Annotated in this window: 56 protein-coding genes, 1 tRNA gene and 1 other RNA gene (2 of these 58 only partly in view); 32 read left to right on the top strand and 26 right to left on the bottom strand. The window is 62.6% G+C overall.

Going from position 1 to position 54,688, the window contains the following annotated elements; genetic code table 11:
* The 13 genes from ACFQNJ_RS00550 to ACFQNJ_RS00490 all read left to right on the top strand — a co-directional run.
* Positions 1 to 1,292, top strand: partial view of a VirB4 family type IV secretion/conjugal transfer ATPase gene (locus ACFQNJ_RS00550; RefSeq protein WP_382253063.1) — the 3' portion only. The gene continues 1,168 nt to the left of window position 1, outside the view; the window shows 1,292 of its 2,460 coding nt (coding positions 1,169-2,460); the start codon falls outside the window, past its left edge; it ends in the stop codon at positions 1,290 to 1,292.
* Between the two features lie 29 nt (positions 1,293 to 1,321).
* The gene (locus tag ACFQNJ_RS00545; RefSeq protein WP_382253061.1) at positions 1,322 to 1,717 is read left to right on the top strand and encodes a hypothetical protein; all 396 of its coding nucleotides are present in this window, start codon (positions 1,322 to 1,324) and stop codon (positions 1,715 to 1,717) included.
* Between the two features lie 62 nt (positions 1,718 to 1,779).
* Positions 1,780 to 2,166: a hypothetical protein gene (locus tag ACFQNJ_RS00540; protein ID WP_382253059.1), complete on the top strand. Its 387-nt coding sequence runs from the start codon at positions 1,780 to 1,782 to the stop codon at positions 2,164 to 2,166.
* A 5-nt stretch (positions 2,167 to 2,171) separates the two neighbouring features.
* Positions 2,172 to 2,894, top strand: a complete 723-nt coding sequence (locus ACFQNJ_RS00535) for a hypothetical protein (RefSeq protein ID WP_382253057.1) — start codon at positions 2,172 to 2,174, stop codon at positions 2,892 to 2,894.
* 86 nt (positions 2,895 to 2,980) lie between these two features.
* Complete coding sequence (locus ACFQNJ_RS00530) at positions 2,981 to 4,567, top strand: TrbL/VirB6 family protein (protein ID WP_382253056.1); 1,587 nt, start codon at positions 2,981 to 2,983, stop codon at positions 4,565 to 4,567.
* Between the two features lie 70 nt (positions 4,568 to 4,637).
* Positions 4,638 to 5,069 (top strand): hypothetical protein, encoded by a 432-nt coding sequence (locus tag ACFQNJ_RS00525; protein ID WP_382253054.1) that lies wholly within the window; start codon positions 4,638 to 4,640, stop codon positions 5,067 to 5,069.
* Positions 5,066 to 5,977, top strand: coding sequence for a VirB8 family type IV secretion system protein (locus tag ACFQNJ_RS00520; RefSeq protein ID WP_382253052.1), 912 nt, complete (start codon positions 5,066 to 5,068; stop codon positions 5,975 to 5,977). Before ACFQNJ_RS00525 ends, ACFQNJ_RS00520 begins: the two co-directional genes overlap by 4 nt.
* A 30-nt stretch (positions 5,978 to 6,007) precedes the next feature.
* Positions 6,008 to 6,763 (top strand): TrbG/VirB9 family P-type conjugative transfer protein, encoded by a 756-nt coding sequence (locus ACFQNJ_RS00515; protein WP_382253050.1) that lies wholly within the window; start codon positions 6,008 to 6,010, stop codon positions 6,761 to 6,763.
* Positions 6,763 to 7,842, top strand: a complete 1,080-nt coding sequence (locus tag ACFQNJ_RS00510; RefSeq protein WP_374639149.1) for a TrbI/VirB10 family protein — start codon at positions 6,763 to 6,765, stop codon at positions 7,840 to 7,842. The genes ACFQNJ_RS00515 and ACFQNJ_RS00510 overlap by 1 nt, the downstream gene beginning before the upstream one ends.
* A gap of 27 nt (positions 7,843 to 7,869) precedes the next feature.
* Complete coding sequence (virB11, locus tag ACFQNJ_RS00505) at positions 7,870 to 8,913, top strand: P-type DNA transfer ATPase VirB11 (RefSeq protein ID WP_382253049.1); 1,044 nt, start codon at positions 7,870 to 7,872, stop codon at positions 8,911 to 8,913.
* Between the two features lie 32 nt (positions 8,914 to 8,945).
* Positions 8,946 to 9,395, top strand: coding sequence for a hypothetical protein (locus tag ACFQNJ_RS00500; RefSeq protein WP_382253048.1), 450 nt, complete (start codon positions 8,946 to 8,948; stop codon positions 9,393 to 9,395).
* Between the two features lie 235 nt (positions 9,396 to 9,630).
* Complete coding sequence (locus ACFQNJ_RS00495) at positions 9,631 to 10,416, top strand: hypothetical protein (protein WP_374639146.1); 786 nt, start codon at positions 9,631 to 9,633, stop codon at positions 10,414 to 10,416.
* Entirely contained in the window at positions 10,413 to 12,284 is a 1,872-nt protein-coding gene (locus ACFQNJ_RS00490; RefSeq protein WP_382253047.1) for a type IV secretory system conjugative DNA transfer family protein, read from the top strand. The genes ACFQNJ_RS00495 and ACFQNJ_RS00490 overlap by 4 nt, the downstream gene beginning before the upstream one ends.
* Before the next feature lie 59 nt (positions 12,285 to 12,343).
* On the opposite strand, the gene ffs is transcribed toward ACFQNJ_RS00490, so the two are convergent.
* An RNA gene (gene ffs / locus ACFQNJ_RS00485) (signal recognition particle sRNA small type) lies at positions 12,344 to 12,440 on the bottom strand.
* A 72-nt stretch (positions 12,441 to 12,512) separates the two neighbouring features.
* On the opposite strand from ffs, the gene dnaX reads away from it, so the two are divergent.
* The 4 genes from dnaX (at position 12,513) to ACFQNJ_RS00465 (ending at position 16,611) form a co-directional block, all read left to right on the top strand.
* Positions 12,513 to 14,420, top strand: coding sequence for a DNA polymerase III subunit gamma/tau (dnaX, locus tag ACFQNJ_RS00480; RefSeq protein WP_382253046.1), 1,908 nt, complete (start codon positions 12,513 to 12,515; stop codon positions 14,418 to 14,420).
* A gap of 32 nt (positions 14,421 to 14,452) precedes the next feature.
* Positions 14,453 to 14,785: a YbaB/EbfC family nucleoid-associated protein gene (locus ACFQNJ_RS00475; RefSeq protein WP_374639143.1), complete on the top strand. Its 333-nt coding sequence runs from the start codon at positions 14,453 to 14,455 to the stop codon at positions 14,783 to 14,785.
* Positions 14,786 to 14,803: 18 nt separating this feature from the next.
* On the top strand, positions 14,804 to 15,400 hold the full coding sequence (gene recR / locus ACFQNJ_RS00470; protein WP_382253045.1) for a recombination mediator RecR: 597 nt from the start codon (positions 14,804 to 14,806) through the stop codon (positions 15,398 to 15,400).
* Between the two features lie 191 nt (positions 15,401 to 15,591).
* Positions 15,592 to 16,611, top strand: coding sequence for an ABC transporter substrate-binding protein (locus ACFQNJ_RS00465; RefSeq protein WP_382253044.1), 1,020 nt, complete (start codon positions 15,592 to 15,594; stop codon positions 16,609 to 16,611).
* Between the two features lie 17 nt (positions 16,612 to 16,628).
* On the opposite strand, the gene ACFQNJ_RS00460 is transcribed toward ACFQNJ_RS00465, so the two are convergent.
* A complete protein-coding gene (locus ACFQNJ_RS00460) occupies positions 16,629 to 18,188 on the bottom strand; it encodes a transglycosylase SLT domain-containing protein (protein WP_382253042.1) in 1,560 nt (519 codons plus the stop codon).
* Positions 18,189 to 18,199: 11 nt separating this feature from the next.
* On the bottom strand, positions 18,200 to 18,982 hold the full coding sequence (gene gloB / locus ACFQNJ_RS00455) for a hydroxyacylglutathione hydrolase (RefSeq protein ID WP_382253040.1): 783 nt from the start codon (positions 18,980 to 18,982) through the stop codon (positions 18,200 to 18,202).
* 113 nt (positions 18,983 to 19,095) lie between these two features.
* Between gloB and ACFQNJ_RS00450 the strand changes: the two genes are divergently transcribed.
* The 5 genes from ACFQNJ_RS00450 (at position 19,096) to ACFQNJ_RS00430 (ending at position 26,228) form a co-directional block, all read left to right on the top strand.
* Entirely contained in the window at positions 19,096 to 19,899 is an 804-nt protein-coding gene (locus tag ACFQNJ_RS00450; RefSeq protein WP_382253039.1) for a class I SAM-dependent methyltransferase, read from the top strand.
* Positions 19,900 to 19,923: 24 nt separating this feature from the next.
* Positions 19,924 to 20,358 carry a ribonuclease HI gene (gene rnhA, locus ACFQNJ_RS00445; protein WP_374639242.1) on the top strand — a complete coding sequence of 145 codons (435 nt, stop codon included), beginning with the start codon at positions 19,924 to 19,926 and terminating at the stop codon, positions 20,356 to 20,358.
* Between the two features lie 230 nt (positions 20,359 to 20,588).
* Positions 20,589 to 21,680, top strand: coding sequence for an efflux RND transporter periplasmic adaptor subunit (locus tag ACFQNJ_RS00440; RefSeq protein ID WP_382253037.1), 1,092 nt, complete (start codon positions 20,589 to 20,591; stop codon positions 21,678 to 21,680).
* Positions 21,681 to 21,702: 22 nt separating this feature from the next.
* Positions 21,703 to 24,789 carry an efflux RND transporter permease subunit gene (locus ACFQNJ_RS00435; RefSeq protein ID WP_382253035.1) on the top strand — a complete coding sequence of 1,029 codons (3,087 nt, stop codon included), beginning with the start codon at positions 21,703 to 21,705 and terminating at the stop codon, positions 24,787 to 24,789.
* A gap of 56 nt (positions 24,790 to 24,845) precedes the next feature.
* On the top strand, positions 24,846 to 26,228 hold the full coding sequence (locus tag ACFQNJ_RS00430; RefSeq protein WP_382253033.1) for a phenylacetate--CoA ligase family protein: 1,383 nt from the start codon (positions 24,846 to 24,848) through the stop codon (positions 26,226 to 26,228).
* A 15-nt stretch (positions 26,229 to 26,243) separates the two neighbouring features.
* On the opposite strand, the gene moeA is transcribed toward ACFQNJ_RS00430, so the two are convergent.
* The 4 genes from moeA to ACFQNJ_RS00410 form a co-directional block, all read right to left on the bottom strand.
* Entirely contained in the window at positions 26,244 to 27,533 is a 1,290-nt protein-coding gene (gene moeA / locus ACFQNJ_RS00425) for a molybdopterin molybdotransferase MoeA (RefSeq protein ID WP_382253031.1), read from the bottom strand.
* A gap of 2 nt (positions 27,534 to 27,535) precedes the next feature.
* Positions 27,536 to 28,159: a molybdenum cofactor guanylyltransferase MobA gene (gene mobA, locus ACFQNJ_RS00420; RefSeq protein ID WP_382253029.1), complete on the bottom strand. Its 624-nt coding sequence runs from the start codon at positions 28,157 to 28,159 to the stop codon at positions 27,536 to 27,538.
* A 25-nt stretch (positions 28,160 to 28,184) separates the two neighbouring features.
* A complete protein-coding gene (gene moaA, locus ACFQNJ_RS00415; RefSeq protein WP_382253028.1) occupies positions 28,185 to 29,300 on the bottom strand; it encodes a GTP 3',8-cyclase MoaA in 1,116 nt (371 codons plus the stop codon).
* A 77-nt stretch (positions 29,301 to 29,377) separates the two neighbouring features.
* The gene (locus ACFQNJ_RS00410; protein WP_382253026.1) at positions 29,378 to 30,199 is read right to left on the bottom strand and encodes a metal-dependent hydrolase; all 822 of its coding nucleotides are present in this window, start codon (positions 30,197 to 30,199) and stop codon (positions 29,378 to 29,380) included.
* Positions 30,200 to 30,339: 140 nt separating this feature from the next.
* Between ACFQNJ_RS00410 and ACFQNJ_RS00405 the strand changes: the two genes are divergently transcribed.
* Positions 30,340 to 30,969, top strand: coding sequence for a TetR/AcrR family transcriptional regulator (locus tag ACFQNJ_RS00405; RefSeq protein ID WP_374639128.1), 630 nt, complete (start codon positions 30,340 to 30,342; stop codon positions 30,967 to 30,969).
* Between the two features lie 61 nt (positions 30,970 to 31,030).
* Here the strand turns inward: ACFQNJ_RS00405 and ACFQNJ_RS00400 are convergent, their stop codons facing one another.
* Positions 31,031 to 33,094, bottom strand: coding sequence for a sodium-translocating pyrophosphatase (locus ACFQNJ_RS00400; protein ID WP_382253025.1), 2,064 nt, complete (start codon positions 33,092 to 33,094; stop codon positions 31,031 to 31,033).
* Between the two features lie 278 nt (positions 33,095 to 33,372).
* Between ACFQNJ_RS00400 and ppa the strand changes: the two genes are divergently transcribed.
* Positions 33,373 to 33,909: an inorganic diphosphatase gene (gene ppa / locus ACFQNJ_RS00395; RefSeq protein ID WP_374639126.1), complete on the top strand. Its 537-nt coding sequence runs from the start codon at positions 33,373 to 33,375 to the stop codon at positions 33,907 to 33,909.
* A gap of 91 nt (positions 33,910 to 34,000) precedes the next feature.
* On the opposite strand, the gene ACFQNJ_RS00390 is transcribed toward ppa, so the two are convergent.
* The 6 genes from ACFQNJ_RS00390 to ACFQNJ_RS00365 all read right to left on the bottom strand — a co-directional run bounded on the left by ACFQNJ_RS00390 (position 34,001) and on the right by ACFQNJ_RS00365 (position 37,447).
* Positions 34,001 to 34,405 (bottom strand): bactofilin family protein, encoded by a 405-nt coding sequence (locus ACFQNJ_RS00390; protein ID WP_374639125.1) that lies wholly within the window; start codon positions 34,403 to 34,405, stop codon positions 34,001 to 34,003.
* Positions 34,406 to 34,409: 4 nt separating this feature from the next.
* Positions 34,410 to 34,769 (bottom strand): hypothetical protein, encoded by a 360-nt coding sequence (locus ACFQNJ_RS00385; protein ID WP_374639124.1) that lies wholly within the window; start codon positions 34,767 to 34,769, stop codon positions 34,410 to 34,412.
* Between the two features lie 24 nt (positions 34,770 to 34,793).
* Entirely contained in the window at positions 34,794 to 35,321 is a 528-nt protein-coding gene (locus tag ACFQNJ_RS00380) for a bactofilin family protein (protein WP_382253024.1), read from the bottom strand.
* Between the two features lie 59 nt (positions 35,322 to 35,380).
* Positions 35,381 to 35,845: a polymer-forming cytoskeletal protein gene (locus ACFQNJ_RS00375; RefSeq protein WP_382253023.1), complete on the bottom strand. Its 465-nt coding sequence runs from the start codon at positions 35,843 to 35,845 to the stop codon at positions 35,381 to 35,383.
* Entirely contained in the window at positions 35,836 to 36,153 is a 318-nt protein-coding gene (locus tag ACFQNJ_RS00370) for a hypothetical protein (RefSeq protein WP_382253021.1), read from the bottom strand. The genes ACFQNJ_RS00375 and ACFQNJ_RS00370 overlap by 10 nt, the downstream gene beginning before the upstream one ends.
* Positions 36,154 to 36,271: 118 nt before the next feature.
* Positions 36,272 to 37,447, bottom strand: a complete 1,176-nt coding sequence (locus tag ACFQNJ_RS00365; protein WP_382253020.1) for a GNAT family N-acetyltransferase — start codon at positions 37,445 to 37,447, stop codon at positions 36,272 to 36,274.
* Between ACFQNJ_RS00365 and ACFQNJ_RS00360 the strand changes: the two genes are divergently transcribed.
* Entirely contained in the window at positions 37,446 to 39,143 is a 1,698-nt protein-coding gene (locus ACFQNJ_RS00360) for an NAD+ synthase (RefSeq protein WP_382253609.1), read from the top strand. The genes ACFQNJ_RS00365 and ACFQNJ_RS00360 overlap by 2 nt on opposite strands.
* On the opposite strand, the gene ACFQNJ_RS00355 is transcribed toward ACFQNJ_RS00360, so the two are convergent.
* On the bottom strand, positions 39,131 to 39,295 hold the full coding sequence (locus ACFQNJ_RS00355; RefSeq protein WP_382253018.1) for a hypothetical protein: 165 nt from the start codon (positions 39,293 to 39,295) through the stop codon (positions 39,131 to 39,133). The two genes, ACFQNJ_RS00360 and ACFQNJ_RS00355, sit on opposite strands and share 13 nt — an antisense overlap.
* A gap of 12 nt (positions 39,296 to 39,307) precedes the next feature.
* A complete protein-coding gene (locus ACFQNJ_RS00350) occupies positions 39,308 to 40,159 on the bottom strand; it encodes an asparaginase (RefSeq protein ID WP_382253016.1) in 852 nt (283 codons plus the stop codon).
* A 130-nt stretch (positions 40,160 to 40,289) separates the two neighbouring features.
* Here ACFQNJ_RS00350 and ACFQNJ_RS00345 point away from each other — a divergent pair, with 130 nt between their 5' ends.
* Positions 40,290 to 40,628: a P-II family nitrogen regulator gene (locus ACFQNJ_RS00345; protein ID WP_374639119.1), complete on the top strand. Its 339-nt coding sequence runs from the start codon at positions 40,290 to 40,292 to the stop codon at positions 40,626 to 40,628.
* A gap of 20 nt (positions 40,629 to 40,648) precedes the next feature.
* Here the strand turns inward: ACFQNJ_RS00345 and ACFQNJ_RS00340 are convergent, their stop codons facing one another.
* Positions 40,649 to 41,236 carry an LOG family protein gene (locus tag ACFQNJ_RS00340; protein WP_382253014.1) on the bottom strand — a complete coding sequence of 196 codons (588 nt, stop codon included), beginning with the start codon at positions 41,234 to 41,236 and terminating at the stop codon, positions 40,649 to 40,651.
* Positions 41,233 to 41,769, bottom strand: coding sequence for an RDD family protein (locus ACFQNJ_RS00335; protein ID WP_382253013.1), 537 nt, complete (start codon positions 41,767 to 41,769; stop codon positions 41,233 to 41,235). Before ACFQNJ_RS00335 ends, ACFQNJ_RS00340 begins: the two co-directional genes overlap by 4 nt.
* 259 nt (positions 41,770 to 42,028) lie before the next feature.
* Here ACFQNJ_RS00335 and ACFQNJ_RS00330 point away from each other — a divergent pair, with 259 nt between their 5' ends.
* The 6 genes from ACFQNJ_RS00330 (at position 42,029) to ACFQNJ_RS00305 (ending at position 49,595) form a co-directional block, all read left to right on the top strand.
* Positions 42,029 to 43,810, top strand: coding sequence for an acetolactate synthase 3 catalytic subunit (locus ACFQNJ_RS00330; protein WP_382253011.1), 1,782 nt, complete (start codon positions 42,029 to 42,031; stop codon positions 43,808 to 43,810).
* A 114-nt stretch (positions 43,811 to 43,924) separates the two neighbouring features.
* Positions 43,925 to 44,416 carry an acetolactate synthase small subunit gene (ilvN, locus tag ACFQNJ_RS00325; protein WP_374639115.1) on the top strand — a complete coding sequence of 164 codons (492 nt, stop codon included), beginning with the start codon at positions 43,925 to 43,927 and terminating at the stop codon, positions 44,414 to 44,416.
* Between the two features lie 54 nt (positions 44,417 to 44,470).
* Positions 44,471 to 45,487 carry a ketol-acid reductoisomerase gene (gene ilvC, locus ACFQNJ_RS00320; protein ID WP_374639114.1) on the top strand — a complete coding sequence of 339 codons (1,017 nt, stop codon included), beginning with the start codon at positions 44,471 to 44,473 and terminating at the stop codon, positions 45,485 to 45,487.
* Positions 45,488 to 45,636: 149 nt separating this feature from the next.
* Positions 45,637 to 46,446 carry a CDP-diacylglycerol--serine O-phosphatidyltransferase gene (pssA, locus tag ACFQNJ_RS00315; protein WP_382253607.1) on the top strand — a complete coding sequence of 270 codons (810 nt, stop codon included), beginning with the start codon at positions 45,637 to 45,639 and terminating at the stop codon, positions 46,444 to 46,446.
* Between the two features lie 242 nt (positions 46,447 to 46,688).
* A complete protein-coding gene (locus tag ACFQNJ_RS00310; RefSeq protein ID WP_382253008.1) occupies positions 46,689 to 48,230 on the top strand; it encodes a 2-isopropylmalate synthase in 1,542 nt (513 codons plus the stop codon).
* Between the two features lie 192 nt (positions 48,231 to 48,422).
* Entirely contained in the window at positions 48,423 to 49,595 is a 1,173-nt protein-coding gene (locus tag ACFQNJ_RS00305) for a serine hydrolase (RefSeq protein WP_382253007.1), read from the top strand.
* Between the two features lie 97 nt (positions 49,596 to 49,692).
* Here ACFQNJ_RS00305 and ACFQNJ_RS00300 read toward each other — a convergent pair whose 3' ends face one another.
* The 8 genes from ACFQNJ_RS00300 to ACFQNJ_RS00265 form a co-directional block, all read right to left on the bottom strand.
* Positions 49,693 to 50,490, bottom strand: coding sequence for an IclR family transcriptional regulator (locus ACFQNJ_RS00300; protein ID WP_374639111.1), 798 nt, complete (start codon positions 50,488 to 50,490; stop codon positions 49,693 to 49,695).
* A 57-nt stretch (positions 50,491 to 50,547) separates the two neighbouring features.
* Positions 50,548 to 51,309 (bottom strand): arginyltransferase, encoded by a 762-nt coding sequence (locus tag ACFQNJ_RS00295; RefSeq protein ID WP_374639110.1) that lies wholly within the window; start codon positions 51,307 to 51,309, stop codon positions 50,548 to 50,550.
* Entirely contained in the window at positions 51,306 to 52,076 is a 771-nt protein-coding gene (aat, locus tag ACFQNJ_RS00290) for a leucyl/phenylalanyl-tRNA--protein transferase (RefSeq protein WP_382253004.1), read from the bottom strand. Before aat ends, ACFQNJ_RS00295 begins: the two co-directional genes overlap by 4 nt.
* 4 nt (positions 52,077 to 52,080) lie before the next feature.
* Positions 52,081 to 52,389, bottom strand: a complete 309-nt coding sequence (locus tag ACFQNJ_RS00285; protein WP_382253002.1) for a VanZ family protein — start codon at positions 52,387 to 52,389, stop codon at positions 52,081 to 52,083.
* Between the two features lie 118 nt (positions 52,390 to 52,507).
* Positions 52,508 to 52,583 (bottom strand) — tRNA-Asn (locus ACFQNJ_RS00280).
* A 62-nt stretch (positions 52,584 to 52,645) separates the two neighbouring features.
* Positions 52,646 to 53,722 carry an NAD(P)/FAD-dependent oxidoreductase gene (locus ACFQNJ_RS00275; RefSeq protein WP_382253000.1) on the bottom strand — a complete coding sequence of 359 codons (1,077 nt, stop codon included), beginning with the start codon at positions 53,720 to 53,722 and terminating at the stop codon, positions 52,646 to 52,648.
* Positions 53,723 to 53,725: 3 nt separating this feature from the next.
* Positions 53,726 to 54,055, bottom strand: coding sequence for a ferredoxin FdxA (gene fdxA, locus ACFQNJ_RS00270; protein ID WP_374639106.1), 330 nt, complete (start codon positions 54,053 to 54,055; stop codon positions 53,726 to 53,728).
* 128 nt (positions 54,056 to 54,183) lie between these two features.
* Positions 54,184 to 54,688, bottom strand: partial view of a sulfate adenylyltransferase subunit 1 gene (locus ACFQNJ_RS00265; RefSeq protein WP_374639105.1) — the 3' end only. It continues 758 nt past the right edge of the window; 505 of the gene's 1,263 nt are visible here — the last part of the coding sequence; its start codon lies beyond the right edge, outside the window — the gene reads right to left on this strand; it ends in the stop codon at positions 54,184 to 54,186.

The raw sequence follows: 54,688 nt of genomic DNA, 5'->3' as shown, positions 1-54,688 counted from the left end.
CCTTGCACAACTTTGCCACCGGAAAACCCAACTTCAATCCCTGGGGGCCGTCGGTGAGCGTGCTGCAGACCCTGAACAATCAGGCCTACCACTTCAACTTCCACGCCACCAAACCCAACGAATACTCGCTGGGAGAGAAGGCCGTGGCCAACACCATGGTGATCGGCAAGTCCGGCACAGGTAAGACAGCTCTCATCAATTTCCTGTTGGCCCAGGTGCAGAAGCTGCAGCCCGAACCCACGGTGTTCTTTTTCGACAAGGACAAGGGCGCGCAGATCTTCATCCAGGCCTGTGGTGGTCGCTACTTCACCCTGGAGAAGGGAAAGCCCACCGGCTTCAACCCGTTGCAGTGCGACAGCACCCCCGAGAACGAGCAGTTCCTGGTCGAGCTGGTACAGACCCTTTGTGGCAAGGACAAGTACACGGCCACCGAGCAGGAAGACCTCATCCGCGCGGTGCGTGCCATCCTGGACACGCCACGGCACCTGCGCACCATGTCCAACCTGCGCAAGAGCCTGCCCAACATGGGCGAGGGCAGTCTCTACGAGGCCTTGTCGGTCTGGTGCCAGGGGGGGCCATCGGCCTGGGTCTTCGACAACCCCAGCGACAACATCGACTTCGGCAACGCCAACATCATCGGCTTCGACTACACCGAAGTCATTGAGGACGCCCGCACGCGCGAGCCGATCATCCAGTACCTGCTGCACCGCATGGAAAGCCTGATCGACGGGCGCCCCTTCATTTACGTGATGGACGAGTTCTGGAAGGTGCTGGAAGGCAAAGGGGGTCTCAAGGACTTCGCCAAGAACAAGCAGAAGACCATCCGGAAACAGAACGGACTGGGCATCTTTGCCACCCAGAGCCCGCAGGACGCGCTCAACAGCGATATCTCGGCCGCCCTCATCGAGCAGACGGCCACGCTGATCCTGCTGCCCAACCCCAATGCCGATCCCAAGGACTACCTGGAAGGCCTCAAGCTGACCCAGGCCGAGTTCGAGCTGGTGGTCGGACTGGACGAACGCAGCCGCTGCTTCCTGGTCAAGCAGGGCCATCACGCCGTGCTGTGCCAGCTCAACCTCAACGGCATGGACGACGAGCTGGCGGTCCTGTCGGGCTCCAGCGACAACGTCGAAATCCTCAACGACCTGCTGGCCAGCCATCCCACCCCGCAGCAGCCTGACACCTGGCTGCCCGAGTTCCACGCCCGACGAAAGGGTCTCAAGCGGCAACGGGATATCTCCATGGCCAACAACCACGAGTTCCTTCGGCACGCCGAGACAGTCGGTGTCTGAGCAGGGCACGTCACCAACCTGAGAACCATATGCAGCGCCCCCGCTTGTTCCGTCGTGTTCTGTTTCTTTTTGGCTGCCTCTCTTTCGTGGGTGCGTCCTGGGCCTCCAAATGCGACGGTGTCGATGCCCATGGGCAGACGGGCGGTGCATTCTTTGAGAGGGGTGTGCCCTACGAGGAAGACGTCTTCTCTTTCTGCGCCATTGGCATCCCCGCGCACTGCTGGGCGCCGACCGGTCCGGGCACCTGGACGCAAACCTGCCAATACCTCAACAAGAAGTGGATTCCAAAGTTCGAGCGTGTGTGCCGACATGGTGGACCTGCGATGGGCACCTGGGGCCCGTCGGCTCGCATGCCCTTGAACACCAAAGGCGATCCCCGTAGCTCCGATGGAATGACCGATTGCGAGCATGGCGGCGATTTCTGAGGTACGAGGAATTCATGGGTATACAGATTTTCTGCAGTCAATCAAATCAGGAGGATTTAGTGATGAATCAATTCATGCAAGCAGTGGTTTCGACGATGAAAACTCAAAAATCTTATCGATCTGTGGTTGCTCTGGTGGCAACTGCTTGTGCGTCTGTTCTGCTGTCCGCATGCATTGGGGGAGGTGGAGATTCGTCGAGTGATGATGTCGATCTGTTGGCTGCCTACGAGAAGATTGAAGGCTGTATGGATAGGAACGATCTCATCAGAGTTGTTGGAATGGCGCCCAACGATGTGGATGCATCGAATACGATGATTTGGGAAGCAGGGAAATACAGGTTGATGGTTTTTCTTCAATTGTGGGATAGTGGTTTGTATATTGCTAGTACAAAGTATCTAATTGGTCCTGGGGCAGACCGTCAAACCGTTATCGATTCATGCGAGGATTGAATAAGATGCGGTTGCTTTTCATGATTCTTGCTGTGTTGTCTTCTCCGGTTGCCACGGCCCAGTGGGCTGTGTATGACAAGAAGGTTCATGAGCAACTGACATTTATTAATCATATTGTAGAAATTAAGGGCTCCGAATTCACGAAGCTTGACCAGCATTTCAAGAATCAACTTAGCACTGCTGCAGCGAATGGTGGGGGCGATTTGACCCTGGGTGACGGCGACAGCAAGGCTGTTCTCAAAGCGTTGGACACCAAATTTGATGAACTGACCGAGTTGAGTGAGGAAGACAAGAAGAAATACGCGGGCACCGTGCAGGACTGCGGGGATGAAAAGCTGAACTCAGCTCATTTCCAGGCCTGCGCGGGCTTGCGCAACCTCCGGCTGCAGACACTCAAGCAAAGCCAGGCCTTGCTCAAGACGCTGGATGCCCGACGCAAGCAGATCGTGCAATTGGTGGAGAAGTCCAGATCGTTGGGTGCCAATGGCCAGCCTTCGAGAGCGGGCGAGTTGCAGCGCTACCAGTTCGAGCTCCAGGCTCAACAGGCATTGCTCCAAACCGATGCCATGCAACTGCAGATTCTGATGGATGGCTATCGTCAGCGCGAGAACGTCTACGAAATGCAGATGGCGGAAGCCCGGCGCGCCACCGACACACGCCCGCCGGGTTCGTTGGTCAAACTTGGAGCGGTGCCGTTTTCCAAGGATTTGATGAAGAAGCTCGATTGAGCGAGCATCTTCCAGACCCCAAGAAAGGAGTCGGCTTTGAAATTTCCTGAGAAGGTTACCCCATGAGCAGTTGTGGTGGCGCACCGATGGCCATTCTGACATCTGCCTTGTCCGCGCTGGATTCCAAATATTTGGCCATGCTGGATGACGCGGTGTTCATGTGCAATGTCCGCGAATACCTGATTGACGATGTCCTGATTGGCGTCTACCGCGACGATGTGGCTGCTAGGCTGGGCACGGCGCTGATGTATCTGTCGACGGTGATCATGACGATCTGGGTGGCCTATCAGGGTTTCCTGATCATGGCCGGCAGCCATCGGCAGCCGATTCTCTCGCTGGGATACAAGACGGGAAAGATGATGCTGGTGCTGGGTCTGGTGTCCATGCTGGCCGCCAAATCGCCTGCGGTGGCTGAAACGGCGCTGGATGTTCAGGCGCTCATCACCAGCGCCATCGTGGGGGAGGATTCGGATGTCTACAAGGTCATCGACAGCAACCTGATGCTCGCGCAGATCTTCAATGCCTTGGTAGATGGCTTGGTGGGTGGACAGCAGGCAGGTGCCGAAGGCAAGCATCTGACGACCATGGCTGGACTGGTGGGGCAGAGTGGGCCTGCGATGCTGGTCGCAGTGCTGGCCATGATGGCCGAGATCTCCATCACCCTGGCGGTGATGCTGTCTCCGCTCTTCATTTTCTTTCTGCTGTTCCAGCAGACAGCGGCCATGTTCTGGACATGGGCCAAGTTTCTGGTGGGCACGATGGTGTCGCTGGCGGTGTTGGCCCTGCTGTCGGGTGTGCTGCTGAAGATGATGCTGGTGTACGGTGCATCGGTGGTGGCGGCCTTCTATTTGAACGGGGCCATTGGCGGACTGGTGTCGTTTGATATCGGGGGCAGCGCCATGCGAATGGCCTCGCTGGGGGCGTTGTCGACCGCCTTGCTGATGCTGGTGCCCCCTTTGATCATGCAGTTCTTCAATTCGGGCGCAGCGTTTGCTGCTGGAGCGATGGCCGGCGTGATGGGCGGTGGCGCTGCCATGGGCGCTGCCCGTGGGCTGGTGGGTCCCAATGGCCCGATGGGCTTGGCGGCGCCAGACTCTGCAGGAACCAACAGACACGCGGGAGGTGCGTCTGGTGCGTCTGCCGACGCCCCGACCAACACCTACAGTTTGCCGCCGAGTGTCCGCCAGGGAGCGGATGGTTTCGGGGGCGGTGCGGGAATGCCCGCGGGCAGCAGAGGCATCGCGAGCCACTCGTCGCGGGGTCTGGGCGAGGTTCAGGCGCGTGAGCGAGAGATGGGTCTGGCGCAAGAGCTTCGCCTGAACACGTCGACGGGGGTGTATGAGACCTCGGCCAGCAGGGTCGCGCTCGCCGATCCGGCAAGCGGCGTGGGTACCGGTGGACGTCTTCCAGTGCACGGGAGTACCGGGGGCAGTGCCGGTGCAGGAGCAACAGGCTCTGCGGCCTTGCCGTCGTCACCGCCATCTCAGTCCGCATCGGCCTTGACCGCACCTACGCTGCCATCGAGCAGTGTGGGCGGCAGCGCCGCCGCGCACTACGGGGGAGGGGGTGCCTTTGTGCAGGGTGGCAGCGACATGAGGCAGCCGGTGTTGCTGCCGCAGGGGCCCCACACCCGAGAAGCCAGAAGCAGGGCAGGGTCAGCGCCCTCGGCATGAACCTGGCTCTGTCGACAGAGAGCACCGAAACCATCAAGCGAACCAAACCATGAAAATCAATGGGGTACCCATGACCGAGAACGACGAGCGTGCGGCGGCCTTCTGGCGACGCTTAGCGATTGCGCTGACGGCCATGCTGGCTCTGCAGGCCTGCACCACGCCGCCCAAGCCACCAGAGTTCGGTGATGACTGGAAGCCGGTCAACGTGTTGGCTGACACGCCGATGCAGATTCCGCTCAAGGAGGAAGAAACGCTTTGGCGCTACCAGATGCTGCCCACAGACGCCACATTGCGCGGCATGTTGGAGCGATGGGCCAAGGAGTACGGCGGGCAACTCGACTGGCAGTACCCCACCGACCTGACGCTGGTGGCCCCTTTGCGTGAGGTCAAGGACAACAACCTGCAGAAGGCACTCAACGCTGTTCGCAGGTCGTATGTCGACCAGAAACTCAGGGTCTTGATCCTGACCAACAAGACCGTGCTGGTCAGGCGGGCACCATGAACATGAGCTGGTTGGGCAAGCGGAAGGTGTCCGAGGCCTCTCGGGACGTGATTCGGCAGTCCATGGACTTCGAGGCCAGCGTGATCGCCATGGTCAAGCGCAGTGAGCGGCGCGCCTGGGTGGTGGCGATGGCCTGTCTTTTCGTGACGGTCTGTCTGGTCGGCGCCATCGTCTACATGCTGCCGCTCAAGGAAAAGATCCCGTACCTGGTCACGGTGGACCTCAAGCGCAGCACCAGCACCTTGACCCACTTGCGTGAGGACATGGCCTATTCGGGCATCTACGCCAGCGAGGCACTGAACCGCAGTCATGTGGCGCGCTTTGTGCAAGCCCGCGAGGGATACGACTGGGACACCATCAACGAGCATGACTGGGAGTTCGTGGCTGCCATGTCCAACGACGAGGTGAAGATGCTTTTCGTCAAGCAGTTCGACGCCAGTCCGAATTCGCCTGACAAGAAGTGGGGTCGCAATGTGGCCATCAGGGTCAAGGTCAACAGCATCGTCTTCCACGGTCTGGATGAAGAAAAGAACATACGCCCGACCGGCGCCACCGTGCGCTTTGAACGCTGGCGCTTCAACAAGTCGTCGGGCAAGAGCGAGTTTCTCAGCAGCCATCTGGCGACACTCAACTACCAGTTCAAGAACAACCTGAAGATGAGCGACAACCTGCGCCTGCGCAATCCTCTGGGGTTTCAGGTGACCGCCTACAAGGTGGACGACGAGTTCAATGCTCCCACCTTCAAGCGGGACGAGATGTCGCAGGGCATTCCACTGATTGGCCCTGACGATGGGCAACTCAACCGGGGGGCGGGATCCGACATGTCCTCGGTCTCGAACGGGGGCGTGGTACCCACAGCGCCTTCGCCGCTGCCGGGGGCACCGGCAACGCCAGCGGGCAATCAGTGATCTGAACATCCAAGGGAAGGACAAGCAAGCATGACATTGCAAGACAGACGGCTGCGCTGGGGGCCGATGGTGCTGGCGCTGGCCATCGCACAGGCATCAAGCCCGTCCCACGCTCAGGAGGTGCGCGAAATTGCGTATCGGGCCGACCAGGTGGTCCGGGTCAACACCGGACTGGGCATTGCCACCCAGATCGAGATCAGTGCGCAGGAGCAGGTCAAGGACTTCGGCACCGGCTTCAGCGATGGCTGGGAGCTGGTCCGGCGGGACAACGTGTTCTACATCCGGCCCAAGAACGTGGATGTGGACACCAACATGTACATCCGCACGAACATGCGCTCGTACCTCATTGATCTGCGGGTGTCGGCCACCCGCTGGAAGACGCTGGAGGAAGCCAAGAAGGCCGGGGTCTACTACAAGATCCGGTTCGTCTATCCCACCGAGGTACCTGACAAGGGCACATCCATGGCTTCGGCCAACGCGGTGCTTTCGCCCACGGCAGCCTCGCTCAACTCCCAGTCGGACTACCACCTGAACTACGACTACGCAACAACGACGCCCACGCCGACGATCGTGCCGGTTCGGGTGTACGACAACCACCAGTTCACCTACATCCACATGCCGCCACTGGCGAGTTTTCCAGCGGTGTTTGGTCGCAACGATCGTGCTGGAGATGAGTTCCTGGTCAATACCAAGAGCGAAAACAACGTGATCGTGGTGCATGGTGTTTATCCCTATCTGGTCCTGCGCCTGGGCGCAGAGACCGTGGGACTCAGGAGGAACCCGTAATGTCAATGCAGTTTCCGGGTGGTGGCAGCAACGATGCTCCCATGGTCTCAGACAACATGCCCAAGCTGTCGGGTGGCTTGACCCGTGGTCTGAACAAGATGGCGCTGGCCTACGTGGCCATCGTGGGCATTTCGGTCGTCGGCATGACCATGTGGGTGGCCAGCAGTGCCTTCTCGGCGGACGACGAGAAGGCACGCAAAGTGACCTATGAAGAGGTGTCGGTGCCCGACAAACCGGTCTTGGCCGTGACGCCTGCGCCCGTGATGGCGCCACCCCCCTTGTCGCTGGACGCGCAGGAGATGCCGCCGGTCCGCCCCCCCGCAAGTGCCCCCAACGACGACCTGGTGCAACGGCGGATGGCCAATCAGGACAACCTCGTGGCCGCGTCGAGTGGCGCCAAGGCCGCCAATCCGTTCTTTGAGGACCAGTATTCCTCTGTCAAGCGCGGAGCGGTGCAGGCGCTGGCGAATGCGGATTTCACGCTGACGCGTGGCACCTTCATTCGCTGCGCCCTGGAAACCAAAGTGGTTTCCACCCTGCCGGGCATGACCTCCTGCATCGTCACTGAGCCGATCTATTCGGTCAATGGGCGGCGGTTGCTCATTGACAAAGGGTCGAAGGTGACAGGCGAGTACAAGTATGTGGACGAGAACTACGACCGTATCGGTATTGTCTGGACGCGGGTGCTGACCACCACAGGATTGGACGTGCGCATTGACAGCCAGGGCACGGACTCACTGGGCGGTGCCGGTGTGCCTGGTCACTATGACGGACACTGGGGTGAGCGAATTGGCGCAGCGATGTTGGTCAGCTTGCTGGCTGACGGCATCGATGCCGGTGCGCAGAAGTTTGCCAACGAGCAGGAGTTGCGCGGTCGAAGCACCACCGTCTACGGAGGTGGCTATGTGGCTGAGCGGGTGGACCCTTGGCAATCGGCGACGGCCGAGACCGCCAAACGGGCCGCGACAGAGATGCTGGCCCGATCGGCCAACCGCAAGGCCACGGTCACCGTGCTCAATGGCACGGTGATCAGCATCTTTGCCGCGCGCGACGTGGACTTTTCGTCGGTGATGCAGTGACGGTCGTGTTGCACGGGAGGCTGCTGCGTGACATTGGATGAACCGATCGCCAACATCTCGAACGAGTTCCTTGAGTACCAGTACTCGGTGCTGGGGATTGCCCGGTTCCTGGGCGATCCCGACGTGACTGAGATCTGCATCAACCGGCCAGGAGAGGTCTTCCTCGAAACGGTTCGTGGTTGGCAGCGCATGGAGGTGCCTGGTCTGTCCTTCGATCGCGCACGCCAGTTCTGCACCACGGTGGTCAACGAGAGTCGGACCGGGCAACGGATCACGCAGGTCGACCCGGTGGTGTCACTGACGTTCCCCACAGGCCAGCGTGCGCAGTTTGTGCTGCCGCCCGCTGTACCCGCGGACACGGTGTCGATCACCATCCGATTGCCATCTCGATACACGAAAACCCTGGATGAGTACCAACAGGATGGCTTCTTCGCGAGGATTCTGGACGATGCTGACGATCTCAGCGATCTCGACCGGGAACTGCTGGCGTTGAAGCAGGCGCGCGACTTCCATGCTTTCTTCAGCAAGGCGGTGCACTACCGAAAGAACATCGTGGTGTCCGGGGCCACCGGCAGCGGCAAGACCACGTTCATGAAGTCGCTGGTGACGCACATCCCGCCAGACGAACGGCTGATCACGATTGAAGACGCAAGGGAGTTGTTCATCGATCAGGCCAACGCGGTCCACCTGATCTACTCCCGAGGCGGGCAAGGCACCGCCAATGTAACGGCGAAAGGTTGCATGGAGGCATGTCTGCGCATGAAGCCCGATCGCATCATCCTGGCGGAGATCCGGGGTGACGAGTCGTTCTACTACATACGCAACTGCGCCTCAGGGCATCCGGGATCCATCACCAGCTGCCATGCTGGCAGCACGGATCAGACCTGGGACCAGATGGCTCTGATGGTCAAGGCGTCGCCGGAGGGTGCGGGCCTTGCTTTCCATGAAATCAAGCGGCTGCTGATGCTCACGATCGACATCGTGGTCCACATCAAGGCGCACGCGGGTCGGCGCTACATCACCGGCATCGACTTCGATCCACTGCGCAAGCGCCAGATGGTGTCGAACTGAGTCATCAACGTTGTGTTCAGGGAGGGATTTCAATGAAACGGATCAATGGTTGGGTGAATGGTCTTCTGGTGGCCGCCATGCTGGCGTCCGGCGCGGCACTGGCGGGGCCACCAGCGCAAACGCCCAGCGCTTTGCGGGGGGTGTGGTTTGAGGACTCTTCGTTGGGAGAGCACCACTGCCTTCAGTATCGGCTGCGGCGTTCGGGTGAACTGGTGCCTGGGACTCTGGTGGTGTCTGACCGGTTGATCGCTGAGGCAAAACAGGGTGTTCAGGAAGACCTTCTGTTTCTGACCCGTGTGGCCAAGCTGGCCGATGAGTCGTGGCAGATCGAAGGCTTGCTGGATGTGTATCCGTACGAGCAAATCAAGCCTCTGCACGCCTATGGCTACTCGGTTCGCGATTCGCGGCTCTTGCGTTCAAGGGCCGTGCATCGGGATGGCCAGGATGTGATCGAGACACAGACATATGTCCGTTGCATCTGAACGGCTGCAACTGTCAACCACGGAAACTTTGCACAGGAGAGGATGAATGAAGAGGTCAAGCAGACCAGGATGGCTTGCGTGGGTCACTGTGGGTTCAATGGCGCTGACGGGATGTTCCACGATGGGGTTGTGGTCAGCAGGGTCCGCATCTTCGCCATTGCAGGCCATCGAGCACCGCGTCAAAGCGGGGACAGACACGTCGCCCCATGTGTTCGAGTTTGTTCAGGGGGCAGAATTGTCAGAGGGATCGGAGTCGCTGGGTTCGGGGCTGATCACGGTATCCGTCGAAGGACGTCAGCTTCAGGCGATCGGACATGTGTTCGAGCTGCCTATGTCGGCTCTGGATCGCAAGAACTGGATCGCGTTTCATGACCTCGATGGCGACGGCTGGCAGGACTTCATGGTCCCATCCAGTGTCGCGGCGTCCTCGGGTGTCAAGGTGATGGCGGTGTACCGCTTCGATCCCAAGAAGCAGGAGTTTGTGTTCGCAGACGCCTTGTCCAATCTGGGGGAAATCACGCCGGCAGGACATGCCTGTGTATCGGTGCGGCAGCCAGATCGGCCGGCAGCATTTCAACTGGGTCGCTTCTGTCATTCGCCCCAGGGTGAACGTTGGGTTCAGCAGGTGTCGGTGTCGACGCCGGACAGGCCCACCGATGCAGGAGCACCGTGCAGCACGGCGACACCTGACCTGACGCTTTGTCGCCAACACAGAATGTCGCTGGATCGTCGCCTGATGAGCGATCTGCGAGCCATGAGCAAGGACCGTCACGAGGCTTTGCTGGAAAGCAACGGACGCCACTACGCCAATCAGTACTTGCGCATGCGGCTGACCTCGCACAATGCCTGGTTGCGGTACCGTGATGCACGCTGCATGGCGCATGCGCGTGAGCAGGCCCTGCCTGCACGGTTGGTGGCGTCGGCAGCGGAGGCCTGCAAACATGATCTGGCGCAACAGCAATGGTTGCAGTATCAGGCCAGGCAGGTCAGTGTTCGTCGCGCTGAAGAACGCTCCGAATGAGCGGCACGCGGATCTGGATCATCGGCGTGGCGCTGGTGCTGGCGCTGGTCCTGGGCTGCTACCTCAGTGGCGCCATCCTGCTCTGGCGGCTGGATCTTCCCGTGAGTCAACTCGGCATCCTCAGTTATGGGCGCTATTGGTGGGCCTATCACGATCACGCACAGTACGGACCACTCATCCAGCGCAGTGGCACGATAGGGTTTGGTCTGCCTGTTCTGCTGGTGCTGACATTGGTCATGTGGGCGGTTTGGCCCCGCCGGTCCAATCTGTATGGCGATGCGCGATTCGCCAGCCTGGCCGACCTGCGCAAACGAAAGATGCTGGCTCCCGATGACACCGCCATTGTGGTCGGCAAAAAGAACGGACACTACGTGTACTTCAGCGGGCAGCAGTTCGTGTTGCTGGCGGCCCCCACGCGATCTGGCAAAGGTGTGGGTGTCGTCGTCCCCAACCTGCTCAGCTACCAAGGGTCGGTGGTGGTGCTGGACATCAAACAGGAGAACTTCGGTTTGACGAGTGGCTTCAGGGCTCGCCACGGTCAGGCTGTCTATCTGTTCAATCCGTTTGCCGAAGATCGCCGGACCCATCGCTGGAACCCCCTGTCCTACGTATCGTCGGATCCCAGCTTCAGAATCAGTGATCTTCAGGCGATTGCGGCGATGCTCTATCCGGTATCGGAGCAGGTGAAAGACCCCTTTTGGGCCAACCAGGCGCAGAACGCGTTTCTGGCCTTCGCGCTTTATGCATTCGAACAGGCCGACTATCTGGCCAACGAGTTCTTTGGCATGGAGCCGCCCGAGGCGCCGACCCTGGGTGGCTTGTATCGCCTGGCTTCGGGCCGGCCGGGCCAGAGTCTGCGCGAGCACTTGGACAGCCTGGCTGCGTGGCCTCACCTGAGCAGCAGCGCGAAGGTGGCATTTGCGACCTTGCTCGGACAGGCCAATGAAACGTTTGCCAGCATCATGGGTACCTTTAAGGAGCCTTTGAACCCGTGGCTCAATCCGGTGGTGGATGCCGCCACCAGTGGCAACGACTTTGACCTGCGGGATGTGCGCAGGAAGAAGATGAGCATCTATGTCGCCATCCAGCCCAACAAGCTGGCCGAGGCAAGGCTGATCCTCAACCTGTTCTTCAGTCAGCTCATCAACCAGAACACTCGAGAACTGCCGCAGTCGAACCCCGTGCTGAAGCACCAGTGCCTGCTGCTGATGGACGAGTTCACCAGCATCGGTCGCGTCGACATCATCGCCAGCGCGGTGAGCTTCATGGCGGGCTACAACCTGCGCCTGATGCCGATCATTCAGAGCATCTCTCAGCTGGAGGCCACTTATGGCAAGGAGACGGCACGGACGATCATGACCAACCACGCACTGAGGGTCATCTTCGCGCCAAGGGAGCAGCAGGATGCCAATGAGTACAGCGACATGCTGGGGTACACCGGGATGCGCAAGGACAGCATCAGCCGCAGCCGTGCGCGCGAGAGCAGTTACACCCGCAGCGAGAGCGAGGAAAGGCGGGCACTGATGCTGCCGCAGGAGCTCAAGGCCATGGGTGATGACAAGGAGATTCTGCTGGTGGAGGGCATGGCACATCCGGTGATGGCCGAGAAGATCCGCTACTACCGGGACAAGGCGTTCACGGACCGGTTGTTGCCCCCGGTGACCATACCCGAGTTGCATCTGTCAGGTGCCGCTTCAGGGACAACCAGAGGTGGTCGATCACCAGCAAGGCCGTCAGGTCTGGACAGCACCGCGGGCGACGTGGAGCGCACACCGTCTCCTGGGGTCGAAGCATCCCATCAAGAGTACACAGGGTTGGGCGGTATCGAAGCCGAGTTTGGCGAGGCACTCAGCGCATTGAGCCGCTAGATGGGGCATGTTGCGGCTCTGGCTGAGCTTGGTGATCCGATGGAGGATCTTCTGAATAAGGTGACGAGCCTTGACCCCGGCACTGGCTACACAGTTAGGGCTGCTTGGTTCCCCACCTGACCCGGTTGGCCGCTTCACCATGCGGGAAGGCCCGTCATCCGCTATTGTAGGCGATTGGCCGGCTGCCTGCCGCCGATCGGTCTGGGGCCCCGCGTAGAATCAGCCACCATGTCATACGTCGTTCTGGCCCGCAAATACCGACCGCGCAATTTCGCCGAGATGGTGGGACAGGAACACGTCGTGCAGGCGCTGTCCAACGCACTGACGTCCCAACGTCTGCACCATGCCTACCTGTTCACTGGCACGCGGGGTGTGGGCAAGACCACGGTGTCGCGCATCCTGGCCAAGTCGCTCAACTGCCTGGGTGCGGACGGGCAGGGCGGTATCACCGCCGAACCCTGCGGGGTGTGTCAGGCTTGCCGGGACATCGACGCCGGTCGTTTTGTCGATTACACGGAGCTCGACGCGGCGTCGAACCGCGGTGTCGACGAGGTGCAGTCCTTGCTGGAGCAGGCGGTCTACAAACCGGTGCAGGGTCGCTTCAAGGTCTTCATGATCGACGAAGTGCACATGCTCACGAACACCGCGTTCAACGCGATGCTCAAGACGCTGGAGGAGCCGCCTGAGTATCTGAAGTTTGTGCTGGCCACGACCGATCCGCAGAAGGTGCCGGTGACCGTGCTCTCCCGTTGCCTGCAGTTCAACCTTCGACCCATGGCGCCGGAGACGGTGCATGAACACCTGCAGCGTGTGCTCGCGACCGAAGGGGTGACGGCCGACGCCCAGGCACTGCGCCTGCTGTCCCGGGCGGCGCGTGGGTCCATGCGCGATGCCCTGTCCCTGACCGACCAGGCCATTGCCTTCGGTGGCGGGCAGTTGCAGGAAGCTACTGTGCGGCAGATGTTGGGGGCCGTCGACCGCTCGCATGTGCTGCGGCTGATCGACGGGCTGGCGCGGGCGGATGGTGCGGCGGTGGTGGATGCGGTCGACGTCATGCGGGTCAATGGCCTGAATGCGGCGTCTGCCCTGGAAGAGATGACCGGCATCCTCCAGCGCATGGCTGTCCTCCAGGCGGTTCCGGACCGTGCGGCCACCCCGGATGAGGACCCTGACGCGGCAGAGATCCAGCGCCTGGCGGCAGCGATTCCTGCCGACGAGACGCAGTTGCTGTACAGCCTGTGCCTGCACGGGAGGGTGGAACTGGGGTTGGCGCCTGACGAATACGCGGCCCTGATCATGGTGCTGTTGCGCCTGCTGGCCTTCAAGCCCGCCCACCCGGACACCTCGTCGGAAAAAAAAACTCTGAAGCAGGCGCCTGAGGCGCGGGCAGTCCAAGGGCTGACGCCCGTGACCGCTGCTGCCGAAGCCCGTGTTGCAGCCCCCGTGACACCGGTCACCGTGTCGCCTGCCCAGGCGCCGGCGTCCGCCTTGGCACCAGTTGCCGGGCCGCAGACGGCGACGATGGTCGATCGACCCCGGCCGCCGGTGCCCGACATGCCCGAGGTGGAAGACGTGGAGGACGATCCGCCCTGGGTCGAGGATTCCGCGCCGGTCGCGGCACCCGATCCTGAGCCTGTGCGCCGGGTGGTGGCCATTCCGGTGAGGGATCCCGGGCCGGCGTCACCCCGCGTGGATGCGCGACGTGATCCCACCGCGACCGGCATCGATACATCGCGCCTGGAGGCGACGCCGGAAGGCGATGTCTGGTTCGAGGCGGTGCAGGCTCTGGTCAAGGCGGAAGCGGTGACCGCGCTGGTGCGTGAACTCGCGCTTCAATCGCAACTGGTGAGGCGAAACGGCGATGTCTGGGTGCTTCGCATCGAGCGCGAGTCTCTGGCCCAGGGCAGCACGCGCGAGCGGTTGACGGCAGCGCTCAACGGCGCCGGTCACATGGTGCGCGTGGAGATCGAATCCGGGCCAGTGACCGATTCGCCAGCCCTGCGCCTGGCGGCGGCCGCGCAGCAGCGTCAACGCGAGGCCGAGCGACTGATCATGGACGATCCGTTCGTGCAGGCGATGATGCGCGACTTTGGGGGCAAAATCGTGCCCGGAACGCTCAAGGCCGACCCGGCCTGAGTTTTGATTTGAATTGATACAGAAGGACAAGCATGTTCAACAAAGGACAACTCGCCGGCCTGATGAAGCAGGCGCAGGCCATGCAGGACAACCTCAAGAAGGCCCAGGACGAGCTCGGGAACATCGAGGTGACCGGTGAGTCTGGTGCCGGCCTGGTGAAGGTGCTCATGACCTGCAAGCACGATGTCAAACGGGTCACCATCGATCCGAGCCTGCTGGCCGATGACAAGGACATGCTGGAGGACCTGGTGGCTGCCGCATTCAATGCAGCGGTGCGCAAGGCCGAGGAAACGACCCAGGAAAAGATGGGAAAGATCACCGCCGGCATGCCGGGATTGCCCGGCGGGATGAAGTTCCCCTTCTGATGGCTGGTGCATCCTTGAATGGCTGACAACCAGTCGCTGGAGTCTTTGGTGCAGGCATTGCGATGCCTGCCCGGGGTGGGCGTCAAGTCGGCACAGCGCATGGCATTTCATCTGCTGCAGCACGACAGGCCCGGTGCGCAGCGGCTCGCGCAGGCCTTGGTACAGGCCTGCGAGCAGGTTCGCCATTGCAGCCTTTGCCACACCTTCAGCGAGCAGGAGGTTTGCGCCACTTGTGCGGACCCCCGACGAGATCAGAGCCTTCTGTGCGTGGTGGAGACGCCGGCGGACCAGGCTGCACTGGAGCGAACGGGGGCCTACAGGGGTCTCTTCTTCGTTTTGATGGGGCGCCTGAGCCCCCTGGATGGCGTGGGGCCCGGGGATATCGGGCTGCAGCGCCTGTTCGAACGCATTGAGGCGCCAGACAGCCCGGTACGCGAACTGATTCTGGCCACGAACTTCACGGCCGAGGGCGAAACCACGGCCCATGTGATTGCCCAGGCCCTCAAGCAACGGGGGCTCAAGGTCACCCGTCTGGCGCGCGGTGTGCCGGTCGGCAGCGAGCTGGAGTACGTGGACCTGGGCACCATCGCACACGCCTTGGTCGATCGCCGTTGATCCCTCGTTCTGATGGGGTGCCTGGGGCGGGATCGACCCGGGGAAACCCGCTTGGGATAGTTCCCGATGTCATCAAAAGGTCATTTGCCTATCCTTGATCGCAATGGCGCGAACCAATAACGCGCGAGGCAGAGAGGATGGGAATGGCAGTGAACCGCCGACAATGGGGTCTATGGTGTGTGTCCGGTCTGATGACGACACCCACGGGGGGCGTGTTCGCTCAGGGGGCTGCTTCATCAACAGCCTCACCAGGACTGGCGGGAGGGCGCCGGGTCGAGATCGCCGTTGTCGAGAAAAGCGCTTTCTGTGTGCTTCCGTTGACGGTGGCTGAGCGGTTGCGTTTCTTTGCCGCAGAAGGGTTGGATGTCCAGATTCGGGACTTTCCTGATGCCACAGCGGCCGTGCAGACGGTCTTGCAGGGCCGGGCGCAGGTGCTCAGCGCCAGTTTTGGCACGGCGGCGCTCCTGCAGGCGCGCGGTGTGATGCCGATGACCTCCTTCTTGCTTCAGGGGCGAACGCCACAGCTGGTGCTGGGGCTGTCGACGCAGGCGCACCCGGAGTCCGACCCGCTGCGAAATGTTCGTGGCCTGCGTGTGGGGGTGGCAGGGCTGCACACCGGTGCCCATCGTGTGGCCAGGCTGGTTCTCCGCAAGGCCGGAGTCTCGCCGGCCCTGGTGCAATATGTGCCCTTGCGCCAGCACGACGCCGCGATCAGGGCCTTCAGGACCGGACAGATTGATGCCATCTGCCACACCGATCCGACGATCACCCTGCTGGAGCAGGAAGGAGGACTCAAGGTGCTGGCCGACACGCGCACGGTCAGGGGCAACGCGGAAGTGTTCGGCGGACCATTGCCAGCCGCTTGCCTTGCGGCGTCTGCAACGACTCTTGACAAGCAGCCCGAGCTTTTTCAGGCGATCAGTCATGCCATGGTCAGGGCACTCAAGTGGCTTCAGACAGCGGGACCGTCGGATGTGATCAGGGTGGTGCCTGAGGCCTATTTCATGGGTGACCGGGCCCTATATCTCTCGGCCTTTGCCAGGGCCCGCGAAGCATGGACGCCAGATGGCATGATGCCCGAGGATGGACCGGGCACGCTGCTCAAAGCCGTGAGCAGTCTTGGCGAGATGCCCGAATTGCAGGAAGTCGATCTGGCGAGGACCTACACCAACCGGTTTGCGCTCAAGGCCAAGGCGCGCTTTCGCGCCTGATTGCCGCGCCCCCTGGCCTATGGACGTTTGCTGGCCGAGCGTGTTTTCCTTGATGGAGCCTTCGCTGTGGCACGCGTCTTCTTTGCGGGTGCCTTGGCCTTCTGCGAACCGGCTCGCGCGGAGGCCTTGGGGCCAGAAGATGCCTTTCCGGGCCGCATGAGCGTGATCTGCTGTCCCGCCTTGAGCGGGGCATTGACGGCCATGGCGTTCCAGCCAGCCACTGCCACTGCGTCCAGTCCGTAGCGACGGGCCAGTCTGACCAGGTTTTCTCCCTTGCGTGCGCGAACCACCTGCCTGCGCATCACAACCTCTGGTTGCAGGCTCAACTGACCGTTGTCGGCCACATGCTCGGGTACGTCGCGGTCATGAGCCCCGTTTCTGGGCACCAGCAGACTCGATCCCGCACGAACCTGCATGCGCGGCGGGATGTTGTTGAGCGCTCGCAACTCGCTCTCGGTGGTGCCGACCCGGCGGGCCGCCTCGGCCGCCGTCATGGTCGACGGAACAACCCAGGCCGTCCAACTCGCCAGGGGACCCGTATGGTCCTTGAGGCGGCGCTCGAAAAGGGCGGCGTTGTCCCATGGAAGCAGGATGTTGGGGGTGCCGGCGGCCATCACCACCGGCAGCTTGATGGACGGGTTGAGCGCACGGAAGTCTCTCTCGTCGACGCCCGACAGGCGTGCAATCAACGCCACATCAATGTCGCGTTCGATCGTGATCGTGTCAAAGAAGGGATGGTTGCCGATGTCCGGCAGTCGCAAGCCAAAGGACTCGGGCCGCGCGACGATGTTCTTGACCGCCAGCAGCTTGGGGACGTACATCCGGGTCTCCAGCGGCATGGTGAGGTCGGTGTAGGCGGTCCCCAGGCCTTGCTTCTGGTTGCGGGTGATGGCCCGCCCCACGTTGCCCTGGCCCCAGTTGTAGGCGGCCAATGCCAGGTGCCAGTCGCCAAAACGTGCGTGCAACTGCTCGAGGTAGTCCAGGGCCGCACGCGTGGAGGCCAGGACATCCCGGCGGTCATCGCGGAAGATGTTCTGCTTGAGGTCGAACGACTGGCCGGTGGCCGGCATGAACTGCCACATGCCGGCGGCGCGTGCGCTGGAAACGGCTTGCGGGTTGAAGGCGCTTTCGATGAAGGGCAGCAGCGCCAGCTCCATGGGCAGTTCCCGACGCTCGATTTCCTCCACGATGTGGAAGAGGTAGCGTGCGGAGCGTTCGGTCATGCGCTGAATGTAGTCAGGCCGGCTGGCATACCACTGCTCCCGGTCGCGGACCAGATCGGTGTCGAGGTCGCGCATCGAAAACCCCCGGCGGATCCGGTCCCAGATGTCGGCTGGCGCGCTCAGCGGTGCCACTGTCTGACTGGACAGCTGCGCAGTGCCGACCTGGCTCAGCGGGCCTTGCGGGATGAAGGGGCGAGGTGCCGAGGATGCATCGGCGTTTCCGGTGGCGGCGGATCCCGCCGAAGCAGTCTTGCCGTCAGGGGTCGGGGTCGCGCAGCCTGCCAGGAGCAGCGCCAACAGCAGAGGCAGGTGCCAGCACCAGTGGCTGATTCGGGCTCGCCAGTAAGGAATCATTCGGTCTGATCTCATCGAAAAACGTTTTTCCACTCACGCATGGCAGCGAACACCTCAACCGCCGTCTGTTCGGGCAGGTCGGCGTGCCGGGCCACCCGCTCAGCCACGGCAGGCTCCCGCACGCGCAGAAACGGATTGATCTGCCGTTCCAGGCCGATCGTGGAGGGCAAGGTCGGTTGCGCTTTGGCACGCAGCTGTTGACAGGTCGCTTGGTGTGCAGCCAGTGCGGTGTTTGCAGGATCCACCGCCAGGGCGAACTTGAGGTTGGACAGGGTGTACTCGTGGGCCGCACAGACAAGGGTCCCAGGCGCAAGGGCGGCCAGCTGGTCCAGCGACGTGAGCATTTGAGCGGCCGTGCCTTCAAACAGCCGACCGCAACCACCCGAAAACAGCGTGTCACCGCAGAACAGGATGGGCGCCCGCAGGCTGCCCGATTCCACAAGATAGGCCACATGGCCTGCCGTGTGCCCGGGCACATCCAGAACGCGAACGTGCACGTTGTCATTCAACAGGTTGAGGGTGTCATCTCCTCGCACCCGTTCAACCGGCACCGGAAGCTTCTCGGTCGCCGGACCGATCACACGCGCCGGGGTCTGACGCAGGAGTTCGGCCACACCGCCGACATGATCTCCGTGGTGATGGGTGACCAGGATGGTGTCCAGCACCAGCGATCGCGCTGACAGGTACTCTGCCACCGGTCGGGCATCGCCCGGATCGACGACGACGGCGCGGAGTCCGTCGTCCAGTACCCAGATGTAGTTGTCGTCAAAGGCCTGGACGGGGTGCAGGGTCATGGGCGTAGGTCGGTAGGCCAGCGGCGGGGCGTGTAGAGTATGCGGGTCGGTCGGTGCCGTGCAGGCATCGGATTCCGGAACAGCGCCCGGCAAGCCAGCGCAGAGCATCACCCATGAATCCATCGATTATAGGTTTGCAGCATTGGTTCCGGACCCCGCCCGGCCGTTACCTGCTCGACTGGGAGTCTGCCCAGTTCGACATGGTGGTCGATGACTGTTTTGGCTATCATGCCCTCCAGCTGGGACTGCCCCAGTTGCATACCCTGCGGATGAACCGCATGCCCCATCGCTGGGTGGCCTTGCCCGAGTTCATGGCGCCTTTTCCAGATGGTGCCGAAGCCGCAGACCATCCCGATCCGGTTCCCGACGGGGCGCCGGTACCGTGTCTGATTACCGATGCGGCGGCGCTGCCGTTTCCCGAGGCGAGCCTTGATCTGGTGATCCTCCCCCATACGCTGGAACTCAGCGCCGATCCTCACCAGGTCTTGCGCGAGGTGGAGCGCGTGCTGGTTCCCGAGGGACGCGTGGTGGTGACAGGACTCAATCCGGCCAGCCTATGGGGGCTCAAGCAGGGTACTGGACGCCTGGTGCAGCGTCTGGGTCTGGGCGGCGAGTTGTATCTGCCCGAAGCCGGGGACTTCATCGGCCCCTGGCGTTTGCGCGACTGGATGCGTCTGCTGGGATTTGAAGTAGAGTCCGAGCGCTTCGGTTGTTACCGCCCTGCCGTGCGCAGCGAGCAGTGGCTCTCGCGCATGGCCTGGATGGACCGTGCCGGCGCGCGCTGGTGGCCCATCTTCGGGGCTGTCTACTTTATTGTGGCGGTCAAGCGTGTCAGGGGGATGCGCTTGCTGGGACCCGCCTGGCGTCCGCGGGTGGCGGCTGCCGCGGCGCCGGTGTCCGTGGCTCGCCGACAGTGACCAATGAATGTTCAGGAGAACGGTTTGAATCAGGTGGTGATGTACACCGATGGGGCCTGCAAGGGCAACCCCGGTCCGGGAGGTTGGGGTGTGCTGCTGCGCTCCGGTGCCCACGAAAAGGAACTCTTTGGGGGTGAACGCGTCACCACCAACAACCGCATGGAGTTGATGGCGGTGATTGAAGGCCTGTCGGCACTCAAGCGCCCGTGTCGTGTCCAGCTGTTCCTGGACAGCGAGTACGTGCGCAAGGGGATCACCGAGTGGATTCACGGCTGGAAGGCCAAGGGCTGGAAAACGGCTTCCCGGCAACCGGTGAAGAACGCCGATCTGTGGCAGCGCCTGGATGCCCTGGTGCATGATGGGATTCACCACATTGAATGGCACTGGGTCAAGGGCCATGCGGGAGATCCGGGCAATGAGCGGGCCGACGCGCTGGCCAATCGGGGTGTGCCGGTCTGACTTCGCCGGACGCCGCCATGCGGTCGTGATATTGAACTTCCGCCTGCGAATCTGTCTCATGACTGTTACATTGAACGGCTACCGTTGCCGGTCGTCTTCAACGACCGATTCGCGGGCCTGATCTTCATCACCGACTCATGTTCATGGTCTTCAAGAAACCGACAGCAGTGCTCGCGCTGGCAGGTATTGCCATCGCATCCGGTGTGGCATGGTGGTATCAAAATCCCCGCGTGACCGTGAATGACAGTCCTTCGGTGGCGCCGGCGCCGGCTGGCCAGTCGAACGCACCGGTTCCGGTGGAGGTGACGCAGGTGGCGACCATGCGACTGCAGGACGATGCCCAGGCCGTGGGTACCCTCCGATCCCGCCAGAGCGTCACCCTGCGACCGGAGGTCAGTGGACGCGTGGCGCGCATCGCCTTCGATGAGGGCGCAAGGGTTCGCAAGGGGCAACTGCTGATTCAGCTGGATGACACGCTGCAGAAGGCCGAACTGAGCCAGGCGCAGGCACAACTGTCGATTGCACGCGCCAACCTCAAACGCAACCAGGAACTGGTGGCTGAGCGCTTTGTGGCGCAGAGGGTGGTCGACGAAAGCCAGGCCAACCTTCAGGTGGCCGAAGCCCAGGCAGCCCTGGCCGAGGCGCGGCTGGCGCGCATGCGTCTGGTGGCGCCGTTTGACGCCACGGTGGGTCTGCGCAGCGTCAACGTGGGTGACTATGTCAAGGACGGCGCCGATCTGGTGAACCTGGAAGATACCTCGCAGCTGACGGTGGATTTCCGTCTGCCCGAGCGTTACCAGTCCCGCACCGAGGCCGGGCAGCGGGTTCTGGTTCAGCTCGATGCCATGCCGGGCAAGGATTTCGAGGCGCGCATCCTGGCGGTCGATCCCCTCATCGATGCCAATGGACGTTCGCTCGCGGTTCGTGCCGTGATGCCGCCATCCTCCGGTGACTTGCGGCCCGGCATGTTCGCCCGTGTGAACATCATTTTCTCTGTGAATGATTCGGCGATGATGATCCCGGAAGAGGCGGTGGTACCCCAGGGTGGTCGCCAGTTCGTGGTGATGTTGCAGAGCGAGGGGGAAGGCGAGGGGGCCCGTCTGGTTTCACGCCGTGTGGAGGTCAAGCTCGGTGTCCGCCGTGGCGCGCAGGTGGAAGTGCAGTCGGGTCTCAAGCCAGGAAACACCATCGTGCTGGCCGGACAGCAGAGGCTCCAGCGGGATGGCACCCCGGTGCGTGTCATTGACATGAGTCAGGCAGGCGGGCGTCCGGCTTCCCCGCCGGGTGAGCTCAAGGCCTCGGCTCCGTCCGGCAACCGCTGAGATCCGACGCTGGAGCTTACCGATGCAACTGCCAGAGATCTCGATCCGCCGCCCGGTCTTCGCCACCGTCCTGTCCCTGCTCATCCTGCTGGTGGGGTGGGTGTCATTCGAGGGCCTCACGGTCCGGGAGTATCCACGCATCGACGAACCTACGGTCACGGTCAGCACGCGATTTGGTGGGGCATCCAGTGAAGTGATTGAGTCGCAGGTGACCAAGCCGCTGGAGGATTCGATCGCAGGGATTGAAGGGGTGGACGTCATCACCTCCATCAGCCGCCAGGAGCAGAGCCAGATCACTGTGCGCTTCAAGCTCGAGCGGGATCCCGACTCGGCCGCGGCCGATGTGCGCGACAAGGTCAGCCGGGTCCGCCAGCGCCTGCCGCAGGGCATTGACGAGCCGGTGATTGCCAAGGTCGAGGCCGATGCGTTTCCGGTGGTCTGGATTGCGCTCAGTTCGGACCGGTACAGCCGGCTCCAATTGAGCGACTTTGCCAACCGACTGGCCAAGCCCGTACTGCAGACCGCGCCGGGCGCAGCCGACGTCCGCATCTATGGCGAGCGGCGCTATTCCATGCGGATCTGGATCGATCCGGACCGGCTGGCTGCCTACCGGCTGACCGTACAGGACGTGGAAGACGCGCTGCGGCGCTCCAACCTGGAGGTGCCTGCCGGGCGCATCGAGAGCGCCCAGCGCGAGTTCAACGTCACCGCAGCCACCGACCTGCAGACGCCGGAGCAGTTCAGAGACATCGCGATCCGCAATGTCAACGGCCTGCCGGTGCGCCTGGGCGATGTGGCTCGGGTGGAGCAGGGCCCACAGGATGAGCGCAGTGCGGTCCGGCTCAATGGACGGGATTCGATCTCGCTGGGCGTGATCCGTCAGGCCACGGCCAACCCGCTGGACCTGTCGGCTGGGGTTCGGCAACTGCTGGAGAAGGTCCGCGAGGATTTGCCCGAAGGCGTGAATGTCGACATCGCCAATGACAACTCGGTGTTCATCGACCGGTCGATCAAGGCCGTCTACACGACGATTGCCGAGGCCGTGGTGCTGGTGGCGCTGGTCATTTTCGTGTTCCTGCGCACCCTGCGAGCCTCGATCATTCCGCTGGTGACCATTCCCGTCAGCCTGATCGGCACCTTTGCGCTGATGGCGCTGTTCGGGTTCTCGATCAACACGCTCACCTTGTTGGCATTGGTGCTGGCCATCGGCTTGGTGGTGGACGATGCGATCGTGGTGCTGGAGAACATCTATCGCCACATCGAAGAGGGCATGAAGCCCTTTGAAGCTGCGATCAAAGGGGCTCGGGAGATCGGCTTTGCCGTGGTGGCCATGACCCTGACCCTGGCGGCGGTGTATGCGCCGCTGGCATTCACGCCAGGTCGCACGGGTCGGCTGTTTGCCGAATTTGCGCTGGCCCTGGCCGGTGCCGTGGTCGTGTCCGGGTTTGTGGCGCTGACCCTCTCGCCGATGCTCTGTTCCAAGCTGCTTCGCCACAATCCGAACCCGGGCTGGTTCGATCGCGGGATGGAGCGTGCGCTGAATGGCCTGACCGCGCTTTACGGGCACGTGCTGGCGAAGTCGCTGAAGGTCAAGTGGCTGGTGGTGCTGGTCATGTTGGCGAGCGCGGCCGGAAGCTGGTGGCTGCTCAAGGGCATCAAGCAGGAACTGGCACCCATCGAGGACCGGGGCGTCATCCTGGTCAACATCAACGGACCGGACGGTGCCACACTCAACTACACCCGCCGTTACGCCGAGGCCATCGAGCGCATCGGACAGGACTATCCCGAGTTCGACCGCATCTTTTCCAACATCGGCAACCCGTCGGTGGCGCAGGGGTCGGTGTTCTACCGAGCCAAGCCCTGGGAGGAGCGTGAACGTACCACCCAGCAAATCGCACGCGAGGTGGCACCCCGCATCGCCAGCTTGCCAGGTGTCAGTGCGTTCCCGATCACCCCGCCGTCCCTCGGACAGGGCTTTCGGGAGCGTCCGATCAACTTCGTCATCGTGACCTCGGACAGCTACGAGAACCTCTCGCGTGTGGTGAGGCAGTTCCAGGAAGAGATGGCCCGCTACCCGGGATTCGTGCAGGTGGATACCGACCTTCGCCTGAACAAGCCCGAGGTTCGCATGGACGTGGACCGGGAGCGCGCAGCCGACATGGGCGTGAGTGTGGATGCGATTGCCCGCACCGTGGAAACCATGCTCGGTGGCCGGGTGGTCACCCGCTTCAAGCAGGATGGCGAACAGTACGACGTGGTGGTCCAGACCGACAGCGTGCAGCGCAGTGCGCCCGATGACATTGACCGGCTTTTTGTGCGTGGGCGCAATGACGCCATGATCCCGCTGGCCTCCCTGGTGCAAGTGCGCGAGGTGGTGGTGCCGCGGGAACTCAACCACTTCGGGCAACGCCGCAGCGCATCGATCACGGCCAACCTGGCGCCGCAACTGGCCTTGGGCGAAGCCTTGCAGATCATGGATCGCATTGCCGGCAAGGTGCTGCCACCTGGCTACACCACCGACCTGAACGGCCAGAGCCGGGAGTTCCGCAGTTCGTCGGGGTCGTTGGCGATCGTCTTTGTGTTGGCCCTGGTGTTTATCTACCTGGTGCTGGCCGCGCAGTTTGAGAGCTTTGTTGATCCGTTCATCATCATGCTCAGCGTGCCGCTGTCGATGCTGGGGGCGCTGCTGGCGCTCAAGCTGACGGGAGGAACCCTCAATGTCTTCAGCCAGATTGGTCTGATCACGTTGGTCGGTCTGATCACCAAGCACGGCATCCTGATCGTGGAGTTTGCCAACCAGTTGTGCGAGCAAGGCATGTCCAAGCTCGACGCGGTGCGCGAGGCGGCAGCCCTGCGCCTGCGCCCGATTCTCATGACCACCGGTGCCATGGTGCTGGGGGCTGTGCCGCTGGCACTGGCGTCGGGAGCGGGTGCAGAGAGCCGTCAGCAGATTGGATGGGTGATCGTGGGTGGCATGTCGCTGGGAACCCTGCTGACCATCTTTGTGGTGCCCACGATGTACATGCTGCTGGCGCGCCGCCACACGCCGGTGACCACGACGCCGTCCCAGGACAAGGCCCAGTCGCCAGACCTTCTGATCGCCAAGTAGTGCTTCCTGTGACGCGGCTTGGCGGTTAACCTGTCAGGCTGGAGTGGGGGAAGCACTTGGCGACGATTTTCGATGCATGGCAGTTTGGCTCCGCCTCCTGGGCAGTGGCGTCGGCCACCCATGCGCGCCCAGAAGCGATTGACGCCTTGCAGCGCCAGCGTCTGGCGGCCCTTCTGGAGGTGGTCAGAGACAGGTCGTCTTTCTACCGAGATCGGTTCAAGGGGCTGCCGGCCGGTCCCGAGGCCTTGCTGGAGCTTCAGCCTGTTCACCGGCGTGAACTCATGGACCGCTTTGACGAGTGGGTCTGTGATCCCGATCTGAAGCTCGAAGAGCTGCGTCACTTCACCGCGGACCACAGGAACATCGGTGAACCGTACCTGGGCCGGTATCTGGTCTGGGAAAGCTCAGGCACCAGCGGATCACCCGGCATCTTTGTTCAGGACGCGCACTGCATGGCGCTGTATGACGCCCTGGAGGGCCAGCGCCGCAGTGCTGTCCGGCTGGCCCAGCGCCTGTTCGATCCACTGGGCCTGGGCGAGAGGATTGCTTTTGTCGGGGTGACCGATGGTCACTTTGCCAGTTATGTCACCGTGGAGCGGCTGCGCCGCCTGCAGCCGTGGATGGCTTCTTCGGTGCGCTCGTTTTCGATCCTGCAGCCGCAAGAAGCGTTGCTGGCCCAGTTGCAAGACTTCTCACCCACGGTGATCGCAAGCTACCCCAGTGCGGCCGCGATGCTGGGCCAGGAAGTAGCCGGCCAGCGCTTGTGCCTGCCAGCCCTTCGCGAAATCTGGACGGGGGGCGAGACGCTCAGTGCCGTGGCTCGGCACCGCCTGGAGCAGCAACTGGGGGCTGTGCTTCGCAACAGCTATGGCAGCTCGGAGTTTCTGGCGATGGGGTGGGAATGCCGGGCCGGTCGCATGCACCTGAACAGTGACTGGGTGTTGCTGGAGCCCGTCGACGAGCATCAGCGTCCCTTGCCCCCGGGCGAACCTTCGGCATCGGTGTGGCTGACCCACCTGGGCAATACCGTGCAGCCCTTGATCCGTTACGACCTGGGTGACCATGTCCGATTCGTGCCGGAGGCCTGCCCCTGCGGCTGCGCGTTGCCGGTGATCGAAGTGCAGGGACGCAGGGACGACACCTTGCGGGTGGCGGGGGTCAACGGCAGACCTGTGCCCTTGCTGCCGCTGGCCTTGTCCACCGTGCTGGAAGAGTGCGTCGGTCTGTTTGATTTTCAGATCTGCCAGAAGGACGACCAGACCCTGATCCTTCGGCTGCCCATGACGGGCGAGGAGGGCAGACGTGCTCTGGCGCAGGCGAGGACTGTCTTGACTGAATATGCCAGAAGCCAGGGGGCACAGCCGATCAGGGTGCTCGGGGAACTGGGTATCCGGGTGCCGCGCGGTCGAAGCGGCAAATCCTGCCGCATCCTTTCCTGAGCGGGTGACTGACGTTCAAATCACGCCGTCGAACATCATGACGTCGACCTCGTCATCCACCGCCACATTGCCCTGCTGGTGGTGCAGCACGATCAGGCCATTCGCTTGCACCATGGAGCTGAGAACGCCCGATCCCTGGTTGCCGGTTGTGCGCACGCGCAACGTCCCGTCTGCCTCACGCGAGACGATGCCGCGCTGATACTCGGTCCGTCCGGGTTTCTTGCGCATCGCTTCCCCGCTGCGTGCCTTCAGAAGAACCGGCTCGGCAGGGTTCGCTCCCATCATCCGTAACAGGGCCGGGCGGACGAAGGCCAGGAAGGTGACCATCACCGCCACGGGATTGCCAGGCAGGCCGAACAATATCGCCGATGCCCCGGAGACACCTTCTGCTTTCCCGATCTTTCCGACCGCCATGGGTCGCCCGGGGCGCATCGCAATGCGCCAGAACGCCACATCCCCCAGCTGCTTCATCATGGCTTTGGTGTGATCCGCTTCGCCCATGCTCACCCCACCGCTGGTGATGATGGCATCGGCGTGTCGGGCGGCGTGCCGGAAGGCCGCCTCAAGTGCCGCAGGTTCATCACGGATCACACCCAGATCCAGCACCTCGATACCCATGCGGGTGAGCATGCCGAAGACCGTGTAGCGGTTGCTGTCGTAGACGGCACCCTCACGCGGGGCATCGCCCAGGCTCAGAATTTCATCTCCGGTGGAGAAGTAGGCGACCTTCAGGCGGCGGTACACCGGCACGCGGGGCAGCCCCAGGCTGGCGAGCAGCCCCAGGGCGGCGGGTCCAAGGGTCTGTCCTCGCGTGAGGGCAGGCAAGCCTGCCATGAGGTCTTCGCCCAGAAGACGCCGGTTGTCACCCGGGCGAACCACATCCGCCGGGATGGTGACGTGCTCGCCGTCGAGCTTCACAAATTCGATCGGCACCACCGTGTCCGTGCCCTCGGGCATGATGGCGCCCGTCATGATCTTGACGGCGCCGTCTTGTCCCAATTCTCCTGCCCACGCCTTGCCCGCCAGTGCCGTTCCGACCACCTTGAGCCTCAGCGGCTGACCGGCACGCAGCAGCTCGCCGGCGAACGCAAAGCCATCCATCGCCGAGTTGTCGTGGGGCGGCACATTGATGGGCGAGACCACATCCTGGGCGAGAACCCGTCCCAGGGCGGCGAACAACTCGACGTCCTCGGTCTGTTCCACAGGCTGCACCAGCCTGTCGAGAAACGCGTTCACATGATGGGCACTCAGAGCCTGGGGGTCGTAGCCCTCCAAGGCGGCGGCGATCTGGTCGATCGAGGACATGATCAGCTGTTTTCCAGGGTCTGGAGTTCGGACAGGGTGTTGGCGTTGAAGAACGCGCGCTGGTCATCGCCAGCTTGGTCGAAATTCACAATCGTCGTCCTGTGCTGGCCCGTCCAGTGATCGATCTTGCGGCCCCCGGCTTGGGTGAAAGCCGTCAGGCTCTCCAGCAGGCTCACACGCAACATGCAGAACACCGGCTGCGTGCGAAGCTGGCCGTCCTCTTCCCTGGCCGCCGCCATGGCAATGTCGATGCTGTCGTCATCGAAGGCAGCCGCCAGACGGCTGGCCAGATCGAGCGGAAACAGGGGGGTGTCACACGGCACCGTCAGCAGGAACGGGGTTTCGCAGCGCTCCAGGCCCGTCAGAAATCCTGCCAAAGGTCCTGCGTAGTCGGCCAGCGAGTCCTGCCAGACCGGAACGCCAAAAGACTCGTAAGCCGACAGGTTGCGGTTGGCGTTGATCATCAGGTCGCCGATCAGGCTGCCTTCCTGCATCTGCAGCCGAAGCAGTGCATTCATGGCCAGCGGCATGCCCCTGAACGACTGAAGGCCTTTGTCAATGCCGCCCATTCGGGTGCCACGTCCGCCCGCCAGAACCAGTCCGGTCACCTGTTGTGTATCGATCATGTTCGCTCGGTTCCTGGGGAATGGCTCAGCCGCCGATGTAGCTCATCTCGATCCGTCGCCCGCCTTTCGACGCGTCCGGAGGAAGGCTGGCCCTGAGTTCCGAATAGCGGTCGCTGCGACCTTGCCAGATCGAGGCAATGGCACCCGACAGCGCCTCGTCGCTGACGTCACCTCGCACCAGCGGGCGCAGGTCATGGCCTTTGTCGGCGAAAAGGCAGAGGTACAGCTTGCCTTCGGTGGACAAGCGTGCGCGGTTGCAGTCCCGGCAAAATGCCTGGGTCACGCTGCTGATTACGCCGATCTCGCCACTGCCGTCGGCGTAGCCCCAGCGCTCGGCGGTTTCGCCAGGGGCAGCCGGGTCAAGTGGTACCAGAGGGAGCTCCTGACGGATCAGGTCCACCACATCGGCGCTGGGCATGACCTCGTCCATTCGCCAACCATTGGTGGCGCCGACGTCCATGTACTCGATGAAGCGCAGCACGATCCCGCTGCCTTTGAAGTGTCTGGCCATGGGCAGGATTTCATGGTCGTTCGTGCCCCGCTTGACCACCATGTTGACCTTGATCGGCCCCAACCCCGCCTCGCGGGCTGCGTCGATACCGCGAAGCACATCGGCCACCGGGAAATCGACATCGTTCATGCGGCGGAAGACCGCATCGTCAAGACCGTCCAGGCTGACCGTCACCCGGTGCAGTCCAGCCGCCTTGAGCGACCTGGCTTTGCGTTCCAGCAGGGATCCGTTGGTGGTGAGCGTCAGGTCCAGCGGCTTGCCCTCTGTGGTGCGCAAGGCCGCCAACTGCTCGATCAGCACCTCAATGTTCTTGCGCAGCAAGGGTTCACCGCCGGTCAGGCGGATTTTCTGGACGCCATGTCCGATGAACAACCGGGCGACCCGGGTGATCTCTTCAAAGGTGAGCAACGCACTGTGCGGCAGGTAGGGATAGTCCTTGTCGAAGACTTCCTTGGGCATGCAGTAGCTGCAGCGAAAGTTGCAGCGATCCGTCACACTGATCCGGAGATCGCGCAGCGGGCGACCCAGCGCATCACCCAGGAGACCGGTGGCGGGGATCGGAATGGCCGGGATTTGAACGGGCAAGGCGGCAATGCGCTGGTCGACCAGGGGGATGACGCGTTCAGACATGCCCCGATTATCGTGGACCGAAGGCCGTGGTGACGATTTTTCCTCAGACGGGCTCAGGCCATCGGCTGACGCGTGTGTCAGCCGGCACCCACACGCTGATACTGGTTGGCGTTGTCTCGGAGCCAGTCTTCGGACGCTGTGCTTTGCTGCTGAGAAGGATGAAAGTCGCGGCGGAAATAGGCACGCCAAGCCACCCAGCTCTCCCTAAACAGGCCCCCGCGCGCCATCAGATGGCGCCAGCCGCTGCGCCACGTCGACAGGCGCCACAGCGTTCCGTCGCGCCGCAGGTTGTGGATGGTCTGCCGCAAGGCATCGGTGAGGAAGATCAGGGTCACCCGTCGCATCCACCGGACCCGCCATTCATGACTGCCTCCCAGCGCCTGGTACAGGTCGAATGCCGTGCTCTTGTGCTCGGCCTCTTCCGCGCTGTGCCAGAGCCACAGGGACTTCAGACGGGGTTCGGCTCCGTCAAGAACCTGTTGATGGGTCAGCATCCATTCGGCAAACAAGGCAGTGAAGTGCTCATTGGCGGCGGTGATGGCCAGTCCGTGTCGCGCGTCGGCGTTGGTCATGAGTGCCAGCCTTGCCTTGGCCCTGGGTTCCCATGTGTTCTCCAGACCGTGTGCCGCGATTCTCGCGTTGAACAGGCCGTGAATGCGCCGGTGGGTGGCTTCCTGACCAATGAATCCTTGCACCTCGTTCGCAAATCTTTCCTGTCGGTCCGCGGGCAGTGCTTTCAGCCCTTGCCGGACCGAATCGATGAAGAACTGTTCTCCCACCGGAAAGCTCATGGACAGGGCATTGAACCAGGCGGTCAGAAACGGATCGCCACCACACCAATGACGCTGCACCGGGGCATCCAGGTCAACCAAGAGGCGTCGGACGGGCAGGTGGGTCATGGCGTGGGCTTCATCGATGGGTACCAGGTAGTACCGGATGCAGTGTAAGCTCGCTGCATGGGATGTCAACACAGATATTCCCTAGCCCCGGGCACTGGACTGTCAGCTCTAGTGTCAGCCTCAGCCCGTACCATTTGCCCATGAGTGCCATCGAGTCCACCGTTACCGAACCCGTTGCGGGCGAGCACCGCAACCGCCTTCTCCAGGCCATGGCCGTCATGGCGGCCAGCAAAGGCCTGGCGGCCACCACCATTGCCGATATCGTCCGAGAAGCAGGTGTGTCCAAACGGACGTTCTACGAACATTTTTCCAGTAAGGAAGCGTGCTTCCTCAGCCTCTATCGACAACTGGCTGCCGCAGCGCTTCGCACGCTTCGGGACGCACTCTCGGGCGAAAAACCCTGGCAGAGCCAGATCGAGATGGCGCTGCATGCCTATTTCACCCACTTGTCCAGCGGTCCGGGTCTGATGAAAGCCTTGTTTGTGGAGGTGCACCATCTGGGTCCCGAGGGCATGGCGGTCCGGCGGGAGGTGATGAGGAACTTTGCCAATTTCATGCTGGAAGTGGTGAACGGATCGCATCCGCCGGAAACGGCTGGCAAGGAGCCCCTGGTGTTGACGCCCACCATGGCCATGGCCGCCGTCGGGGGTATCAACGAACTCGTGATCGAGATGATCGAGCAAGGGCGCGCCGAGTCGGTGAATGCCCTGACACCGGCTGCCGCCGAAATGGTCCGGGTGCTGGCGCACGCCGATATCGCTGACCTTTGACACACTGCCGCGGCGACACAAAAAAGCCCGCCGAGGCGGGCTTCCGATGGCCGCTAGCGCCTCAAGCCGCCATTGGCAGGAGAGGCACGATCAGCAGTGCCACGATGTTGATGATCTTGATGAGCGGATTCACGGCCGGGCCCGCCGTGTCCTTGTAGGGGTCGCCCACGGTGTCACCGGTGACGGCCGCCTTGTGGGCCTCGCTGCCCTTGCCGCCATGATGGCCGTCTTCAATGTACTTCTTGGCGTTGTCCCAGGCGCCGCCGCCGGTGCACATCGAAATCGCCACAAACAAGCCCGTGACGATCGTGCCCATGAGCAGCCCGCCCAGGGCTTTCGGACCCAGGAACACGCCCACCAGGATCGGCACCACCACCGGCAGCAGGCTGGGCACGATCATTTCCTTGATGGCCGCACCGGTCAGCATGCTCACGGCCTTGCCGTATTCGGGCTTGGCTGTGCCTTCCATGATGCCGGGGATCTCCTTGAACTGGCGGCGCACTTCGACCACCACCGCACCGGCCGCACGACCCACGGCTTCCATGGCCATGGCGCCGAACAGGTAAGGGATCAGACCGCCGATGAACAGGCCGATGATGACCATCGGGTCGCTCAGATCGAAGCTGACCTTCTGGCCATAGGTTTCCAGCTTGTGGGTGTAGTCGGCAAACAGCACCAGTGAGGCGAGGCCGGCCGAGCCGATGGCATAACCCTTGGTGACCGCCTTGGTGGTGTTGCCCACGGCATCCAGAGGGTCGGTGATGTCTCGCACGGCGCTGGGCAACTCCGCCATCTCGGCAATGCCGCCGGCGTTGTCGGTGATGGGGCCATAGGCGTCCAGGGCCACGACGATGCCGGCCATGCTCAGCATGGACATGGCCGCCACGGCGATGCCGTACAGGCCGGCCAGGGTGTAGGCCGCGATGATGGCCACGCAGACGAACAGCACCGGCCAAGCGGTCGAGCGCATGGACACGCCCAGACCCGCGATGATGTTGGTGCCGTGACCGGTGGTGGACGCCTGCGCAATGTGCTTGACCGGGCTGTATTGCGTACCGGTGTAGAACTCCGTGATCCAGACCAGGGCGGCCGTGAGTACCAGACCCACCACGGTGGCGCCGAACAGGCGCATCTGGCTGCCGCTGGCGGCAATCGCGTTATCCGGGATGATCCACGCGGTCACGAACCAGAAGGCGATCAGCGAGAGGACGCCGGCAATCGCCAGACCTTTGTAAAGAGCCGGCATCACGTTCTTCATGCCCGGACTGGCTTTGACGAAGAAGCAGCCGATGATCGAGGCGATGATGGAGACGCCGCCAAGTGCCAATGGGTACATCACCGCGCTCATGGGGGCCGCGGCCACCATCAAGGCGCCCAGCACCATCGTGGCGATCAGCGTCACCGCGTAGGTTTCAAAGAGGTCGGCCGCCATGCCGGCACAGTCGCCGACGTTGTCGCCCACGTTGTCAGCAATCACGGCGGGGTTGCGCGGGTCATCCTCGGGAATGCCGGCTTCGACCTTGCCCACCAGGTCGGCGCCGACGTCGGCCCCTTTGGTGAAGATGCCGCCACCCAGTCGGGCAAAGATGGAAATCAGCGACGAGCCGAAGGCGAAGCCGATCAGCGGATTAAGGAGCCTGGCCAGGTTCTTGTCCGGCGTCAGGTTGCCGTTGCCCACCAGGAACCAGAAGAAACCTGCCACACCGAGGAGCCCGAGGCCCACGACAAGCATGCCGGTGATCGCGCCGCCGCGGAAAGCCACATCCAGCGCCGGGCCAATGCCTTTGGTGGCGGCCTGTGCGGTGCGCACGTTGGCACGCACCGAGATGTTCATGCCGATGAAGCCGCAGGCACCCGAGAGAACGGCACCCAGCACAAAACCGATGGCGGTGGCGCTGTCCAGGAAAACGCCGATCAGAATGGCCAGAATCACGCCGACCACGCCGATGGTGGTGTACTGCTTGGCCAGATAGGCGGCCGCACCGGCCTGGATGGCCCCGGCGATTTCCTGCATGCGGGGGTTGCCCGCGTCCTGCGAAAGAATCCAGCTGCGTGACCAGAAACCGTAAACCACGGCCACCAGGCCACACACCAGCGCAAATATCAGCGCAGATTGTCCAACCATAGAGTTCTCCTGCTCGTTTCGCGTTTGACTTGGAGGGGGCAACGCGTTGAGGGTCACCCCCGTTGCGTTGCTTCCTCGCGTCTGTCGCGTCCCCCTCCGTGGATACAGGCAGTGCGATTGGCCAACGGTCACAATGTAGCGGCAAATTCCGTCAGAGGAAATGACCTGCGTCATTGAGTAAGCCTGGAATCAGTAAAATCAGGGTTAATCCTGACCGCCAGGGTACGCGCCCCTCGCGCACTGGCCGATTCCTTTTCCTCAACTCTCAGAAGAATCCCATGTCTCTCGACAACGTCACCCCTGGCGACAAGGTACCCGAAGCGTTCAACGTCATCATCGAGATCCCCATGAACGGCGATCCGATCAAGTACGAAGTCGACAAGGAAACCGGTGCCATCTTCGTGGACCGGTTCATGAACACCGCCATGCACTACCCGACCAACTACGGTTATGTGCCCAAGACCATCGCCGGCGACGGTGATCCCGTGGACGTGCTGGTGGTCACTCCCGTTCCCCTGATGCCGGGTGTGGTGGTGCCTTGCCGGGCCATCGGCATCCTGAAGATGACCGACGAGGCTGGCGAGGATGGCAAGGTGCTGGCCGTGCCCACCAACAAGATCCTCTCCCTTTACAGCCGCTGGGAGAAGCCCGAGGACCTGAACCCGATGCGCCTGAAGACCATCGAGCACTTCTTCGAGCACTACAAGGACCTGGAAAAAGGCAAGTGGGTCAAGGTGCTGGGCTGGGAAGGACCGGAGTCCGCCCACAAGGAAATCCTGGACGGCATGGCCGCCTACAACAAGTCTCTGGGCTGATTGCTCGAACCGGGTCGGCACCGCAAGGTCGCAGACCCGTTGGATCGCCAGAAAACAGAAAGCCTGCAGGCTTTCTGTTTGGTGGGTCGGCTCAGGTGGGCAGGGCGTCGATATCTCCGCGGTACTCGATTTTTCCTCGCACGCGGGCACGCGGATGCATGTCGATCAGTTCGTCGTAGCTGGCATCGCCCAGCAAGGTGGCCGATCCGGTGATTTCCAGGGCCTTGCGGGCAATGACTGTGCCCAGCACCTTGCCTTCAATGAACACGTAGTCTGCTTCCAGGCGGGTGTTCTCGATCACGCCGGTGGCGCCGACATGCAGGGTGCCGCCTGCTTCGAAGGTGATGTTGCCCTTGAGGTGGCCATCCACCTTGATGCCTTGGTCTTTGGTGGTGTGGAAGTTGCCGTCGAACACGGCACCCTCAGCGATCAGGCTGTTGATCGCGGAAAGACGCTCTGCCGGAACGAGGCGGGTGGAGGCGGGAGAGTTGCTCATGATGTCAGGGCTCCTTGGTGTGCAGCCGTTTTTCGGAAGTGAGTGTAAGGGGTTCGTCACTGGCGGCCTGTTCGGTGCGGGCGCCAGGGTTCATCGGGACCGAGGACAGTGTCTGCGCGGAGGTTGATCGGGGTGCCGGCCACCAGTGCCAGACCGCGGCCAGCAAAGCCGTCAGCAACGCCAGGATCCACGCATATTGCCTGGCGTACCACCAAGCCCACCGCCAGGCCAGGCGACGCCGCGCCACACGTCGGTCCCGCTGCCAGCTGGCGTTCAGCGCCTGACTGCGCAGCTCTTCGGTCGACGGTACGGCCACCGGACGGTTGAAGCGAGGAGAATGCGTGGAGGAGGGCTCGACCCGCATGACAGGAGGGCGTGCGACGCCGGATCAGCGCGATTTGCGGGCCGAGGGCACGCGCTCAAGGGTGGCGTTGAGATCGGCCCCGTTGACCTGGATGCGACCATAACGAACCAGACCGTGCACGCTGGCCGAGTCATGGAGGGATACCTCGCCTTCACCCGAGTCCAACAGTCCGTCCGTATGGCCCATCACCGAGATCTTGTGGGCCACGATGTCGCCCTTGACGCGTCCGGTTTCTGTCACCACCACGGACACCTGAACCCCCTGAGCCTGGGTCAGATTGCCCTCCACATGGCCTGCGACACTGCAGGGGCCCCGCAGCACCGCATTGCCCACAAACTCCATACCTTCGGCCAGCAGGCTGCGCACGAGCCCTGCGTCGGTGGCATCGATGGGAGGGACCTCCATGGCCTGGGGCTCCAGCGTCGGGAGTGACTGTGACAGCACCGGCGGCATGGCCTTGCCCACATCGACTTCGATCGCACTCGGTGGCGTCATCTGGGCGGTGTTGTCGTCGGCGACTGGGATGGATTCGGTTTCGGCGGAAGGATTCATCGGTTCAGATCCTGCGGAAGATGGGGTACTCGTGTCGGGGCGAATGTAGCGACGGGCTTTCATGGGCGATGTCCAGGCGCACTCGCGGGGCGATCCGGCTGCACCGTGTGCAGCACGGGAAGCGTACCTGCAAACTTCAGCGTGCGAAACGGCCCCTGGAGGTCGGCGCCCTCGTAAAGTTGCAGACGACGGGCCCTCAGTGTGCCGGTGGAGACGCCGGTGTGTGCCACAAAGATGGTGCCATGGCATTCGAGGTCGGTATCCTCCGGCTGGGCGCCAGCCTCTCCGATCTGGCCGAACACATAGCAATCACCATCGACCCGGACGCGACCCCGAACGACACCACCCCGCCAGACAATCAGGCGCCCTTGCACGTGCAGGCTCCCGCCTGTTTCACCCTGCACCAGCAGGCCGCCCTGATAACGCAAACTGCCATCCAGCCGGGAGCCCGAGGCGATCCGGTTGACCACGTTCATGGCGATCGGGTCGATGGTCAGTGTATCCTGCTGCGGCTTCATTTCCATGTGCTGATTCCGATCAAGACCAGGCCAGTCACCAGCGAGAGAACTCCTGCCAGTGCCACCGCCAAGGCGTGTCTTTCCAGCCAGCGGCGCAGGCGGCCAGGGCGCCTTCTGGGAAGACCTGCAGGGTCATCCTGGTGGCTGGTGATCAGCCAGTCCCGCCATAGCTGATCCAGTCGCTGTCCCGGTCCTCCGAGATCCACATCGAGACCACCGGTGCGGGATCTGATGCGACGCTGACGCCGGCCCAGCACCACGGACAGTGGCGGACCGATCACGGTTCGCGTAAAAAAAGCGTCGGTTTCGTCCATGGCGGGAGGGGCAGCAGATCTCACCAATTGATACATCAAATGTCGCGCAGTCGCCACGTCCAGGTGGGCTCCTGAGCATTCAGGCGCCCGAATTTTCGTCGATCGCGCCTTAACCGGGTTACTTCAGCGGACTGCGGTGCGCGAGATGGGCCAGATAGGCCTCCATTCCGGCGCCTTCACGAGCCAGGTAATGTTGTACCGCATCGGCGAATGCCGGGTGCCGCAGCCAGTGAGCACTTCGGGTCACCACCGGCAGCAGGGCCCTGGACATCTTGTGCTCGCCTTGCGCACCGCCTTCGAAGCGATGGTAGCCATGGCGGATGCACCATTCGATGGGAGCGTAGTAGCAGCACTCGAAATGCAGGCAGTCGACTCGTTCGAGTGCTCCCCAGTAGCGGCCGAAGGCAACGCGGTGTTGCGGGTCGAGGGCGATCAAGCTCGATGCCAGCGCACGCCCCTCGCGCTCGGCGATAAACAGCAACCAGTTCTGTGGCATGGTCCGGCGCACATGGTCGAAGAAGGTCGCATTCAGGTAGGGAGGGTTGCCATGTTCAGCGTAGGTGCGCTGGTAGCAGCGCTGAAAGAAATCCCAGTCGCTGTCGCTCAGGTTCGGTCCTTCGACGCACCGAAGTGTCACGCCTGCATCGCTGACCTTTCGCCGTTCCTGTCGGATCTTTTTGCGTTTCTCCTGGGTGAGGCTGCCCAGAAATTCGTCGAAGCCGTTCCATCGCTCGCCGCCCCGTGGGTGGTCCTGCCAGTGGAACTGCACGGTCTGGCGCACCATCATGCCGGCATCCACGCAGGCCCGGATGTCGTCCTCGGAACTGAACAGCAGGTGCAGCGATGACAGGCCCAGGTTTCGGACATGCTCGATCAGCGCATGGACGAGGGCCTTGCGGGTGCCCTGGTCAACCGCCAGCAGGCGACTGCCGGGTACCGGGGTGAAGGGTACCGCCACCAGTGCCTTGGGAAAATAGTCCAGCCCATGATCGGCATAGGCCCTGGCCCAGGCCCAGTCGAACACGTACTCGCCGTAGGAGTGGTCCTTGAGGTACAGGGGGCAGGCTGCCGCCAGTCGATCGTGCCTCCACAGCGTCAGCCATTGCGCAGTCCAGCCAGTCTCTGGACGGGCACAGCCGCTCGCGTCCATGCCCGAGAGGTACGCGTGTTGCATGAAGGGACTGGGGTGATCTGAAAGCGACAGCAATCGATCCCAGTCGGACGGAGGCACGTCCGCGGGCGAGCTCAGGACCCGGGTGACATAATCCCCGGAGGACTGCTTGAACGATTCCATGACTCTCCAGATCTGTGTGGCCCAGCTCAACTTTGTCGTGGGCGATCTTGCGGGCAATGCCCGCCGCATCATCGAGGCTGCGCAGCAGGCGCTCGCCGGTGGTGCCCAACTGCTTCTGACCCCTGAACTCGCCTTGTGCGGGTATGCGGCCGAAGACCTTTTCTTGCGGCCCGCTTTCATCGACGCCTGTGATGATGCCCTCAACGAGATTGTCCGTGCGAGCGAGGGGCTTGCCGGACTCACGCTGGTGGTGGGGCATCCGGCCCGTTTGACCGATGGCAGTCAGGCCAGTCGGCGAGAGCGAAGTGTCACCGTCCCTGACCTGTTCAATGCCGCCAGTGTCATCCGCGACGGCCGCATTGTTCACACCTACGCCAAGCGGGAACTCCCCAACTACCAGGTGTTCGACGAGCGCCGGTACTTTGCGCCAGGCGACAAGCCCTGTGTTTTCGAGCTGCAGGACGCAGGGGGTCAGACGGTCAAGGTCGGGTTGCTGATCTGCGAGGATGCCTGGTTCGACCGTCCCGCGCGAGAAGCCAAGGCCGCTGGAGCACAGATGCTGGCGGTCATCAACGCGTCGCCCTTTCATGCGGGCAAGGGTCAGGAGCGCGAAAGCACGATGCGCGAGCGTGCCCAGGCGGTCGGCCTGCCACTGGTGTATGCCCACCTGGTCGGCGGACAGGATGAGATCGTGTTCGAGGGGCGCAGCTTCGTGCTGGACGCTTCGGGTCAGCTGGCCGGGCGTGCGATCAGTTTTGAGGAGACGCTCTTTCCCATCCGATTCGAGAGTCGCGGGCACTCATGGCTGCCTGTGGCCGACACGGATCGTCCCCACAGTGCCGAGGCCGATCTCTGGCACGCCCTGGTGCTTGGCGTGCGCGACTACGTCGGCAAGAACGGCTTTCCGTCGGCCGTGCTGGGCTTGTCGGGAGGCATTGATTCGGCGCTCGTGCTCGCCATCGCGGTGGATGCCTTGGGCAAGGACCGTGTGCGGGCCGTGATGATGCCTTCGCCTTACACGGCAGACATCTCCTGGATCGACGCGCGAGACATGGCCGCCCGGCTGGGTGTGTGCTACGACGAGATTGCGATCGCTTCCGAATTCGAGGCTTTCAAGGGCTCGCTGGCCCCGCTGTTCGAAGGCCGCGCAGAGGACACGACCGAAGAGAACCTGCAGGCCCGCATCCGCGGTACCCTGCTGATGGCGCTGTCCAACAAGTTCGGCTCCATCGTGCTGACCACCGGCAACAAGAGCGAGATGGCTACCGGGTACTGCACGCTGTATGGTGACATGGCGGGTGGTTTTGCGGTCATCAAGGACGTGGTCAAGACGCAGGTCTTCAGGCTGGCGCGATGGCGCAACGCCCACGATCCCTACGGGACGGGTGCCAACCCGATCCCCGAACGGATCATCACCCGCCCGCCGAGTGCCGAGCTACGTCCGGATCAGAGGGATCAGGACAGCCTGCCTGAATATGATGTGCTTGATGCCATCATCGAGCGCTACATGGAGAACGACCGCAGTCCGGCTGAAATCGTGGCGGAAGGGTACAGCCAGGCCGATGTCGACAAGGTGGTGCGACTGATCCGCCTCAATGAGTACAAGCGGCGTCAGGCGCCCATTGGCATCCGGGTCACGCACCGCAGCTTTGGCAAGGATTGGCGCTACCCGATCACCAGCCGCTATCGGGCCTGAGTGTCTGTCTTCAGGCGCAGCACTGCGCGCATCTCGCCGACCTCCAGGCCGGCGGCGTTTCGCATGGGAGGCGGCAGCAGCGCCGATAGAGCCTGACGCTGCCCATCGGTGATCCAGCCCAGTTGATCCAGGGCGCTTACCAGCGCCACCATCAGCGGAGTCAACTACCCGTCACTGCATTTGGCGGCGATGGCCATTTGCCGTGAAAAGCTGGCCAGGATCTGGACACCGTCGGCGCCCACCTTGCTGACCCAGTCTCCCTGGCCCGCCTGCATCAGGATCAGATCGTTGCGGCCTTGACCGCTGACCAGCTCCGGATGGCGGCTCATGGCCCGAGCAATTCGGACGGGTGTCTCGCCGGAGAGCGCATCCGGACGGGTCAGGCGGGCGGCCGCCCACGCCAGATTCCTCAGGGGCAGGGCATAGTTGGGTGCACTGCAGCCATCCATGCCCAGAATCAACTGCGCCCGAGGGATGCCGGCAAAGTGACTGACGCTGTCGGCAATGGCCTGCTGGACCGGGTGTTCCACGTTCAGGTACCCCGCCAGTGGCGCCCCCAGACCGTTCGCCATCAGAAGCATGCCCGTGTGTTTGCCCGAGCAGTTGTGGTGCAGCCGGGTGTAGCGGCCATCGGCGGGTGGCGTCTGCCCGGTCGCTGCATAAAAGAAGGGTACATGGCAACCGCACGCCAGGTCGCGTTCGCCAGCGCCTATCCTGGCCAGCAAGTCCGCAGCCCGTTCGGTGTGCACCGCTTCACCGCTGTGGCTGGCGCAGAGCAGGGCGACGTCGGCGTCATTCAACCCGAAGCGGTCAGCCCAACGGGCCACCAATGGCATGGCCTGGAAGGGCTTGAGCGCTGACCGGGTAAAGATCGGCGTGTCGACATCGCCCACCTGTGCCAGCAACTGACCAGATGCGTTGACGAGGGCCAGCGAGCCGAAGTGAATGTTCTCGGGGTGGCCACCACGGAATGTGGCAGCCATTGGCTGGTGGAGGGGCAGTCGGGTGTCGCTCATGGGCGCATTTCAGCACAGAAAGAGCCTGAGCCTGCGGGCGGGCCAGAGTCAGTACCACACCGGGCGGCTCGCCTATGGGGGCCGTGATAAAGTCGAGAAGTTGTTGTTCAATGGTTCTGGAGCCCCCTGCATGAAACAGATCACCGCCGTCATCAAGCCCTTCAAACTCGAGGAAGTGCGTGAGGCGTTGGCCGAGCAGGGCGTGACTGGTCTGACGGTGACGGAAGTCAAAGGCTTCGGTCGCCAAAAGGGCCACACCGAGCTTTACCGTGGCGCCGAATACGTGGTCGACTTCCTGCCCAAGGTCAAGCTTGAAGTGGTGGTCAAGACCGAAGATGTCGACCGCTGCGTCGACGCCATCATTCGGGCTGCACGCACGGGCAAGATTGGCGACGGCAAGATCTTTGTGACCCCGGTCGAGCGTGTGGTGCGCATCCGCACTGGCGAGCAGGACGAAGGCGCGATCTGAGCGCCAACCCGGGCAGCGAGTCAGACGGCATCGGCGATGGCTTCGGGCGCCATGCCCGCTTCCTGGACCAGCGCCTTCACCAGTGAACGCCAGTCCGGGTCCACCCTGACCAGTTTCTCTTGCCACGGTCCCATGAACTGGGATTGAACAGCGGTGGCAATGAAGGACATCAGGCCGTCGTAGTAGCCATTGAGGTTGAGCAGTCCCACGGGTTTGTCGTGATAGCCCAGCTGGCGCCAGGTCCACACCTCAAAGAATTCCTCGAAGGTGCCGATACCACCCGGCAGCGCCAGAAAGGCGTCGGCGCGTTCGGCCATCAGGCGTTTGCGTTCATGCATCGTGTCGACGACGTGCAACTCGCTGCAGCCATGATGCGCCCACTCCTTTTCCACCAGGGCCTTGGGGATGATGCCCACCACCCGCCCGCCCGCCGCCAGGGTGGCGTCGGCCACCAGGCCCATCAGGCCACCCCGTCCACCTCCGTACACCAGCTGCCCGCCGTGTTCGCCGATCCATTGACCGATCTGCCGTGCGGTGGCGGCGAAGCCCGGATCAGTGCCAGGGCGGGATCCGCAATAGATGCAAAGGGAGAAAGTGGGCGAGCTCATCGGGGTTTCTTCGGTGGGACCGGTGGCTTGTAGTGGACCAGGCGCGTGCCGGCCATGGCATCGTGCAGAAACTGGCGCTGGGGATGAAAGCGGGCCAGAATGGCCCAGACAGCCACCCAGCCCAGGGTGATGACAGTCAGCTCACCACCGCTCAGGCGGAACCAGTCGCCCGCCGCCAGCGGAGGCAGAAACCACAGCCAGGACAGCAGGTAGCGCAGCAGGGCTCTGGGCTGCGAGATGGCATGCCCCTCACGGTCGACCACCCGGATGTGCCACGTCTTCATCGCCAGGGTCTGGCCCTTGGCCCAGAACCACACGAAGTAGATGCCGAAGATCACAAACAGGAAGGCCTGTTGCATGTGACGGTTGTCCAGTGCATGCCGGGTCTGGGTGAGCGTGGAAAAAAGATAGCCGGCGATGAATACCACGCCGAACATCAGCATGCCTTCATAAATCCAGCAGGCCATGCGGCGGGGCAGGGGTGGGGCAGTGAGGTCGGGTCCGCGATCGGAGGTTGACAAAGGCTGGTTCATCGGTTGCGTGGTTATTTGGCGACGGATTGTCGCATTCCGCTGTCGTGCACGGTTTTTTGCAGGCTGAATTCGCACCCGTTTGGAAAAGTCTTGTTGCAGTGCGATAATGGTCGCTGCAATTCATCAGGCAAACGGGTCAAGGTCCGGCGGGGTATGTGTCCGCTCATGTCCATTGGCCTCAAGTCCCGACACCGCTTCACAAGAGTGGGTGAAGGGGCACCCAAGGTTTTTCGTCAGAGAAATACCCGAAAGGTTGATCATGGAAATCTCCAAGGCCGAACTGGCCTCGACGGCCGCTGCTGCTGGCCAATCTCCCGCTACCGAACAGCTGATGGGCGCCGAAATCATGGTGCGCGCCCTGCAGGCCGAAGGTGTCAAGTACATCTGGGGCTACCCCGGTGGTGCGGTTCTCTACATTTACGATGCCCTGTACAAGCAGGACACCATGCAGCACGTGCTCGTGCGTCACGAGCAGGCCGCTGTTCATGCCGCCGACGGGTATGCCCGTGCCACTGGTGACGTTGGTGTTGCCCTGGTGACCTCCGGTCCGGGTGTGACCAATGCCATCACCGGGATCGCGACGGCCTACACCGACAGCATTCCGATGGTGATCATCACCGGTCAGGTGCCCACCGCAGCCATTGGCTCCGATGCGTTCCAGGAGTGCGACACGGTCGGCATCACCCGCCCCGTGGTCAAGCACAACTTCCTGGTCAAGGACGTGCGCGAACTGGCCGATGTGATGAAGAAGGCCTTCCACATCGCACGCACTGGCCGGCCCGGCCCGGTCGTCGTCGACATTCCCAAGGACGTGTCTTTCAACAAGGCGACCTGGACGGGCTATCCCACGTCGGTCGAGATGCGTTCGTACAACCCGGTGCGCAAGGGTCACGGTGGGCAGATCCGAAAGGCCCTGCAACTGCTGCTGAACGCCAAGCGCCCCTACATCTATACCGGTGGCGGTGTGTTGCTGGGCAATGCGGTGCCCGAACTGCGCACGCTGGTCGACATGCTCGGCTACCCGGTGACCAACACCCTCATGGGTCTGGGCGCCTATCCGGCCACCGATCGCAAGTTCCTGGGCATGTTGGGCATGCACGGCACGATCGAGGCCAACCACGCCATGCAGAACTGCGATGTGCTGCTGGCGGTGGGTGCACGGTTCGACGACCGCGTGATCGGCAACCCCAAGCACTTTGCCTCGGTCGAGCGCAAGATCATCCACATCGACATCGACCCATCCAGCATCGCCAAGCGCGTCAAGGTGGACGTGCCGATCGTCGGCGATGTCAAGGACGTGTTGACCGAGCTGATCAACATGATCCGCGAGAGCCAGGCCAAGCCGGACGACAAGGCGCTGGCGGCGTGGTGGGACACGATCGAGGGCTGGCGGTCGCGTGACTGCCTGCGCTACGACCGCGCCAACACCCAGGTCATCAAGCCCCAGATGGTGGTCGAGACGCTGTGGAACCTGACCAAGGACGACGACTGCTACATCACGTCCGATGTGGGTCAGCACCAGATGTTTGCGGCTCAGTTCTACAAGTTCAATGAGCCTCGTCGCTGGATCAACTCGGGCGGTCTGGGCACCATGGGGGTGGGCTTGCCCTATGCCATGGGCATCAAGCTGGCCAAACCGGATGCCGACTGCTGGTGCGTCACCGGCGAGGGCTCGATCCAGATGAACATCCAGGAGCTGTCGACCTGCCAGCAATACGGCACACCGGTCAAGATCCTGTCGCTCAACAACCGCTACCTGGGCATGGTGCGCCAGTGGCAGGAACTGATTTATCAGGGCCGCTACAGCCACAGCTACATGGATGCGCTGCCCAACTTCGTCAAGCTGGCCGAAGCCTACGGGCACGTCGGCATGCTGGTCGAGCGTCCTCAGGATGTTGAGGCCGCCTTGCGTGAGGCACGGGCCATCAAGGACCGTTGTGTCTTCATCGACGTCCGCACCGACCCGACCGAAAACGTCTGGCCGATGGTGGAGGCCGGCAAGGGCATCACCGAAATGCTGCTGGGCTCCGAGGAGCTCTGAAGTCCGTCGCCACCTGTCCCTTGCGGCCGGGTGGCATCTTCCTGACGAATCTATCTGCAGCCGAGCCTGCGCATTACCGTGCGCAGGGGAGGGCTCAGAAAAGAGGAATCGAACATGAAACACATCATCGCTGTCCTGCTTGAAAACGAAGCGGGCGCTCTTTCCCGGGTGGTTGGCCTTTTCTCTGCCCGCGGCTACAACATCGAGTCCCTCACGGTCGCGCCGACCGAGGACCCCAGCCTCTCGCGCATGACCATCCAGACCACCGGGTCGGATGACATCATTGAGCAGATCACCAAGCACCTCAACCGCCTGATCGAGGTCGTGAAGGTGGTGGACCTGACAGAAGGGGCCTACACCGAGCGCGAGCTGATGCTGGTGAAGGTCCGTGCCGTGGGCAAGGAGCGCGAGGAGATGAAGCGCATGGCCGACATCTTCCGTGGTCGCATCATCGATGTGACCGAGAAGAGCTACACCATCGAACTGACCGGCGACCAGGCCAAGAACGATGCCTTCCTCAGTGCGATCGACCGCAGTGCCATTCTCGAGACCGTCCGCACCGGTGCCTGTGGCATTGGCCGCGGCGAGCGGGTCCTCAGGGTCTGACGCCCCCGTCCCTTACCATTGTTGGTTTTTCAGAATTTCAACCGGAGCAACCTCATGAAAGTTTTCTACGACAAGGACTGTGATCTGAGCCTGATCAAGGGCAAGACCGTCGCGATCATCGGCTATGGCTCGCAAGGCCACGCCCACGCCCAGAACCTGAACGACAGCGGCGTCAAGGTCGTGGTCGGTTTGCGCAAGGGCGGTGCGTCCTGGGACAAGGTCGGCAAGGCCGGCCTGACCGTCATGGAAGTCAACGACGCCGTGAAGGCCGCTGACGTGGTCATGATCCTGCTGCCCGACGAGCAGATCGCCGAGGTCTACAAGAACAACGTCGAACCCAACATCAAGCAGGGTGCTTCGCTGGCGTTTGCCCACGGCTTCAACGTGCACTACAACCAGGTCGTGCCCCGCGCCGATCTGGACGTGTGGATGGTCGCTCCCAAGGCCCCCGGTCACACCGTGCGCAACACCTACACCCAGGGCGGCGGCGTTCCCCACCTGGTGGCCGTGCACCAGGACAAGTCCGGCAAGGCCCGTGACCTGGCCCTGAGCTACGCCATGGCCAACGGTGGCGGCAAGGCCGGCATCATCGAGACCAACTTCAAGGAAGAGACCGAGACAGACCTGTTCGGCGAGCAGGCCGTGCTGTGCGGCGGCGCTGTCGAACTGATCAAGATGGGTTACGAAACCCTGGTCGAAGCCGGCTACGCCCCCGAGATGGCCTACTTCGAGTGCCTGCACGAGCTCAAGCTCATCGTCGACCTGATCTACGAAGGCGGCATCGCCAACATGAACTACTCGATCTCCAACAACGCGGAGTTCGGCGAGTACGTGACCGGCCCCGAGGTCATCAACGAGCAGTCGCGCGCCGCCATGCGCAATGCCCTCAAGCGCATCCAGAATGGTGACTACGCCAAGATGTTCATCCAGGAAGGCCGGCTGAACTACCCGAGCATGACCGCCCGCCGCCGCAACACCGCCGATCACCAGATCGAGGTGGTGGGTGCGCAGCTGCGCGCCATGATGCCCTGGATCGCCAAGAACAAGCTGGTCGACCAGACCCGCAACTGATCGGACGTGGCTGGTGAATGCCGGCCACTTCTGACCGGTGGGGCCGCCATGTGGCGGCCCTTGTCGTTTCTGGTCCTGCCTCTGCTGCCTTACACTGCGCGTACAGAAACATGACAGCCCGCGACGTTCGCGGACCCAACCGAATCTCCATGCACGACGGCACCGATCCCATTGCTACTCCCGCGCCTGAGGCGGCACGTCGCCCCAAAGGCATCTACATGTTGCCCAACATGATCACGCTGGCGGCCCTGTTTGGCGGCTTCTATGCGGTGGTCATGGCCATGAACGGCCGCTATGACCTGGCCACCACGGGTATCTTTGTGGCGATGGTGCTTGACAGTCTTGATGGCCGCGTCGCGCGCCTGACCAATACCCAGAGTGCTTTCGGCGAACAGATGGATTCGCTCTCGGACATGGTGTCCTTCGGCGCGGCGCCTGCGCTGATTGCCTATGAATGGGCATTACGCGATCTGGGCCGATGGGGCTGGATTGCGGCCTTTGTCTATTGCGCCTGCGCCGCGCTGCGCCTAGCGCGTTTCAATGTCAACACCGGGGTGGTTGACAAGCGCTATTTCCAAGGTTTGCCGTCACCGGCCGCCGCGGCCCTGGTGGCTGGCTTCATCTGGCTGATGACCGACATCGAAATCGCTCCCGATGACGTCACCTGGTTCATGTTCGCGCTGACGCTCTACGCGGGGCTGACCATGGTGACCAATGTGCCGTTCTACAGCTTCAAGGACTTGAGCCTGAAGAAGAGCGTCCCTTTTGCGGCGATCGTGCTGGTGGCGCTGGGCATTGCCATCATCAACATTCACCCCCCCATCGTTCTGTTTGCCCTCTTTGTCCTGTACGGCTTGTCCGGTTACGGGATGTACCTCTGGCGCAAGTCCAAAGGCAAGCCGGTGAGTGTGGTCAGTACGTCCACCGATGAGCCCGACGAGCGTGGTCTGCACCAGTGAGCGCGTGGGCGTCTATCGGACTCATGGAAATTCATGATCACCGCGGTCGGCCTGATGTGATACATTGCATTGTTATGAAATTCGCTGTCGCCCTGCTACTAGCCGATGTCCTTGACGGGCAGGTGAAATAGCACGCGCGATTTCCAACACAACGGCCCGTTTGCACCCGCAGCGGGCCGTTTGTTTTGGAACTGCGGGTATTTTCAAGAGCCTTCCACGAGTGGGCACACCGGAGAACAGAGATGAGCGACAAGTTGATCATTTTCGACACCACCTTGCGCGATGGCGAGCAGTCGCCCGGCGCGTCCATGACCAAGGACGAGAAGCTGCGCATTGCTCGCCAGCTCGAGCGCATGAAGGTGGATGTGATCGAAGCGGGCTTTGCAGCCAGCTCCAATGGTGACTTTGACTGCGTGCAGGCCATCGCCAACGCCATCAAGGAGTCCACGGTCTGCTCTCTGGCACGGGCCAACGATCGCGACATCTCTCGTGCCGCAGCCGCGCTCGCCGGTGCACAGCGCTCTCGCATCCACACCTTCATCGCCACCTCGCCCCTGCACATGGAGAAGAAGCTGCGCATGACGCCCGAGGAGGTGCTTGAGCAGGCGCGGCAGTCGGTTCGCTTCGCACGCAATCTTTGTGCAGACATCGAGTTCAGCGCCGAAGACGGCTACCGGTCAGAACTCGACTTCCTGGCGCGTGTGGTGGAGGCGGTCATCAACGAAGGCGCCACCACCATCAACATCCCCGACACGGTGGGCTACGCGATTCCCGAGCTCTACGGCAACTTCATCAAGACCCTGCGCGAGAAGGTGCCCAACTCCGACAAGGCCATCTGGTCGGTGCACTGCCACAACGATCTCGGGATGGCGGTGGCCAACTCGCTGTCGGGTGTGAAGCTCGGTGGTGCTCGTCAGGTCGAGTGCACCATCAACGGTCTGGGCGAGAGAGCGGGTAACTGCTCTCTGGAAGAGATTGTCATGGCGGTCCGGACCCGGCGGGACTACTTCGATCTCGACGTGGGCATCGATACCACCCAGATCGTCCCCGCCAGCCGTATGGTCAGTCAGACCACCGGTTTTGTGGTCCAGCCCAACAAGGCGGTGGTGGGGGCCAACGCCTTCGCCCACGCCTCGGGCATTCATCAGGACGGCGTCCTCAAAGCGCGGGATACCTACGAAATCATGCGCGCCGAAGACGTGGGCTGGAGCGCCAACAAGATCGTGCTGGGCAAGCTCTCCGGCCGCAATGCCTTCAAGCAGCGCCTGCAGGATCTGGGCATCGAGATGGAGTCCGAGACCGAGATCAACACCGCCTTCGCCAAGTTCAAGGAACTGGCGGATCGCAAGGCGGAGATTTTCGACGAAGACATCCTGGCGCTGGTCAGCGACGAGAGCGTGACCGCCGAAAAAGAGCAGTACGGTCTGGTTTCGCTGGCGCAACACAGTGAAACCGGCGAGCGGCCGCACGCCAGCGTGGTGTTCACGGTGGATGGTCGGGAAATGCATGGGCAAAGCGACGGCAACGGACCGGTGGACGCTTCTCTCAAGGCGATCGAGAGCCATGTCAAGAGCGGCGCCGAACTCGTGCTTTACTCGGTCAATGCGATCACCAGCGGTTCGACCGAGAGCCAGGGAGAGGTGACTGTGCGTCTGCAGCACGGGGGGCGCGTGGTCAATGGGGTGGGCGCCGATCCGGACATCGTGGTGGCATCGGCCAAGGCCTACCTCAGTGCTCTCAACAAGCTGCACAGCAAAGCCGACCGGGTCGCTGCCCAAGGGTGATGGTGAATATCCGCAAGTCCTTTTGAATCAAGGACTTGCGGAAAATTCCTTGGGGGAACCTCCCAAGTGCCCCCAAAAGAGGCGCCTTTTTCGGCGCTGGCTGAGAAGTCTCTTACAAGCATTTGATATTGCTTGTTTTTTGGATGCTCTCTATACTTCGTTACGGCTTGCAACGATGCAAGGAGAGGGTCCATGGTGAAGCGTGAGTTGAGGTTTGGCGGTTTCTTGAGGGTGCTGATGATGGCACTCATCTCGCTATCGGTGATGTGGCCGGTGGCTGAGTCCGCCGCTTCATCCAGCAACAAGTCCAAAAAGCCGGTTGCCAGCAAGACGGCCAAAAAGCAGGCCTCCAAGGCCACCCGAAAAGAAGCCACGGCGCGCAAGAGCACGCGTACCAAGACAGCGTCAGCACGCAACAAGAAAGGCCGCACGGTGGTGGCGCAGCGCCGCCAGGCCGGCCCGGGGACGATTCGCACGGCAGTGCGCTCCTCGCGGGCTGACGTGGTCCGGGTGGCGGCACCCGCGCGTCTGACCGTCGGTGAACGTCTCGGGTTGCGTTCCAGCGACGACCCCTTGGACCTGAACTCCAGTGTCGCACTCGTGGTCGATCAGGACACCAGCGAGGTGCTGTTCAGCAAGAACGATGGAGCGGTGCTTCCGATTGCCTCGCTGACCAAGCTGATGACAGGTCTGGTGGTGGCCGATGCCAATCTGCCGATGGACGAGCAGATCACCATTACGACGGATGACATTGATACCTACAAGGGCAGTGGCTCCCGGTTGGCGGTGGGTACCACGCTGTCACGCGGCGAGTTGATGCATCTGGCGCTGATGTCGAGCGAGAACCGCGCAGCCCATGCGCTGGGGCGCACCTTCCCGGGCGGCATGGAGCATTTTGTCCGTCTGATGAACGCCAAGGCGCGCGAGCTGGGCATGTATGACACCCGCTATGTGGAGCCCACCGGCTTGCTCAGCCAGAACCAGTCCAGTGCCAGGGATCTGGCCACACTGGTCTCTGTGGCCTACCAGCGCCCCATTCTCCGGGAGCTGTCCACATCACCGGGTTACCAGCTCAACGTGGGACGCCGTGTGCTGCAGTACAACAACTCCAACCGCCTGGTTCACAACCCGGAGTGGAACATTGGTCTGCAGAAGACGGGGTACATCTCTGAGGCCGGTCGATGCCTGGTCATGCAAGCCAGTGTGGCCGGTCGCAAGCTGATCATGGTGTTCCTGGATTCCGCAGGAAAAGTCAGTCGCCTGCAGGATGCCGAGCGCGTGCGTCGCTGGGTGGAAAACCAGGGAACGCCGGCTGTCAATCATCAGCCGGTGACACAAACCCTGGTGACTCGGCCCCAGGGGTGAATCTGGTGCCTCTGGGCTTCTCTACTGAGTGCGCACGACAAACAACGAAGGGGCCTCACAGCCCCTTTGTTGTTTCTGCAGTGATGCCAGCGCTTGTTCAGGCGCCTCTGAGGCGCAGGGCGTGCGGATAACCGAGTGATGCGGATATCTCGGCGGCCGTGGCCTTCAGTTTGGGAAGCCAGTTCTCGTCAATGCGGTCGGCGGGCGCGGAAATGGACAATCCCGCCACCAACCGGGACTGATCGTCATAAATGCCAGCCGCCATGCATCGCACGCCCAGTTCCAGTTCCTCGTTGTCCCGGGCCACGCCCATTTGCCGACACTGTTGCAGTTCCCGCTCCAGTGCCGCCAGCTGGGTCAGGCTGTTGCGGGTGTTGCCGACCAGACCGGTTCGGGTGGCGTAGGCACGCACCCGTTGCGGTTCGTCGGCCGCCAGGAACAGCTTGCCCACCGAGGTGAGATGCAGCGGGGCCCGTCCACCGATGGCGCGGACCACCTGCATGCCGGAGCGCTCGCTGTAGGCACGTTCCACATACACGATCTCGTCACCCTGCCTGACGCTCAGGTTGACTGGCTGCTGGATCTGCTTGTGCAACTCCCGCATGGGAGCAAGGGCGGCATCACGAACGTTCAGGCGTGCCTTGACCAGGTTGCCCAGTTCCAGCAACCTCATACCCAGGCGGTAGCTGCCGGCTTCGGGTCTGTCCACGAAGCGGCCAATGGTCAGGTCATTGAGGATGCGATGGGCCGTGGACGGGTGCAGGCCCGTCTTCTCGCTGATTTCCTTGAGGGAGACAGGTTCCTCTCGCGAGGCCAGGACCTCCAGCAGGTTGAACATGCGCTCGATGACCTGAACGGTCGGGGCGCTGGGCAAGGCATCTGATCGTTTGCTCATGGCGGTTCTGTGATGTACCGCTATTTTATGAGATGAAATGAAGATCTGCAGGCTGCGTCAACCCGCCGATGCGTGATCGCTGCGGGTGGCCGACATCCACTGGCCATCAATCAGCTTTTCATGAGGCTGAAAACCGGTCTTGTAGCGCATCTTCGTGCTCTGCTCGATCCAGTAACCCAGGTACACATACGGGAGGTTCAACTGCCTGGCCTGCTCGATCTGCCACAGCACGTTGTAGGTGCCGTATGAAGCCTTGTCTCCAGGCTCATAGAAGGTGTACACGGCCGAGAGTCCATCGTTGAGGACATCGACGATCGACACCATCTTGAGTTGTGGCTCACCGCCGCCCTCGACAGGCTGGTAGAACTCGACCAAGCGTGAGTTCACGCGGCTTTGCAGCAGGAACTGCGTGTACTGGTCCACACTGTCATGGTCCATGCCGCCCCCTGCGTGGCGATGATTCTGGTAGCGCAGATACAGGGCGTAATGCTCAGGTACGAAGCACAGGCTGAGGACCCGGGTCTGCAGTGTCCCATGCGTCTGGAGACAGCGTCGCTGGGTCCGATTGGGCGCGAAGGAGTCAACTGGAATCCGCAAAGGCACGCATGCCTGGCAGCCGTCGCAATACGGACGGTAGGTGAACATTCCGCTGCGGCGAAATCCCCGCGTGACCAGTTCGGAATAGGTGTCGTTGTGGATGAGGTGGCTGGGGGTGGCCACCTGCGAACGGGCCATGCGGCCAGGGACATAGCTGCAGGGGTAGGGCGCGGTTGCGTAGAACTGGAGCGCCTGGAACGGAAGGTCCTTGAGGTGCGTCACGCGTCTGGGTGGTGGCCGTCAAATAGCTGCATCCAGTATACGGGGTCAAACCGCCAGGAGGGGGCTTGTTGCTGCAGTGAGCGCTTCAGGCGTTGCACGAAGGCAGAGCGGGGCACCGGGGCAGCGCCCATGGATGCGAGATGCCGCGTTTCCTGCTGGCAGTCGATCATCGACACGCCACTGGCTCTGCAGAGCGCCACCAGCGCAGCCAGTGCGATCTTGGAGGCGTTGCTGCGGTGGCTGAACATCGACTCCCCAAACACCATGCCGCCCAGCCCAACGCAATAGAGTCCGCCGACCAGTTCGCCGTCGATCCACGTTTCCACGCTGTGCGCCAGTCCGCTGCGGTGCAGCCGGATGTAGGCCTCGATCATCGACGGAAGAATCCACGTCCCTTGTTGTCCGTCGCGAGGGGTGTGTGCACAACGGCGAATGACGCTGGAGAAGTCGTGGTCAACCCTGATCTGAAGTCTTTCCTGCCGCAGCAGGGACTGAATCTCTTTGCGCAGGGAGCGGTGCAGGCGAAACCGGCAAGGCTCCAGGATCATGCGGGGATCGGTGCTCCACCACAGGATGGGTTGACCCGAGCTGTACCAGGGGAAGATGCCTTGGGAGTAGGCGGCGACCAAGGTCGGAACATCCAGCACACCGCCGGCGGCGAGAAGCCCTGGCGCGGGATCGGTCGGTCCCCATGCGCTGCCCACCGGCGGAAACGGCTGCCCCGGTTCCAGCCAGGGCACGGGTCGGGTGGGCGGCGCTTGCGTCATGGCGCTATTGTGCGTCCGGCAAGTCGGTGGTCGTGCGATGGCGGAACTTGGAAGCGGCCCAGTGCAGGAACAGTCCGGCCAGCACCCCCGCGACGTCTGCCATCCAGTCCATGGGATCGCCGGTTCGCCACCCGGACACCTGTTGGGCAACCTCAATGAGGACGCCATAAATGGCCAGCCACATGAACACCCGGAGTCGGGAGGCGGCGAAGGCGGGCAGGCACAGCAGGGTCAGCACCGCAAAGCCGCCCGCGTGCTGGGCCTTGTCCCACACGTCGAACGCCTGGGGTGGGAGTTGGGTGGGTGGTAGCAACGAGCCGATGCTCACCGCGACAAGCGCTACCCAGAAGCAAAGGCGCCAGAGCCAGCGCATGATGATGGAGCAGGTGTTCGGAAACGAAAAAGGCCTTCCGAAGAAGGCCTTTGAATTTTGGCTCCCCGACCTGGACTCGAACCAGGGACCTGCGGATTAACAGTCCGTCGCTCTACCGACTGAGCTATCAGGGAACAGACTCAAATTATAGCGTCGTTTTTTCGATTTTGCGAATCTGTCGAAAAAATTTTGGCTTCTAAGGCAGTGATCCGCCCACGCCCAGCAGTTCGTGCAGGCGAGGGCTGGTGGTGGTGTACTGCATCAGCACTTTCTGGTCCGGACGGAGGTAGGCTGCCGCGGCATAGGCGGCCAGCACGCACTCGTGGAAACCGCAGATGATGAACTTGCGTTTGCCCGGGTACGTGTTGATGTCGCCCACCGCGTAGATGCCAGGCTCGGTGGTGCCGAAGGAAGCCGTGTCCACCGGCACATGCTTGCGTTCCAGGGCAAGCCCCCAGGTGGCCAGAGGGCCTAGCCGAGGGGAAATCCCCAGCCTTATGAGCAGGCGGTCGATGGCAATGTGGCGGATGCTGTTGTCAGCGGCAGAAATCTCAAGCCCCCGCATTTCGCCATTTTGGATGTCTACCCCGGTGGGCTGGCCGATCTCGACGCGGACGCGCTGCGCTTGTCGCAGCGCATGCAGTCGGTCCAGTTGGTCCTGCCTGGCGTCGAAGGCATCCTTGCGGTGAATCAGCACCACGTCGTGGCCCGCATCGCTCAGGGTGAGTACCGCCTCCACCGCATCCTCTGTGCCGCCGGCGACGGCGATCGTCCCCGGGCATGTCAGGTCCAGTTCACTGGTCCTGAAGAAGACCTGCCGCTGCTCCAGGGCAGCGAGCGCCGGAATGGCCAGGCGCTTGGGTTCGAACGCGCCGACGCCCGCCGCAATGAACACGGCGCGGGCTAGAAAGGCTTTGCCCTGGCTGGTCGAGGCCAGCAGCCGACCGTCATCGTGCCGGCTCAGGCTGGTGATCGTCTGGCCCAGGTGCATGCCTGGGCGGAAGGGTTGAACCTGTCTGAGCAGGCTCTCGGTGAGTTCCCGCCCCGTGCAGACGGGTATGGCCGGCAGGTCGTAAATGGGCTTGTCGGGGTACAGCTCGATGGGTTGGCCGCCGGGGTAGGGCAGGCTGTCCACCACCTGGGCACCGATCTCCAGGAGACCAAGCTGAAAAACCTGGTACAGACCCACCGGACCGGCGCCGATGACCAGCGCGTCGGTCTCGATGGGCGATGTACCGTGGTCGTGAAAGCCTGAGACCTGCTGCAGGCCCATGCGTCAGCGAATCAGCTCGGACAGCTTGCCGGTGCGGTCTTTCCACTCTTCAGCGTCGGGGAGGGCGTCCTTGCGCTTGGTGATGCTCTTCCAGCCGGGCAGGCGGGCCAACTCGGCATTGAGGGCCGTCATGTGCTGCTGGTCCTTGGGCAGGTCCTCTTCGGCGTAGATGGCGCTGACCGGGCACTCGGGGATGCAGACGGCACAGTCAATGCACTCGTCAGGATCGATGGTCAGGAAGTTGGGGCCCTCGCGGAAGCAGTCCACGGGACAGACATCGACGCAATCGGTGTATTTGCAGCGGATGCAGGCTTCGGTGACGACGTGGGTCATGGTGATGGTGGTATGGGATTCGGGAAACCCCGGATTTTAGGCTGGCTCGATGGTAGGTCGGGCGCAAAGCCCTGACCATGACAAAAGTAAAGCCCTCGCGATCGCGGGGGCCTGGGGCCGCGGTGGGATCAGAGCACCATGACAGCGCCCGAGGTCTTGTGGCTGGCGGTGTCCACCAGCACGAGCGCGCCCAAGGTGCGCGACTGGCTGTAGGGGAGGGTCAGCAGGGGTTCCTGCAGGGCCAACTCGATGTGCCCGATCGCATTGGGTTCCAGTTGGGTGGCGTCCTGCTCGGCCAGGGTGTGGATGTCCAGTTTGTGCACGATGCGCTGCACCTTGGCTTTCACCCAGCGGTGGCCATGGAGTGCCCAGTAGACACGGCCGGGCACCAGCGGTTCGTCGTCCAGCCAAGCCACGGTCGCGCGCACCTGTCGCTGGGACTGCAGCGTCTCGGCTGCCGAGTCGGCGTACAGCCAGTCCCCGCGGGAGACATCCACTTCGCGGTCCAGCACGATGCCGGCGCCATGGTTGGCGTTCACCTCGCCCGGCGCGCGGACGTGGGTCAGGACCTGGGCAACGACAGCGGTCTGGCCACTGGGAAGGACGCGGATGGTCTGCCCCACGCTGGCCCGA

The sequence above is a fragment of the Hydrogenophaga bisanensis genome (assembly GCF_042665135.1).
Classification (GTDB): Bacteria; Pseudomonadota; Gammaproteobacteria; order Burkholderiales; family Burkholderiaceae_C; genus Hydrogenophaga; species Hydrogenophaga bisanensis.
The sequence above is the reverse complement of the archived record's forward strand: the minus strand, read 5'-3'. Positions and strand labels throughout refer to the sequence as shown.

What these genes read in the sequence shown, in the direction of transcription:
- ACFQNJ_RS00545 (WP_382253061.1), top strand. Translation starts at nt 1,322, where the DNA reads ATGCAGCGCCCCCGCTTGTTCCGTCGTGTTCTGTTTCTTTTTGGCTGC.
- ACFQNJ_RS00540 (WP_382253059.1), top strand. Translation starts at nt 1,780, where the DNA reads ATGAATCAATTCATGCAAGCAGTGGTTTCGACGATGAAAACTCAAAAA.
- ACFQNJ_RS00535 (WP_382253057.1), top strand. Translation starts at nt 2,172, where the DNA reads ATGCGGTTGCTTTTCATGATTCTTGCTGTGTTGTCTTCTCCGGTTGCC.
- ACFQNJ_RS00530 (WP_382253056.1), top strand. Translation starts at nt 2,981, where the DNA reads ATGGCCATTCTGACATCTGCCTTGTCCGCGCTGGATTCCAAATATTTG.
- ACFQNJ_RS00525 (WP_382253054.1), top strand. Translation starts at nt 4,638, where the DNA reads ATGACCGAGAACGACGAGCGTGCGGCGGCCTTCTGGCGACGCTTAGCG.
- ACFQNJ_RS00520 (WP_382253052.1), top strand. Translation starts at nt 5,066, where the DNA reads ATGAACATGAGCTGGTTGGGCAAGCGGAAGGTGTCCGAGGCCTCTCGG.
- ACFQNJ_RS00515 (WP_382253050.1), top strand. Translation starts at nt 6,008, where the DNA reads ATGACATTGCAAGACAGACGGCTGCGCTGGGGGCCGATGGTGCTGGCG.
- ACFQNJ_RS00510 (WP_374639149.1), top strand. Translation starts at nt 6,763, where the DNA reads ATGTCAATGCAGTTTCCGGGTGGTGGCAGCAACGATGCTCCCATGGTC.
- ACFQNJ_RS00500 (WP_382253048.1), top strand. Translation starts at nt 8,946, where the DNA reads ATGAAACGGATCAATGGTTGGGTGAATGGTCTTCTGGTGGCCGCCATG.
- ACFQNJ_RS00490 (WP_382253047.1), top strand. Translation starts at nt 10,413, where the DNA reads ATGAGCGGCACGCGGATCTGGATCATCGGCGTGGCGCTGGTGCTGGCG.
- dnaX (WP_382253046.1), top strand. Translation starts at nt 12,513, where the DNA reads ATGTCATACGTCGTTCTGGCCCGCAAATACCGACCGCGCAATTTCGCC.
- ACFQNJ_RS00475 (WP_374639143.1), top strand. Translation starts at nt 14,453, where the DNA reads ATGTTCAACAAAGGACAACTCGCCGGCCTGATGAAGCAGGCGCAGGCC.
- recR (WP_382253045.1), top strand. Translation starts at nt 14,804, where the DNA reads ATGGCTGACAACCAGTCGCTGGAGTCTTTGGTGCAGGCATTGCGATGC.
- ACFQNJ_RS00465 (WP_382253044.1), top strand. Translation starts at nt 15,592, where the DNA reads ATGACGACACCCACGGGGGGCGTGTTCGCTCAGGGGGCTGCTTCATCA.
- ACFQNJ_RS00460 (WP_382253042.1), bottom strand. Translation starts at nt 18,188, where the DNA reads ATGATTCCTTACTGGCGAGCCCGAATCAGCCACTGGTGCTGGCACCTG.
- gloB (WP_382253040.1), bottom strand. Translation starts at nt 18,982, where the DNA reads ATGACCCTGCACCCCGTCCAGGCCTTTGACGACAACTACATCTGGGTA.
- ACFQNJ_RS00450 (WP_382253039.1), top strand. Translation starts at nt 19,096, where the DNA reads ATGAATCCATCGATTATAGGTTTGCAGCATTGGTTCCGGACCCCGCCC.
- ACFQNJ_RS00435 (WP_382253035.1), top strand. Translation starts at nt 21,703, where the DNA reads ATGCAACTGCCAGAGATCTCGATCCGCCGCCCGGTCTTCGCCACCGTC.
- moeA (WP_382253031.1), bottom strand. Translation starts at nt 27,533, where the DNA reads ATGTCCTCGATCGACCAGATCGCCGCCGCCTTGGAGGGCTACGACCCC.
- mobA (WP_382253029.1), bottom strand. Translation starts at nt 28,159, where the DNA reads ATGATCGATACACAACAGGTGACCGGACTGGTTCTGGCGGGCGGACGT.
- moaA (WP_382253028.1), bottom strand. Translation starts at nt 29,300, where the DNA reads ATGTCTGAACGCGTCATCCCCCTGGTCGACCAGCGCATTGCCGCCTTG.
- ACFQNJ_RS00410 (WP_382253026.1), bottom strand. Translation starts at nt 30,199, where the DNA reads ATGACCCACCTGCCCGTCCGACGCCTCTTGGTTGACCTGGATGCCCCG.
- ACFQNJ_RS00405 (WP_374639128.1), top strand. Translation starts at nt 30,340, where the DNA reads ATGAGTGCCATCGAGTCCACCGTTACCGAACCCGTTGCGGGCGAGCAC.
- ACFQNJ_RS00400 (WP_382253025.1), bottom strand. Translation starts at nt 33,094, where the DNA reads ATGGTTGGACAATCTGCGCTGATATTTGCGCTGGTGTGTGGCCTGGTG.
- ppa (WP_374639126.1), top strand. Translation starts at nt 33,373, where the DNA reads ATGTCTCTCGACAACGTCACCCCTGGCGACAAGGTACCCGAAGCGTTC.
- ACFQNJ_RS00390 (WP_374639125.1), bottom strand. Translation starts at nt 34,405, where the DNA reads ATGAGCAACTCTCCCGCCTCCACCCGCCTCGTTCCGGCAGAGCGTCTT.
- ACFQNJ_RS00385 (WP_374639124.1), bottom strand. Translation starts at nt 34,769, where the DNA reads ATGCGGGTCGAGCCCTCCTCCACGCATTCTCCTCGCTTCAACCGTCCG.
- ACFQNJ_RS00380 (WP_382253024.1), bottom strand. Translation starts at nt 35,321, where the DNA reads ATGAATCCTTCCGCCGAAACCGAATCCATCCCAGTCGCCGACGACAAC.
- ACFQNJ_RS00375 (WP_382253023.1), bottom strand. Translation starts at nt 35,845, where the DNA reads ATGGAAATGAAGCCGCAGCAGGATACACTGACCATCGACCCGATCGCC.
- ACFQNJ_RS00370 (WP_382253021.1), bottom strand. Translation starts at nt 36,153, where the DNA reads ATGGACGAAACCGACGCTTTTTTTACGCGAACCGTGATCGGTCCGCCA.
- ACFQNJ_RS00360 (WP_382253609.1), top strand. Translation starts at nt 37,446, where the DNA reads ATGACTCTCCAGATCTGTGTGGCCCAGCTCAACTTTGTCGTGGGCGAT.
- ACFQNJ_RS00365 (WP_382253020.1), bottom strand. Translation starts at nt 37,447, where the DNA reads ATGGAATCGTTCAAGCAGTCCTCCGGGGATTATGTCACCCGGGTCCTG.
- ACFQNJ_RS00355 (WP_382253018.1), bottom strand. Translation starts at nt 39,295, where the DNA reads ATGGTGGCGCTGGTAAGCGCCCTGGATCAACTGGGCTGGATCACCGAT.
- ACFQNJ_RS00350 (WP_382253016.1), bottom strand. Translation starts at nt 40,159, where the DNA reads ATGAGCGACACCCGACTGCCCCTCCACCAGCCAATGGCTGCCACATTC.
- ACFQNJ_RS00345 (WP_374639119.1), top strand. Translation starts at nt 40,290, where the DNA reads ATGAAACAGATCACCGCCGTCATCAAGCCCTTCAAACTCGAGGAAGTG.
- ACFQNJ_RS00340 (WP_382253014.1), bottom strand. Translation starts at nt 41,236, where the DNA reads ATGAGCTCGCCCACTTTCTCCCTTTGCATCTATTGCGGATCCCGCCCT.
- ACFQNJ_RS00335 (WP_382253013.1), bottom strand. Translation starts at nt 41,769, where the DNA reads ATGAACCAGCCTTTGTCAACCTCCGATCGCGGACCCGACCTCACTGCC.
- ACFQNJ_RS00330 (WP_382253011.1), top strand. Translation starts at nt 42,029, where the DNA reads ATGGAAATCTCCAAGGCCGAACTGGCCTCGACGGCCGCTGCTGCTGGC.
- ilvN (WP_374639115.1), top strand. Translation starts at nt 43,925, where the DNA reads ATGAAACACATCATCGCTGTCCTGCTTGAAAACGAAGCGGGCGCTCTT.
- ilvC (WP_374639114.1), top strand. Translation starts at nt 44,471, where the DNA reads ATGAAAGTTTTCTACGACAAGGACTGTGATCTGAGCCTGATCAAGGGC.
- pssA (WP_382253607.1), top strand. Translation starts at nt 45,637, where the DNA reads ATGCACGACGGCACCGATCCCATTGCTACTCCCGCGCCTGAGGCGGCA.
- ACFQNJ_RS00310 (WP_382253008.1), top strand. Translation starts at nt 46,689, where the DNA reads ATGAGCGACAAGTTGATCATTTTCGACACCACCTTGCGCGATGGCGAG.
- ACFQNJ_RS00305 (WP_382253007.1), top strand. Translation starts at nt 48,423, where the DNA reads ATGGTGAAGCGTGAGTTGAGGTTTGGCGGTTTCTTGAGGGTGCTGATG.
- ACFQNJ_RS00300 (WP_374639111.1), bottom strand. Translation starts at nt 50,490, where the DNA reads ATGAGCAAACGATCAGATGCCTTGCCCAGCGCCCCGACCGTTCAGGTC.
- aat (WP_382253004.1), bottom strand. Translation starts at nt 52,076, where the DNA reads ATGACGCAAGCGCCGCCCACCCGACCCGTGCCCTGGCTGGAACCGGGG.
- ACFQNJ_RS00275 (WP_382253000.1), bottom strand. Translation starts at nt 53,722, where the DNA reads ATGGGCCTGCAGCAGGTCTCAGGCTTTCACGACCACGGTACATCGCCC.
- fdxA (WP_374639106.1), bottom strand. Translation starts at nt 54,055, where the DNA reads ATGACCCACGTCGTCACCGAAGCCTGCATCCGCTGCAAATACACCGAT.